This window comes from Brachybacterium sp. SW0106-09, from assembly GCF_001293905.1.
Lineage (GTDB): Bacteria > Actinomycetota > Actinomycetes > Actinomycetales > Dermabacteraceae > Brachybacterium > Brachybacterium conglomeratum.
Genome location: NZ_BCAK01000002.1, coordinates 114,254 through 170,001, shown reverse-complemented (window position 1 = coordinate 170,001; position 55,748 = coordinate 114,254). Strand labels below are relative to the sequence as shown.

Annotated in this window: 52 protein-coding genes (1 of these 52 cut by a window edge); 32 read left to right on the top strand and 20 right to left on the bottom strand. The window is 72.8% G+C overall.

Annotated features, from left to right (window positions below):
• The 6 genes from Y09_RS02170 to Y09_RS02145 form a co-directional block, all read right to left on the bottom strand.
• On the bottom strand, positions 1-252 hold the 5' portion of the coding sequence (locus Y09_RS02170) for an alkaline phosphatase (RefSeq protein WP_200716745.1). The gene continues 1,398 nt to the left of window position 1, outside the view; the window shows 252 of its 1,650 coding nt (coding positions 1-252); the start codon lies at positions 250-252; its stop codon lies beyond the left edge, outside the window.
• 253 nt (positions 253-505) lie between these two features.
• Positions 506-1,423, bottom strand: a complete 918-nt coding sequence (locus Y09_RS02165; RefSeq protein WP_053916017.1) for an exodeoxyribonuclease III — start codon at positions 1,421-1,423, stop codon at positions 506-508.
• A 206-nt stretch (positions 1,424-1,629) separates the two neighbouring features.
• Positions 1,630-2,700, bottom strand: coding sequence for an LLM class flavin-dependent oxidoreductase (locus Y09_RS02160; protein WP_053916016.1), 1,071 nt, complete (start codon positions 2,698-2,700; stop codon positions 1,630-1,632).
• 349 nt (positions 2,701-3,049) lie between these two features.
• Positions 3,050-3,496, bottom strand: a complete 447-nt coding sequence (locus Y09_RS02155) for a VOC family protein (protein ID WP_053916015.1) — start codon at positions 3,494-3,496, stop codon at positions 3,050-3,052.
• A gap of 82 nt (positions 3,497-3,578) precedes the next feature.
• Complete coding sequence (locus Y09_RS02150; RefSeq protein ID WP_053916014.1) at positions 3,579-4,100, bottom strand: ferritin; 522 nt, start codon at positions 4,098-4,100, stop codon at positions 3,579-3,581.
• A gap of 111 nt (positions 4,101-4,211) precedes the next feature.
• Entirely contained in the window at positions 4,212-5,261 is a 1,050-nt protein-coding gene (locus tag Y09_RS02145; RefSeq protein WP_053916013.1) for a LacI family DNA-binding transcriptional regulator, read from the bottom strand.
• A 569-nt stretch (positions 5,262-5,830) separates the two neighbouring features.
• On the opposite strand from Y09_RS02145, the gene Y09_RS02140 reads away from it, so the two are divergent.
• From Y09_RS02140 to Y09_RS02100, 9 genes are all read left to right on the top strand, one after another.
• The gene (locus Y09_RS02140; RefSeq protein ID WP_010552131.1) at positions 5,831-6,859 is read left to right on the top strand and encodes a carbohydrate ABC transporter permease; all 1,029 of its coding nucleotides are present in this window, start codon (positions 5,831-5,833) and stop codon (positions 6,857-6,859) included.
• Positions 6,856-7,779, top strand: coding sequence for a carbohydrate ABC transporter permease (locus Y09_RS02135; protein ID WP_053916012.1), 924 nt, complete (start codon positions 6,856-6,858; stop codon positions 7,777-7,779). Before Y09_RS02140 ends, Y09_RS02135 begins: the two co-directional genes overlap by 4 nt.
• A gap of 171 nt (positions 7,780-7,950) precedes the next feature.
• A complete protein-coding gene (locus Y09_RS02130; protein WP_053916011.1) occupies positions 7,951-9,351 on the top strand; it encodes an ABC transporter substrate-binding protein in 1,401 nt (466 codons plus the stop codon).
• A gap of 126 nt (positions 9,352-9,477) precedes the next feature.
• Entirely contained in the window at positions 9,478-10,245 is a 768-nt protein-coding gene (locus Y09_RS02125; protein ID WP_053916010.1) for a glycerophosphodiester phosphodiesterase family protein, read from the top strand.
• A gap of 222 nt (positions 10,246-10,467) precedes the next feature.
• Positions 10,468-11,196, top strand: a complete 729-nt coding sequence (locus Y09_RS02120; protein WP_053916009.1) for a glycerophosphodiester phosphodiesterase family protein — start codon at positions 10,468-10,470, stop codon at positions 11,194-11,196.
• A gap of 178 nt (positions 11,197-11,374) precedes the next feature.
• Positions 11,375-12,298, top strand: a complete 924-nt coding sequence (locus tag Y09_RS02115; RefSeq protein ID WP_053916036.1) for an NADP-dependent oxidoreductase — start codon at positions 11,375-11,377, stop codon at positions 12,296-12,298.
• A gap of 97 nt (positions 12,299-12,395) precedes the next feature.
• Positions 12,396-12,959, top strand: coding sequence for an O-acetyl-ADP-ribose deacetylase (locus Y09_RS02110; RefSeq protein WP_053916008.1), 564 nt, complete (start codon positions 12,396-12,398; stop codon positions 12,957-12,959).
• 159 nt (positions 12,960-13,118) lie between these two features.
• A complete protein-coding gene (gene gdhA, locus Y09_RS02105) occupies positions 13,119-14,462 on the top strand; it encodes an NADP-specific glutamate dehydrogenase (RefSeq protein ID WP_053916007.1) in 1,344 nt (447 codons plus the stop codon).
• Positions 14,463-14,637: 175 nt separating this feature from the next.
• On the top strand, positions 14,638-16,077 hold the full coding sequence (locus Y09_RS02100) for a hypothetical protein (protein WP_234695598.1): 1,440 nt from the start codon (positions 14,638-14,640) through the stop codon (positions 16,075-16,077).
• A 264-nt stretch (positions 16,078-16,341) separates the two neighbouring features.
• Here the strand turns inward: Y09_RS02100 and Y09_RS02095 are convergent, their stop codons facing one another.
• Entirely contained in the window at positions 16,342-16,956 is a 615-nt protein-coding gene (locus Y09_RS02095; RefSeq protein WP_053916005.1) for a TIGR03086 family metal-binding protein, read from the bottom strand.
• Positions 16,957-17,159: 203 nt separating this feature from the next.
• On the opposite strand from Y09_RS02095, the gene Y09_RS02090 reads away from it, so the two are divergent.
• Complete coding sequence (locus Y09_RS02090; protein ID WP_053916004.1) at positions 17,160-17,978, top strand: helix-turn-helix domain-containing protein; 819 nt, start codon at positions 17,160-17,162, stop codon at positions 17,976-17,978.
• 3 nt (positions 17,979-17,981) lie between these two features.
• Here the strand turns inward: Y09_RS02090 and Y09_RS02085 are convergent, their stop codons facing one another.
• Both Y09_RS02085 and Y09_RS02080 read right to left on the bottom strand, forming a co-directional pair.
• The gene (locus Y09_RS02085; protein ID WP_159419629.1) at positions 17,982-18,815 is read right to left on the bottom strand and encodes a fructosamine kinase family protein; all 834 of its coding nucleotides are present in this window, start codon (positions 18,813-18,815) and stop codon (positions 17,982-17,984) included.
• 25 nt (positions 18,816-18,840) lie between these two features.
• A complete protein-coding gene (locus Y09_RS02080; RefSeq protein WP_053916002.1) occupies positions 18,841-19,992 on the bottom strand; it encodes a phosphotransferase family protein in 1,152 nt (383 codons plus the stop codon).
• 103 nt (positions 19,993-20,095) lie between these two features.
• Between Y09_RS02080 and Y09_RS02075 the strand changes: the two genes are divergently transcribed.
• Complete coding sequence (locus Y09_RS02075; RefSeq protein ID WP_053916001.1) at positions 20,096-21,019, top strand: sulfite exporter TauE/SafE family protein; 924 nt, start codon at positions 20,096-20,098, stop codon at positions 21,017-21,019.
• A 304-nt stretch (positions 21,020-21,323) separates the two neighbouring features.
• Here the strand turns inward: Y09_RS02075 and hutG are convergent, their stop codons facing one another.
• Positions 21,324-22,367, bottom strand: a complete 1,044-nt coding sequence (gene hutG, locus Y09_RS02070; protein ID WP_053916000.1) for a formimidoylglutamase — start codon at positions 22,365-22,367, stop codon at positions 21,324-21,326.
• A gap of 220 nt (positions 22,368-22,587) precedes the next feature.
• Here hutG and Y09_RS02065 point away from each other — a divergent pair, with 220 nt between their 5' ends.
• From Y09_RS02065 to Y09_RS02020, 10 genes are all read left to right on the top strand, one after another.
• Positions 22,588-23,466 carry a formate/nitrite transporter family protein gene (locus Y09_RS02065; protein ID WP_053915999.1) on the top strand — a complete coding sequence of 293 codons (879 nt, stop codon included), beginning with the start codon at positions 22,588-22,590 and terminating at the stop codon, positions 23,464-23,466.
• A 51-nt stretch (positions 23,467-23,517) separates the two neighbouring features.
• Positions 23,518-24,318 carry an IclR family transcriptional regulator gene (locus Y09_RS02060; protein WP_053915998.1) on the top strand — a complete coding sequence of 267 codons (801 nt, stop codon included), beginning with the start codon at positions 23,518-23,520 and terminating at the stop codon, positions 24,316-24,318.
• 31 nt (positions 24,319-24,349) lie between these two features.
• The gene (locus Y09_RS02055) at positions 24,350-25,228 is read left to right on the top strand and encodes an alpha/beta fold hydrolase (protein ID WP_053915997.1); all 879 of its coding nucleotides are present in this window, start codon (positions 24,350-24,352) and stop codon (positions 25,226-25,228) included.
• Positions 25,229-25,347: 119 nt separating this feature from the next.
• Positions 25,348-27,030 (top strand): urocanate hydratase, encoded by a 1,683-nt coding sequence (gene hutU, locus Y09_RS02050; protein ID WP_053915996.1) that lies wholly within the window; start codon positions 25,348-25,350, stop codon positions 27,028-27,030.
• A gap of 11 nt (positions 27,031-27,041) precedes the next feature.
• Entirely contained in the window at positions 27,042-28,319 is a 1,278-nt protein-coding gene (locus tag Y09_RS02045; RefSeq protein WP_082358584.1) for an amidohydrolase family protein, read from the top strand.
• 188 nt (positions 28,320-28,507) lie between these two features.
• Positions 28,508-29,917 (top strand): YjiH family protein, encoded by a 1,410-nt coding sequence (locus Y09_RS02040; protein WP_082358583.1) that lies wholly within the window; start codon positions 28,508-28,510, stop codon positions 29,915-29,917.
• Positions 29,918-29,988: 71 nt separating this feature from the next.
• Positions 29,989-31,545, top strand: coding sequence for a histidine ammonia-lyase (hutH, locus tag Y09_RS02035; RefSeq protein ID WP_053915995.1), 1,557 nt, complete (start codon positions 29,989-29,991; stop codon positions 31,543-31,545).
• A 152-nt stretch (positions 31,546-31,697) separates the two neighbouring features.
• Complete coding sequence (locus Y09_RS02030) at positions 31,698-32,684, top strand: TerC family protein (protein WP_053915994.1); 987 nt, start codon at positions 31,698-31,700, stop codon at positions 32,682-32,684.
• A gap of 245 nt (positions 32,685-32,929) precedes the next feature.
• Positions 32,930-33,814, top strand: a complete 885-nt coding sequence (locus tag Y09_RS02025) for a M4 family metallopeptidase (protein ID WP_053915993.1) — start codon at positions 32,930-32,932, stop codon at positions 33,812-33,814.
• Complete coding sequence (locus Y09_RS02020) at positions 33,811-34,020, top strand: hypothetical protein (RefSeq protein WP_010552154.1); 210 nt, start codon at positions 33,811-33,813, stop codon at positions 34,018-34,020. Before Y09_RS02025 ends, Y09_RS02020 begins: the two co-directional genes overlap by 4 nt.
• A 97-nt stretch (positions 34,021-34,117) precedes the next feature.
• Here Y09_RS02020 and Y09_RS02015 read toward each other — a convergent pair whose 3' ends face one another.
• The 3 genes from Y09_RS02015 to Y09_RS02005 form a co-directional block, all read right to left on the bottom strand.
• Positions 34,118-34,900, bottom strand: a complete 783-nt coding sequence (locus Y09_RS02015; RefSeq protein WP_053915992.1) for an SDR family oxidoreductase — start codon at positions 34,898-34,900, stop codon at positions 34,118-34,120.
• Positions 34,901-35,048: 148 nt separating this feature from the next.
• Positions 35,049-35,621 (bottom strand): cysteine hydrolase family protein, encoded by a 573-nt coding sequence (locus Y09_RS02010; RefSeq protein WP_053915991.1) that lies wholly within the window; start codon positions 35,619-35,621, stop codon positions 35,049-35,051.
• The gene (locus Y09_RS02005) at positions 35,618-37,117 is read right to left on the bottom strand and encodes a cytosine permease (RefSeq protein WP_053915990.1); all 1,500 of its coding nucleotides are present in this window, start codon (positions 37,115-37,117) and stop codon (positions 35,618-35,620) included. Before Y09_RS02005 ends, Y09_RS02010 begins: the two co-directional genes overlap by 4 nt.
• Before the next feature lie 244 nt (positions 37,118-37,361).
• On the opposite strand from Y09_RS02005, the gene Y09_RS02000 reads away from it, so the two are divergent.
• The gene (locus Y09_RS02000) at positions 37,362-38,387 is read left to right on the top strand and encodes an FUSC family protein (RefSeq protein ID WP_234695597.1); all 1,026 of its coding nucleotides are present in this window, start codon (positions 37,362-37,364) and stop codon (positions 38,385-38,387) included.
• 31 nt (positions 38,388-38,418) lie between these two features.
• On the opposite strand, the gene Y09_RS01995 is transcribed toward Y09_RS02000, so the two are convergent.
• Entirely contained in the window at positions 38,419-39,309 is an 891-nt protein-coding gene (locus tag Y09_RS01995; RefSeq protein WP_010552159.1) for a hypothetical protein, read from the bottom strand.
• 103 nt (positions 39,310-39,412) lie between these two features.
• On the bottom strand, positions 39,413-40,513 hold the full coding sequence (locus Y09_RS01990; protein ID WP_053915988.1) for a hypothetical protein: 1,101 nt from the start codon (positions 40,511-40,513) through the stop codon (positions 39,413-39,415).
• Positions 40,514-40,730: 217 nt separating this feature from the next.
• On the opposite strand from Y09_RS01990, the gene Y09_RS01985 reads away from it, so the two are divergent.
• The 3 genes from Y09_RS01985 (at position 40,731) to Y09_RS01975 (ending at position 42,850) form a co-directional block, all read left to right on the top strand.
• Complete coding sequence (locus Y09_RS01985) at positions 40,731-41,252, top strand: PH domain-containing protein (protein WP_053915987.1); 522 nt, start codon at positions 40,731-40,733, stop codon at positions 41,250-41,252.
• Positions 41,253-41,420: 168 nt separating this feature from the next.
• Positions 41,421-42,227: a methyltransferase domain-containing protein gene (locus tag Y09_RS01980; protein ID WP_053915986.1), complete on the top strand. Its 807-nt coding sequence runs from the start codon at positions 41,421-41,423 to the stop codon at positions 42,225-42,227.
• A 182-nt stretch (positions 42,228-42,409) separates the two neighbouring features.
• Positions 42,410-42,850 carry a hypothetical protein gene (locus Y09_RS01975; RefSeq protein WP_053915985.1) on the top strand — a complete coding sequence of 147 codons (441 nt, stop codon included), beginning with the start codon at positions 42,410-42,412 and terminating at the stop codon, positions 42,848-42,850.
• 29 nt (positions 42,851-42,879) lie between these two features.
• Here Y09_RS01975 and Y09_RS01970 read toward each other — a convergent pair whose 3' ends face one another.
• The 3 genes from Y09_RS01970 to Y09_RS01960 form a co-directional block, all read right to left on the bottom strand.
• A complete protein-coding gene (locus Y09_RS01970) occupies positions 42,880-44,169 on the bottom strand; it encodes an RNA polymerase sigma factor (RefSeq protein ID WP_053915984.1) in 1,290 nt (429 codons plus the stop codon).
• A gap of 146 nt (positions 44,170-44,315) precedes the next feature.
• A complete protein-coding gene (locus Y09_RS01965; RefSeq protein WP_053915983.1) occupies positions 44,316-44,666 on the bottom strand; it encodes a YciI family protein in 351 nt (116 codons plus the stop codon).
• Positions 44,667-44,933: 267 nt separating this feature from the next.
• Entirely contained in the window at positions 44,934-45,929 is a 996-nt protein-coding gene (locus Y09_RS01960; RefSeq protein WP_053915982.1) for a hypothetical protein, read from the bottom strand.
• 465 nt (positions 45,930-46,394) lie between these two features.
• On the opposite strand from Y09_RS01960, the gene Y09_RS01955 reads away from it, so the two are divergent.
• The 6 genes from Y09_RS01955 (at position 46,395) to Y09_RS01930 (ending at position 51,402) form a co-directional block, all read left to right on the top strand.
• Positions 46,395-47,408: a siderophore ABC transporter substrate-binding protein gene (locus tag Y09_RS01955; protein WP_053915981.1), complete on the top strand. Its 1,014-nt coding sequence runs from the start codon at positions 46,395-46,397 to the stop codon at positions 47,406-47,408.
• Positions 47,409-47,564: 156 nt separating this feature from the next.
• Positions 47,565-48,566, top strand: a complete 1,002-nt coding sequence (locus Y09_RS01950; protein WP_053915980.1) for an ABC transporter permease — start codon at positions 47,565-47,567, stop codon at positions 48,564-48,566.
• Positions 48,559-49,695, top strand: a complete 1,137-nt coding sequence (locus Y09_RS01945; RefSeq protein WP_082358582.1) for an iron chelate uptake ABC transporter family permease subunit — start codon at positions 48,559-48,561, stop codon at positions 49,693-49,695. Before Y09_RS01950 ends, Y09_RS01945 begins: the two co-directional genes overlap by 8 nt.
• Positions 49,692-50,456, top strand: a complete 765-nt coding sequence (locus tag Y09_RS01940; RefSeq protein WP_053915979.1) for an ABC transporter ATP-binding protein — start codon at positions 49,692-49,694, stop codon at positions 50,454-50,456. Before Y09_RS01945 ends, Y09_RS01940 begins: the two co-directional genes overlap by 4 nt.
• A gap of 149 nt (positions 50,457-50,605) precedes the next feature.
• Complete coding sequence (locus tag Y09_RS01935; protein WP_053915978.1) at positions 50,606-50,893, top strand: DUF1778 domain-containing protein; 288 nt, start codon at positions 50,606-50,608, stop codon at positions 50,891-50,893.
• Positions 50,894-50,895: 2 nt separating this feature from the next.
• A complete protein-coding gene (locus tag Y09_RS01930; protein WP_053915977.1) occupies positions 50,896-51,402 on the top strand; it encodes a GNAT family N-acetyltransferase in 507 nt (168 codons plus the stop codon).
• Positions 51,403-51,546: 144 nt separating this feature from the next.
• Here Y09_RS01930 and Y09_RS01925 read toward each other — a convergent pair whose 3' ends face one another.
• Positions 51,547-52,581: an IS30 family transposase gene (locus Y09_RS01925; RefSeq protein ID WP_053915976.1), complete on the bottom strand. Its 1,035-nt coding sequence runs from the start codon at positions 52,579-52,581 to the stop codon at positions 51,547-51,549.
• Between the two features lie 343 nt (positions 52,582-52,924).
• Here Y09_RS01925 and Y09_RS16725 point away from each other — a divergent pair, with 343 nt between their 5' ends.
• Positions 52,925-53,935 carry a hypothetical protein gene (locus Y09_RS16725; RefSeq protein WP_200716743.1) on the top strand — a complete coding sequence of 337 codons (1,011 nt, stop codon included), beginning with the start codon at positions 52,925-52,927 and terminating at the stop codon, positions 53,933-53,935.
• Here the strand turns inward: Y09_RS16725 and murJ are convergent.
• Entirely contained in the window at positions 53,850-55,364 is a 1,515-nt protein-coding gene (gene murJ / locus Y09_RS01915; protein WP_234695596.1) for a murein biosynthesis integral membrane protein MurJ, read from the bottom strand. The two genes, Y09_RS16725 and murJ, sit on opposite strands and share 86 nt — an antisense overlap.
• Positions 55,365-55,748 lie beyond the last annotated feature (384 nt).

The following is a 55,748-nucleotide window of genomic DNA, read 5'->3' as shown; positions in this document are numbered from 1 at the left end:
CACGGAGCTCGAAGTCGGATCGCCCGAGGCGACGCCGAGGGTGAAGGGGTCCTGCCGGCGCCAGGCCCCGTCGTCGGCGAGGGCCGGCGCCGTGCCGAGCACCCCGGCGGCGGTCAACGTGGTCAGCGAGGCGGCGGTGAAGTGGCGCCGGGTCATCCGGCGCCGACGGGCGAGGTTCGCGCCGCGGTCGGGGGCGACGAAGCGGGTGGGCGGGGCGGGCTCGGAGGGGCGCAGGTCGGAGGAGAGGTCCATGGTCGTCCTTGTCCGTGAGGGGGAGGGCGACGCCCACGCTGGCGCGGATGGAAAGGATTTGCGAGAGCGGTGGAGGCGGGGATAAGGATGTCCATCCAGTGCTCACCGGAGCGTGCGCGGGGGTTCACCGGCCCGTCATGGTCGCCCCGGCCGGGACCTCGGACGGTCCTGCGCGGCGCCCCGGTGCGGCACCTGCACCGACGCCGCGGTGCCTCGGCGCCGCACCCGGGGCCCGATCCCCTCGGGGAGGCCCTCAGGCCCAGTCGTAGTCGACGACGACGGGGGAGTGGTCCGACAGGCGCGTGCCCTCGTGCTCCCGGTCCACGGCCGCGCGCACCGCCGAACGCGCCAGGCGCGGCGTGGCCAGGTGGTAGTCGATCCGCCAGCCGGCGTCCTTGGCGAAGGACTGCCCGAGCCAGGACCACCACGAGTAGGGGCCGTCCTCGTCGGGGAGCAGGCGGCGCACCACGTCCACGAGCGTGCGCGGGGAGAGCTGCTGTCCGAGCCACTCCCGCTCCTCGGGCAGGAATCCGTCGGTCTGCTGGTTGCGGCGCCAGGCGGCGAGGTCCTGCCGGGTGTGGGCGATGTTCAGGTCGCCCATCAGCAGGAACTCTCGCCCCTCGGCCGCGGCGGCGCGGCGCGTGCGGGTCAAGTAGCGGGCGAAGCCGTCCATGAACTGCATCTTCCGCGCGTACTTCGCGCCCCCGTCGGGCGCCTCCCGCATCCGCTCCGGACGCTGCAGATGCGCCGGGAGTCCGCCCTTGGGCAGGTAGAGGCAGGCGATCGTGACCGGGGCGTCCGCGAGATCCACCTCGAGATAGCGGCCCTCGGCGACGAAGCGGGAGAGTCCGCGGGCGAGCGGCACCCGGTCCTCGGCGGGGATCGAGGTGAGCGCTTCGTCGGGCGCGCCGAGCAGCGCCGCCCCGCTCCAGGTGCGCACCGCCGCGGGAGGCCGACGGGTCAGCACCGCGACCCCGTTCCGACCCGGCAGCGTCCCGGTCTCCAGCGCCACGTGGAAGTCGCCGAAAGCCCCCTCGGGGAGCTTCGACGCCTGCGCCCGCACCTCCTGCAGCGCGATCACGTCGCATCCGCGCGTGGCGAGCCAGTCGCCGAAGCCCCGACGATGAGCGGCGCGGATCCCGTTGACGTTGGCCGAGGCGATGCGGAGCATCCCCGCAGGCTACGCGGTCCCGTCTCCGTCGGTCTCGTCGTCGCGGGTCAGGCTGCGCGGGCGCTCTACAGCACGACGTGGCGATATCGCCACGTCGTGCTGTAGAGCGCCCATCCGCGCCGGGACCGCACGCCGCGCCAGGTCACGTGCCCGCCTGTCCGTCCGCACGACTGGCCGCCGAGTCTGCTCGGGCCCGGACCGTCGCGTCAGGCGGTGACGGGGTCGCCGACGACGGGGCCCTCGGTGTTGGGCTTCCAGCCGAGTGCTGGCGCGACGTGAGTCGCGAAGTTCTCGAGGATCTCGAGGTTCAGGTCGACGCCGGCCTGGCTCGGGATCGTCAGCAGCAGGGTGTCGGCGGACATCACGGCGGCGTCGGCCCTCAGCTGCTCGATCAGCTGATCGGGCTCCCCCACGTAGGTGCGGCCGAAGGTGGAGCGGGTGCCGTCGATGATCCCGATCTGGTCGCCGCCGCCGCTGCCGCCCGCGCCGAACAGCACCCGGTCGCGGTCGCTGAGGATCGGGAAGACGCTGCGGGAGACCGAGACGCGCGGGACGTGCCTGTGCCCGGCCTCGCGGAACGCCTCGCGGAAGACGTCGATCTGCTCGGCCTGGAGGTCGCCGAAGGAGGAGCCGTTCGCCTCGGTGAGCAGGGTCGAGCTCATCATGTTCAGGCCCTGCTGCCCGGTGCGCTCGGCGGTCGCGCGGGAGCCCGAGCCCCACCAGATGTGCCGGATGAGCTCCTCGGACTGCGGCTCGATCGCGAGCGGGGCGTGCGGGGCGGCGTCGGACATGTAGGGCTGCGCCGCCGCGCGGGTCATCGGATGGCCCTGGATGGCCTGCAGGAAGGTGTCGAACTTCGCCGCGGCGATGTCCGCGCCGCGCGGGTCGGTCGAGCCGGTGTAGCCGAAGGACTCCCAGCCGCGGTCCGCCGCCTCGGGCGCGCCGCGGGAGATGCCCAGCGCCACGCGGCCGTCGGCGATGTGGTCGAGGGCCGCGGCCTCCTCGGCGAGGTAGAGCGGGTTCTCGTAGCGCATGTCGATCACGCCCGTGCCCACCTCGACCCGCTGCGTGCGCGCGGCGACCGCGGACAGCAGCGGCATCGGTGCGGCGGACTGGCGGGCGTAGTGGTGGACGCGGAAGTAGGCGCCGTTCACGCCCAGCTCGTCGGCGCCGACGGAGATGTCGATCGCGTCGTGGAGCATCTGGCGGGCGGTGATCCCGCCCTGGGCGGGATTGCCGCCGTAATGGCCGAAGCTGAGGAATCCGAAGGCACGCATGACCGCACCCTATCAAGTAGTTGAAAACGGAACCAGTGGTGAGGGAAGGATGCCGCCATGACCGCGAGCACCCCCGAGCAGCCGCTCGTCCTGGCCGACGCGCCCGCCTGGCGGCGCTGGCTGCTCGCGCACGAGGCGCACAGCGACGGCGAATGGCTCGTGCTCGCGAAGAAGGGGACCCTCGACCCCACGTCCCTGTCCTATCAGGAGGCCCTCGACGAGGCGCTGTGCGGCGGCTGGATCGACGGTCAGCGGCGCAGCCGGGACGCGGGGACCTTCCTCCAGGGCTTCACGCCGCGCCGGCGACGCGCGCTCGGCTCCGCATCGAGCGCCCGACGACGCCCTGCGATCAGCTCTGCGTCGAGCTGCCGCCCACGACCAGTGCGAACATCACGCCGAAGCGGTCGACGACCTGGCCGTAGTGGTCGCCCCAGGGTGCGAGCTCGAAGGGCATCGCGACCTTCCCGCCGCCCTCGGCGATCCGTGCGAAGAGGGACTTCGCCGACTCCACGTCCTCGAGCCCGATGAGGAAGGAGTAGACGTCCGAGCCCAGCGGCGGCAGCTCGTCGCCCGGCCCGCCGATCGCGTCGCCGCCCGAGACGGTGAACAGGCCGCCGGTGAGCGTGCCGTGGGCGACCGCGCCGCGGGGCGGAGTGAAGGGGAAGCCCGAGAGATCCGGGATCTCGTCGTAGGTCATCATCTCCAGCTCGCCGCCGAACAGCTCCTGCCAGTGGGTGAGGACCTCCTGGCCGTTGCCGGGGAAGGCGACGTAGGGCGAGTTCTGCGGCTGCGGCATGCTGACCTCCGGGTTCGTCGGCGGGCGGCGACGTCGCGGCCCGGGGCGTCAGTCTTCCACGCTCCGGGCCGCGAGGGGAGGCTCAGTCCTCGTCGGCCTCGGTGGACTCGGTGGGACGGGAGCCCAGCTCGGCGTCCAGGCGCAGCAGGCCGGAGCCGTCCTCGCCGATCAGCTTCACGCGGCCGATGATCTCCGAGACCGTGGCCTCCTCCTCGAGCTGCTCGTCGACGAACCAGTTCAGCAGCGGGCGGGCATCGTAGTCGCCCTCCTTGTCGGCGCTGCGGTAGAGCTCGCGGATCGCCTCGGAGACCTTCTCCTCGTGGGCGAGGGCGGCCTCGAAGATCTCCAGCACCGAGAGGCCGGGCTTGACTCCGGGCTCGACGATCGTGCCGATCGCGGCGTGGTTCCCGCGGTCCGAGACGTGCTGGATGAACTTGTTGGCGTGGACGATCTCCTCGTCGGCCTGGTGGCGCAGCCACGCGGCGATGCCGGGGAGGTCCTGCTCATCGGCCTCGATGGCGAGCTGGCGGTAGGTGATCGAAGCGGCGAACTCCAGGGTGATCTGGTCCTGGAACTTCTTCTCGAGATCGTTGCTCATCTTCATGGGCACGACGGTAGTCCTCCGACCCGTCGTTGTCACCCCTGGTGAGCCTTCCCTGACCTGCAATGATGTGCTCCGGGCAGGCTTGCCTGACCCCGCGCGGCCGAGCGCGGCTCAGCTCCGCAGACGAGCGGGCACGGGCCCGAGGGTGCGTCCGGGCACGAGCTCCCCCTCGACGAGCGTGTGCTGCGCCGGCGGTGGGGCGACGGCGAGCGGGCCCTCGGGGTCCTCCTGCGCGTCGACGAGCAGCTCCTCCATCCGCTCGACCGCCCGGGCGGCCACCTCCTCAACGGGCAGGCGCACCGTCGCGAGCCCCACCAGGTCCAGGCCGTCGCCGAGTCCGTCGAAGCCGAGCGTGCTGACGTCCTCGGGGATGCGCACGCCGCGTGCGGCGGCGGCCCGCAGCAGATCGAGCGCGACGTAGTCCACGGGGCAGACGATGCAGCTCGCGCCCTCCTCCTTCGTGGTGTCCAGGGCGCGCACCACGCCCTGCTCCACCGGCAGCAGGTCCACGGGGAGGATGGAGATGCCGAGCTCCGCGCACCGCTCCACCAGGCTGCGGATCCGCAGGTCGAACACGCGCGAGTAGAGCAGCGGCGCGGTGAGCACGACGACGCGTCGGTGCCCGTGCGCGGCGATCTCGTCGGCGACCGCGCGGCCGTGGGCGCGCTCGTCGTAGCTGATGGACTCGATGCGGGGGTGCTCGTTGGGGCGGCCGACGATCATCAGCGGCACCGAGGTCACGGTCTCCACGAGGTCCTCGGCGGCGGTCACCCCGGTGCCGACGAACACCCCGGCGACACGCTGGCCGAGCAGGCGCCGCAGCCCGGCCACCTCGGCGGTGCCGTAGTCGTGGCGGGAGGCGGTCACGGAGATGAGGGTGCGCCCCGCCCGCTCGACCGCCCGGTTCGTCTCGGACAGCAGGTGCCCGTAGGCGGGGTTCGTGCCGTCGCGGATCAGCAGGCCGAGCTGGCGGCCGTGGCGCATGGCGAGTCCGCTGGCGACGAGGTTGTGCACGTAGCCCAGGCGTGTGGCGGCCTCGTGCACGGCGATGAGGGTGTCGGGGGAGACCCGCTCCCCGTCGTTCTGGAAGACCCGCGAGACCGTGGAGCGGGAGACCCCGGCCGCACGGGCGACGTCCTCCATGGTGGGCTGGTGCGGCATGGCGGCTCCTCCCGGTCCCGGATGCCTCGGGGTGCTGCACGAGCGCTCCGGTGCGCGTCGCGTCGGCGGCTGGTCCGGGGCAGGATAGCCCGGCCGGAAAGGCGCCGCGGACCGCCCAGGTGACCTGCAGGTGAAGACCGGGGGAGGGGGGCCGGAGCGCGACCGGGCCGACGACGAACAATCGGCACCGGAACGATGAACTTCCGGTGGACGCGCGGCGGACCGACGGTGCCCAGGGGTGCTCGGAGACCGGCCCGGAAGGTCATGGGAGCGCTCCCACCTGCGAGGTCAGGCGCTGTTCACGGTCGGTTCACCGAGCTCGACGGCTCCTTGGCGGATCGTCCCGCACCTTCCTACGGTGGCCTCGTCGAGAACGCCGGCGCCCGCCCCGCGGCCGCCCGGGTCCTCGATGTGCCCGCTCCCGGATCCCGATCCTGCGCAGCGGGCGAGGCGGACCCTCCGGTCCGCCGACGGCCGCCCGCCCCCGGGCAGGGCGCGTCCGTCGCGCAGCCCGTCGTCCCCCGACAGCCCCTCGGAGCTGTCCCGACCAGGAAGCTGGGAGCGCTCCCATGACTACCCCCGTCCGCACCCACGGCCCGGACCGCACGGCCCCCGCCGCTGCCGGTGCGCCGCCGAGCGAGGCGACCGTCGAGTCCGCGCCGGCCGGCGCAACCCCCGCCGCGCAGCGGCCCGCGCGTCGGCGCTCTCCCCAGCGTCGCCGCCGCGCCCGTCGCGACGCGCTGCTCTTCCTCGCGCTGATCGCCCCGAACTTCCTCGCGATCATCGTCTTCTCGTACTACCCGGCGCTGTACAACATCGGGCTGAGCTTCTTCGAGTGGGACTTCGTCGAGCCGGTCCCCGAGTGGGTGGGCGCGGCGAACTACGTCGATCTGTTCACCTCGGCGAGCTTCGGCCAGGTCCTGATGAACACGCTGATCTTCACCGGGGTCAGCGTGGTCGGCTCCCTCGTGCTCGGCCTGCTGCTGGGCAGCCTGCTGGCCACGAAGGTCCCGTTCACGGGCTTCGCGCAGACCATGGCGTTCGCGCCGCACATGCTGCCCGGCGCCGCCGTCGGCATCCTGTGGCTGTTCATGTTCGACCCGAACTACGGCCTCTCCCGCTGGGCGTTCTCGCTGTTCGGTGCGGACTCCCCGGCCTGGACCACGACCTCGGACTGGTCGCTGTGGTCCATCACCATCGCCTACACCTGGCAGCGCCTCGGCTTCGTCACGGTCATCTGCTACACGGCGATCCTCGACCTGCCGAAGGACCTCTACGAGGCCGCGGCCCTCGACGGCGCGCACGGCTGGAAGCTCTTCCGCCACCTGACCCTGCCGCTGCTGAGCCCGATCACGTTCTTCCTCTCGATCACGGGCATCATCTCCGCCGCGCAGGCCTTCGACATCATCTCGATCATGACGGGCGGCGGCCCCGGGACCTCCTCCAGCACGCTGAGCTGGATGGTCTACGAGCAGGCCTTCCAGAAGTTCGACATCGGCAGCGCCTCGGCCGCCGCGACCGTGCTGCTCGCGATCCTCCTGGTCATCACCTACGTGCAGGTCCGCTACGGCGAGAAGAAGGTGAACTACGACTCATGAGCACCCTGAGCTCCGCCCCCTCCGCCCAGCTCCCCGACGGGACGGCCGCCCCCGAGGGCACCTCCGTGCCCCGCAACACCGGGCGCCGCCGCGGCCCCCGCCGCCCGGCCTGGGCGACCGCGCTGCTGGTCCTCGGCGTCCTCGCCACGATCGCGGTGTTCCTGGTGCCGCTGTACTGGCTGTTCTCCTCGGCCCTGAAGCCGCACCAGGACATCTACACCTGGCCCCTGCAGTGGATCCCCACCGAGCTGACGTTCTCGAACTTCGTCGGTGCCTGGGAGGCCGCCGCGTTCGATCGTTTCTTCCTGAACTCGATCATCACCACCGGCGTCGGCACCGTGCTCGAGATCGTGCTCGCGATCCTGTCCGCCTACGCCTTCGTGTTCGTCGAGTTCCGGTTCAAGAAGGTCGTGTTCGGCCTGATCGTCGCCTCGCTGATGCTGCCGGGCCACGTGACGCTGATCGTCAACTACATCACCGTGGCGAACCTCGGCTGGCTGAACACCTACGCCGGGATCATCCTGCCCGGCATCGCCAGCGCCTTCGCGATGTTCCTGATCTACCAGTACATGCGCACGATCGACAAGGACATCCTGCAGGCCGCGGAGATCGACGGCGCCGGCCACATCCGCCGCATGCTCACCATCGTGGTGCCGCTGTCGAGCCCCATGATCCTCACCACCAGCCTGATCGTCATGGTCGGGAAGTGGAACGAGTACGTGTGGCCGCTGATCGTCACCTCGACCGAGGACATGCGCACCCTCCCCATCGGGCTGCTGTTCCTGCGCAGCCAGGAGGGCTACAGCAACTGGGGCGTGATCATGGCCGGCGCCGTGTTCGTCTCCCTGCCGATGCTGATCCTCTTCTTCCTCGCCCAGAAGCGCATCATCGGCGGCCTCGCCGCCGGCGCCATGAAGTGAGGCCGACGGGACGGCCCCGCGCCGTCCCGACCGTCCCGGGCCCGAGCGGCCCGCCCCCGAACCCGCCGGACCGGGCGCACGAGCGCTCGGCCCCGGTCCCGCACGACCCGACGACCCCGCCCGACCGCACCGGAGCCCTCCGGTCCGGCCCGTCTCCAAGGAGCGATGCACATGTCCCGCAGCCCCCTGAACCTCTCCCGCCGCACCATGATGGCGGCTCTCGGCCTGGGTGCCGGCGCCGCCGGCCTCGCCGCCTGCGGCGCCCCGAACGGCGGGGGCGGCGGCAGCGCCGACGGCTCCGTCCGTGACGGCTTCTCGCAGGCCGACCTCACCGTCCCCTCCGAGTACGAGGGCCGCACCCCGGTCCTGTTCTGGGCGCCCTTCACCGGGGTGAACTACGAGGTCCTCGCCAAGCAGTTCGCGGCCTTCAACGAGTCCCAGGACGAGATCGTCGCGATCGCCGAGTCCGTCGGCGGCTACGCCGACCTCAACCAGAAGTTCACCGCAGCCCTTCAGGCCCGCACGGTCCCGGACATCGTCTGCTTCCCCGAGATGCAGTGGCTCCAGTTCTACAACTCCGACGCGCTCGCACCGCTGGACAGCTACTTCGACGACGAGTGGAGCCTCGACGTCTACATCGACAACTACGTCGCCGAGGGCAAGGCCGCCGGCGAGACCTTCGTGGTGCCCTTCGCCCGCTCCACCCCGCTCTTCTACTACAACAAGACCCGCTACATCGAGGCGGGCCTGCCCGAGGAGGGCCCCGAGACCTGGGAGGACCTCGCCGAGTTCGCGCCCGAGCTGGCGAAGATCGAGGTCGAGGGCCGTCCGCTGGCGGCGCTCGCGGTCGGGGCCGACGATGCCTGGTACGCGCAGGCCGACATCTGGGGCTTCGGCGGCGCGAACGCGAACGAGGACTTCGCGGTCACGATCAACGAGGACGCGGGCGTGGAGTGGCTGGAGTGGCAGCGCAAGTTCATCCACGAGGACAAGTTCGGCTACATGGCGCAGGCCGCGGGCACCGACTTCGCCTCCGGCATCACCGCCGGGATGCGCGGCTCGACCGCCGGGCTGACCGGCACCACCGCCGCCACCGAGGGCGTCTTCGAGGTGGGCACCGCGTTCATGCTCTCCAAGGAGGGCCAGGAGAAGCAGGTCCCGACCGGCGGCTCCGGCCTCTCGATCGTGCGCAGCGACTCCCAGGACCGCCAGGACGCCTGCGCGGAGCTGTTCCGCTTCCTCGCCCAGCCGGAGAAGTCCGCCGAGTGGCACGCGGGCACCGGCTACGTCCCGATCGTGAAGGCCGCGGCCGACACCCAGACCGTCAAGGACCTCGTCGCGGAGAACCCGAACTACGGCGTCGCGCTCGCCCAGCTCGAGAACGCCCGCACCGCGGACTACACCAACTGGGATCAGGGCTCCGTCACCGAGATCGGCGCCGCGCAGGCGCAGGTCTACGGCGACGGCGCCGATCCGAAGAAGGTGCTCGACGCGCTCGCGGCGACTCTCCAGGAGACCCTCGACGACAACCGCGAGGACTACGAGGCCGTGGAGTTCGAGGGCTGGAACTGAGCGTGCTGCCCTGAGCGGGTCCCGGTCGCCGCGGCGACCGGGACCCGCCGTCCCCGGGGGCGAGCCGTGGCGGCCCGCCCCGGCCGCTCGCCCTGCCGACCATCCCACCCAGGAGAACCACCCCTCATGACCCCCACGCAGCCCGCCCTCGTCGGACACCGGGGCGCCGCAGCCCTCGACCCCGAGAACACCGTGCGCTCCTTCCGGCGCGGCGTCGCCGAGGGCTCGACGCTGCTCGAGTGCGACGTCCATCTCAGCGCCGACGGCCAGGACGTGATCCTCCACGACGCGACCCTGGACCGCACCGTGCAGGCCGACTCCCCGCTGCGCACCGGCGCGGTCGCCGACCTGACCCGCGCCCAGCTGGACCGGGTGCTGGTGGGGGAGGGCGAGCACATCCCGACCCTCGCCCAGGTGCTCGAGGCGGCCGTGCGCGAGGACGGCACCCGGGTGCCGCTGCTGGTGGAGATCAAGGCGCCGGGCGCCGTGGAGCGGGTGCTCGAGATCCTCGCCGAGGAGTTCGGCGACGGCGGCGCGGAGGCCTGGACGGATCCGTCGGCCGCCCCGGCCGTGCTGCTCTCCTTCCACCAGGAGCCGCTGCAGCACGCGCAGCAGGTCGCGCCGTGGATCCCGCGGATGCTGACCACCACCGCGACGAGCCCCGAGTGGTGGCTGGCGTGCCGAGACCTCGGCGTCGTCCACGCCGGCGTGCGGATCGCCGACGCCCGTCAGGCCGACGTCGAGCGCGCTGCCGAGCTCGGCGTGGCCCTGAACCTGTGGACCGCACGCACCGAGGAGGAGCTCGAGCGGGCCCTCGAGCTCGGCTGCGACACCCTCACCGTCGACGACCCGGTCTGGGCGGCGGCGCTGATGGAGCGCCACGCCCTGGTCTGAGCGTGTGAGGGACGGGGCGATGGACGGGGGAGCCCCTGGCCGCCGCTCGGCCGGTCCCGCACCTGTGTCGAGCACGGGGCGAAGGCGTGACCCGCGGCATGCTGGGGGTCGGGACGGGAGGGCCTCGTCCCGAGCGCCTCGCCGCGCCGGGCGACCGGACCGCCCCCGACCCGCACGAGCTCGCCCCCCGATCACTGCACGCCCGACCGCTCAAGGAGCACCATGACCCCGAAGCGCCCCGCCCGCCCCGCGATCGTCGGCCACCGCGGCGCCAGCGCGCACGCCCCCGAGAACACGCTCGCCGCGTTCCGCCGCGCGATCGAGGACGGCGCCCAGCTGCTCGAGTGCGACGTCCATCTCAGCGCAGACGACGAGGTGGTCGTGATGCACGACGAGACCATCGACCGCACTGCCGCGGCGGACTCGCCCCGGCGCAGCGGCGCCATCGGCGAGCTGACCCGTGCCGAGCTCGACACGGTGCTGCTCGAGGACGGTGAGAAGGTCCCCTCGCTCGCCGAGCTGCTGGAGACGACCACCGTGCCCCTGTTCATCGAGGTCAAGGTCGCCGGTGCCGGCGAGGCCGTCGCCGGGCAGCTCGCCGCGCTCCCGGAGGACTCCCCGGCGAAGGTCTCCACCGTCATCTCCTTCCACGCCGAGGCGCTCGAGGCGATCCGTCGCGGCAGCCCTGGCACGCCGGTCTCGTATCTCGTCGAGCAGATCACCGAGCAGACGATCCGGACAGCGAAGGACCTCGGCGCCGCGGGGATCGGCCCGGCGATCGACGGGCTCGCCCTCCGCGCCGCCCGCGCCGTGCACGAGGCCGGTCTGCGCCTGAACCCGTGGACCGTGAACACCGCGGTCCAGCTCGAGGTGGCCCTCGCCTGCGGCGTCGACACGATCACCACCGACGACCCGGCCTGGGTGCAGCGCGAGCTCGACGTGCGGAGCTGACGTCCGGGGCGCCTCCTGTGCCGCCCCGGCCTCGCCGCCCGAGACATCGCCCTGCCCGGCTCCGCCAGCCTGGTGGAGATCCTGCGGCCGGCGGAGGTCGTGATCGCGCGCGCGAGGAGCCCGCAGCCGCGCGCGTCCCACGGGAATGCGGGGAGAGCGCCGCGCGTTGCACACCCTCATGAAGGCCATCACCTACAGCAGCTACGGGGGCCCCGAGGTCCTCACCCTCTCCGAGCTCGAGGACCCGAAGGTCGGCCCTGGCGAGATCCTCGTCGACGTGCGCGCCGCGGGAGTGAACCCCGTGGACTGGAAGGTCCTCTCCGGCGGCCTCGACCCGCTGATGACCACCATCTTCCCTGTGATCCCCGGCTGGGACGTCGCGGGCGTCGTCACGGCGGTGGGCCTGGACGTCCCGGAGTTCTCCGTCGGCGACGCGGTCATGGCGTACGCCCGCAAGGACTGGGTCCAGGCCGGCTCCTTCGCCGAGAAGATGACGGTCCCGGTGCGCGCCGCCGCTCGCAAGCCCGACTCCCTCTCCTTCGCCCAGGCCGCCGCGCTGCCTCTCGCCGGCCTCACCGCCTACCAGTCCCTGCACCGTCTCGGCCTCACCGCCGGGCAGACGGTGCTGGTCCACGGCGCGAACGGCGGCGTCGGCTCCTTCGCCGTGCAGATCGCCGCCGGGGCCGGCGCCCGCGTGATCGGCACCGCCTCCGAGCGCAGTCACGAGCGGATCCGCGGCCTCGGCGCCGAGCCCGTGACCTACGGTGACGGGCTCGAGGAGCGGGTCCGCGCACTGGCCCCCGGGGGCGCCGACCTCGTCGTGGACTACGTGGGCGGCGTGCTCGAGCAGACCCTCGCCGTGCTCGCCCCCGGCGGTCGCCACGCCTCGGTCGCCGACGGCTCCGTCGGCGAGGCGGGCGGTGCCTACCTGTGGGTGCGGCCCGACGCCGGGGACCTCGCCGCGCTCGCCGAGCTGGTCGAGGCCGGCTCGCTGCGCGTCGACGTCGAGCGCACCTTCGACCTCGCTGACGCCGCCGACGCGTTCCGCGCGAGCATGGAGGGGCACACGAGCGGGAAGATCGTGGTGACCGTCGGGGAGTGAGGTCTCCGCGCCGGGCCGTCGCAGTCGCGGACGGATCGCGGGAACCGATGGCTCCCTCGCCGGCACCGCCGAGCCCGACACGCTGAGGAGGAACGCCATGACGACCGTCGACGGATCCCCGCTGATCACCCTGCGCCGCGGCGACATCACCCGGGTGGACGACGTCGACGCGATCGTCAACGCCGCGAACTCCACCCTGCTCGGCGGCGGCGGGGTCGACGGCGCGATCCATCGCGCCGCCGGCCCCGGCCTGCTCGCCGAGTGCCGCACCCTGGGCGGCTGCGCGACCGGGGACGCGAAGCTCACCGGCGGGCACGACCTGCCCGTCCCGCACGTCCTGCACACCGTCGGCCCCGTCTGGTCCGTCCACGCCGACGAGGCCGGACGGGCCCGCCGCGACGCCGATCTGGCCTCCTGCTACCGGCGCTGCCTCGAGGTCGCCGACGAGCACGATCTGCGCCGCCTCGCCTTCCCCTCGATCTCCACCGGCGCCTACCGCTTCCCCCTCGAGCGCGCCGCCCGGATCGCGATCGCGAGCCTGCGCGAGACCGCGGCGCGGCTCGGCGGGCGCTGGGAGCTGCGCCTGGCGCTCTTCGACGACGAGACCCTCGCCGCCTACGAGAAGGCGCTCGACGGCCGTCGCGTCGACGCTCGGCTGTGATCCCCGTCTCGCCGGTGCATGGCGAGACAGGCACGTGCATGTTCACTCACCGAACGTCCCGTGACCGCCCGGCTCCGTACGCGTAGTCTGGCCCCGCTCCGCCCTCCCGACCCCGAGGGCCCCGCGATATCGGGCCCCCGGGCCCCTGAAAGGACCGCGATGCTCGACTCGACGCTCCAGGACACCTTCGACCGCGTGCTCCGCCGCAACCCCGGCGAGCCCGAGTTCCACCAGGCCGTCCGGGAGGTGTTCGAGTCTCTCGAGGTCGTCCAGTCCCGGCACCCGGAGTACCAGGACCACGGGATCCTCATGCGCCTGTGCGAGCCCGAGCGCCAGATCATCTTCCGCGTCCCGTGGGTGGACGACGAGGGGACCGTGCAGGTCAACCGCGGCTTCCGCGTCGAGTACAACTCCGCGCTCGGCCCGTACAAGGGCGGTCTGCGCTTCCATCCGAGCGTCAACCTCGGCATCGTGAAGTTCCTCGGCTTCGAGCAGATCTTCAAGAACTCCCTGACCGGCCTGCCCATCGGCGGCGGCAAGGGCGGCTCCGACTTCGACCCGCACGGCCGCAGCGACGGCGAGGTCATGCGCTTCTGCCAGTCCTTCATGACCGAGCTGCACCGCCACATGGGCGAGTACACCGACGTCCCCGCCGGCGACATCGGCGTGGGCGCCCGCGAGATCGGCTACCTCTTCGGCCAGTACAAGCGCCTGACCAACCGGTACGAGGCCGGCGTGCTCACCGGCAAGGGTCTGGACTGGGGCGGCTCGCTCGTGCGCAAGGAGGCCACCGGCTACGGCGCGGCCATCTTCGCCGACGAGATGCTCAAGGCCCGCGGCAAGTCCTTCGAGGGCCGCCGCGTCGCCGTCTCCGGCTCCGGCAACGTCGCGCTCTACGCGATCGAGAAGTCCCGCCAGCTCGGCGGCACCCCGATCACCGCCTCGGACTCCTCCGGCTACGTCGTCGACGAGAACGGCATCGACCTCGACCTGCTCCAGCAGATCAAGGAGGTCGAGCGCGGCCGCATCCACGAGTACGCCGAGCGCCGCGGCGAGGGCGCCCGCTTCGTCAAGGGCGGCAGCGTCTGGGACGTCCCGGCCGACATCGCGATCCCGTCCGCGACGCAGAACGAGCTCGGCGCCGGCGACGCCCGCACCCTGGTCAAGAACGGCGTGCTCGCCGTGTCCGAGGGCGCGAACATGCCCTGCACCCCCGAGGCCGTGGCCGTGTTCCGCGAGGCCGAGGTCGCCTACGGGCCCGGCAAGGCCGCGAACGCCGGCGGCGTCGCGACCAGCGCGCTCGAGATGCAGCAGAACGCGAGCCGCGATGCGTGGAGCTTCGAGCACACCGAGGAGCGCCTCACGCAGATCATGAGGAACATCCACACCACCTGCCTCGAGACCGCCGAGGACATGGGCCGCCCCGGCGACTACGTCGTCGGTGCGAACGTCGCCGGCTTCCGCAAGGTGGCCGACGCGATGATCGCCTTCGGCGTCATCTGAGCCGAGCCCGCTCCGGCCACGACGCCCGTCCCGCATCCCGCGGGGCGGGCGTCGTCGTGCGGGGGGCCTCCCGGCTCCATGCAGCACTCGATACTGTCGGCCCCTCACGACTGTCGTGATTCAGGTCGCCGCTCTCCAATTGCGAAAGATTCTCATTCGCTGGTAGCTTCCTGGCATGCACCTGATGAGAAACATTGTCATGAAGCGGCGTGCCGTCGCGCTCCTCGGCGCGGGCGTGCTCGCGCTCTCCGCCCGCGGCTCCGGCGCCGACGGCGGAGCCTCCGACGGCGGGGGGGAGGAGGCCGGGGCCGCCGAGTCCCCGTCCTCGGTCCGCACCGAGGTCGGCGCGCTCAGCCCCCGTATCGTCCTCGCCCACGAGGGCGGTGTCGTCACCCTCGACTCGGCCGACGGCTCCGTGCTGAACGAGACCCCCGTCGAGGGGTACGTGCGGCTGAACCCGGCCGGCGACGGCCGCCACGTCGCGGTCAGCGCCTCCGACGCCGTGACCATGTACGACACCGGCCTGCTCGCCCAGGGCCACGGCGACCACTTCGACTACTACGTCCAGGACCCGGCGCTCACCGACCTCTCCCTCGAGGCCCCGATGCCCGGCCACGTCATCCCCCACGGCGACCGCACCGCGATCTTCGCCGACGGCACCGGCGACATCACCCTGATCGACCCCACCGCCCTCGGCGAGGGCCAGCTCGACGTGCTCGAGGAGACCGCGACCGAGGACCCGCACCACGGCGTCGCCGTGCCGCTGTCCGACGGCGGGCTGCTCACCACCCAGGGCACCGAGGACGCGCGCAGCACCGTCCAGGTCCTCGACGCCGACGGCAAGGTCGTCGCCGAGACCGACGACTGCCCCGGCGTGCACGGCGAGGCCGCCGCGCAGCCCACCGAGTCCGGCGACGTCATCTCGCTGGGCTGCGAGAACGGCTCGGTGATCTACCGCGACGGCGAGTTCCACAAGGTCGCGATCGACGGCGACTACCAGCGCTCCGGCAACCAGAAGGGCCACGAGGAATCCCCGATCGTGCTCGCGGACCACAAGGTCGAGGCCGAGCCCGCCGGCGGCATCGAGCGCCCCACCGAGATCGCGCTGATCGACACGCGCGACGCGACCCAGCAGCTCGTCGACCTCGGCTCCCCGTACTGGTTCCGCAGCCTCGACCGCGGCCCCGACGGAGAGGCGCTCGTGCTCACCTACGACGGGGAGCTGAACATCCTGGACCCCGAGAGCGGCGAGATCCTCCACGAGGTCCCCGTGACCGGTGAGTGGGAGGAGGGCGAGAACTGGCAGGAGGCCGGCCCGATGCTCTCGGTCGCCGACGGCACCGCCTTCGTCGTCGACCCCGAGGCGAAGAAGCTCAGCATGGTCGATGTCGCCAGCGGCGAGGTCTACCGCGAGCTCGACCTGCCCGTCGTCCCGCACGAGATCCAGGTGACCACCGGCACCGCCTCCGGCGAGTACGAGGTCTCCCCGGGCGCGAGCGAGTCGGAGGGCGAGGAGGGCCACGAGGGCCGCGACCACGCCGACGAGGACGGCCACGACCACGGCGCCAGCGATGCCGGCGGCGCCGAGGACGACCACGAGGGCCACGACCACTGAGTCCCCGCCGCTGAGCATCGGCCACCGGACCGGGGGCAGACCCCCAGGACCTCCATCGAGACGTGGCCTTGTGCCGGAATGGCCACTCATTCCGACACAAGGCCACGTCTCGATCGCGTCGGTGCACGCCTCCCGAATGCGTCGGCGCCCTTCTCCGACGCCGAGTGGTGCATGTGGACCGCTATGTGCAGGTCATGGCAGTCCACATGCACCACTCGGCGTGAGGGCAGGCGTGGTGGCCGGGGCCGGCGGAGGGGGTGTGTCTCAGCCGCGGCGGCCGGTCCTCGCGAGCACCCGGGTCTGGGCATCGGCCCCGCCGGGCACGTCCACGGGCGCGCCGAAGATGCCGGGGGCGTAGGCATGCTCGCCCCAGCCGTCCACCGCGGCGTCGACCAGCGCGAGCTCGGCCTCGGTGAGGCGGGCGTCGCGGCCCTGTGACCTGGCCAGGTCCCAGCGATGGACGATCAGGTCGAAGCCGTAGAAGTCCAGCAGCACGTCACCGACGGTCGTCGGACCGAAGGCCCCGTCGTGGGGGCGGGAGGCCGCGGCGGGGTCGGCCAGGAGCGCCTCGACCACGTCGAGGTGCGCGGCCCAGCGCGCGGCCGGGTCCGCAACCGCCTCGCCGGTCTCCCCTGCAGGGTTCTCGTCCGCAGGGCTCTCTTCGGCGGGGCGCTCGTCGGCGATGAGGCCGACGCCCACCAGGAACTCCCGCTCGGTGTCGATGACGTGGATGAGCACGTCACGAGCGGTCCAGCCCTCGCAGGGGCTCGGCGCGTCCCAGTCGGCGACCGCCTCCACCTCCGCGGTGAACGGCGCGGACCGCTCGCGCCAGCGGGTCGCGGCGTCGGGGCCGGCGGCGGGTCGTGCAGTGGTGCTCATGTCTCCTCCTTCGTCGCCGTCCCGGACGTCCCGGGCGGGCGAGGTCGACGCTACGGAGCACCCGTCGGGCGGTCTTGTGGATTCCCGACACCGCCGCCGACGGGCCGGATCCGAGGCGAAGGGTCGGCGGTCCCGGCGCCGGTGACTCGTGTCCGCGGGGTCGTCACCGGGGCGGCACCGCCGGACACGGCTACTGTGCGGCCATGGCCTCACGCGCGTCGGACGACATCGAGCGGGCGCATCTGCGCGACCCGGCCGACCGCAGCTTCACCATCCACCGCCGGCTCCCGCCCGCCTCGCTGCGCCCCTGGCTGCGCCGCTACTGGATCCCGGTCTGGGACGTGCCGGAGGGGGAGCGGGCCGAGCAGCGGGTGCTGCAGTTCCCCGTCTGCCTCATGATCACGACCCCCGCCTACTCGCGATTCGTCGGCCCGAATCCCGGGCTCTCCACCACGGTGCTCGAGGGCTGCTCCTGGGGCTTCGGCGTCATGTTCGCCCCGGCCGCGGGCGCCGTGCTGCACGGGGGAGGGCTCCGCGAGCTCGCCGGCGGCCATCGGGAGCTCGAAGGGGTCGCGGCGCTCGCCGGCCTCACGGCGCCGCTGCGGGAGCTGATGGCGCAGGGGCCCGACGAGGACGAGGTCCATGCGGCGTGCTGCGCGCTCGTGGAGGAGCGCATCGCCGGGCTCGGTCCACCCCGGGAGGAGGACCTCCTGATCGACGCGATCGTCGAGGAGGTCGAGAACGACCCGGCGCTGTGCGAGGTCGGGCAGCTGTGCAGCCGCTTCGGGCTCGGGGAGCGTGCGCTGCAGCGGCTCACCGGCAGGCGGCTCGGCCTCACGCCCGCGTGGCTGATCCGGCGGCGGCGGCTGCACGAGGCGGCCGACGGGCTGCGCGGCGACGAGGACCTCGCCGCGCTCGCGGCACGGCTCGGCTATGCCGACCAGTCCCACTTCACCCACGACGTCCACACCGCGACGGGGTCGACGCCCGGAGAGCTCGCCCGGCGGTGGCGCGAGGGGTGAGGCTCAGAAGCCCAGCTCGTCCGCCCGCGCGATGATCGCCTCGGCGGTGGAGATCGTCTGGTCCACGTACGCCTCGCCGAAGAGGTGCACATGGGCGAGCAGCCCGAAGAAGAGGTGCGCGGGCAGGTCCTGCTCCCAGTCGCCGGGCAGCGGGTGCTCCTCGGTGTAGCCCTCGAAGATCTCCTCGAGGTGCGGGGCGTCGAAGAGGGAGAGCATCGCGAGGTCCTCGAGGCGGTGGCCGCCGTGCGCGGAGGGGTCGATGAGGGTCACCCCGTCGGCCGTCCACATCAGGTTCCCGGACCACAGGTCGCCGTGCACGCGGCTCGGCTTCTCCCTTCCCTGGCCGCTGATGCCGTCGTAGGCGCCGTCGGCGATCACGTCGATCGCCTCGTCGACGGTGTCGTGCCCGTCGGCGCCGAGGGTGCGGGTGACCTTGTCGGCCAGGGGGCGCAGCCGCTCCTCGGCCCAGTACACCGCGAACTCCTCCTCGACGCGGGTCGAGACGGGGAAGGGGTTCTCGAGCGGGCCGAAGAAAGCCGGGTCGGCGGGGGACCAGCCGAAGCCGGGCGCGCCGGCGTCGTGCAGGCGGGCGAGGCGTCGGCCGAACTCGCGGGCCGCCTCGGGGGTCGGGCCGACGGGCTCCAGGCGCACCAGACGCAGGGAGTCCTTCTTCTCCTCGAGCACCTCGACCACGGGGACGGCACCGGGCTCGGCGAGCCAGCGCAAGCCTGCGGCCTCGGCCGCGATGTGCCCCCTGGGGGCGTTCGATGCGTTCTTCACGAAGTCGCTCATGGGCCCACCGTAAGCAGAGGGTGACGTGATCGCGCCACTGTGCAGGTGGGCGATGTGGTGGGGAGGACAGTCAGCCGTCCAGGCCGAGCTCCGCGGCGAGGGTGCCCCGCAGCACCGGCAGCACCTGACGATGGGAGGCGCGGGTCGCGGCGCGCGAGGCGACGTGCACGAGCATCGCGGTGCGCTCGTAGGCGGTCCACGCCCGCATCCGCTCGCGCAGCGCACCGACGTCGGCGATCCCCGCGGGCACCTCGCCGAGCTCGCCGCGCGCCCGCACGTACTCGTCGACGAAGGCCATGACCTGCTCCTCCGCGAGCGGCACGTACCAGGGCCCGCCGTGCACGGGACCGCCGATGATCGCGAGATCCCGGGCGGGGTCGTCGCCCTGCGCCCACTCGTAGTCGATGTACTGCACGCGCGGCAGGCCGGTCGACGGGTCGATGCCGTCCCACAGGATGTTCGTCGAGCACAGGTCGCCGTGGCAGAGCGCGAAGCCGTCCAGCTGCGCGATCTGGTCCTCGATGCCGGCGATGCGGGCGAGCGCCGCCTCGAGGAAGGGCTCGAGCCCGTGCTCGGCGAGCAGCGTGCCGTGCCGGGCGCGCCAGGACTCGACCTCGGCCTCCACCTCGGGCAGCAGCGCCTGGGGGCCGACGGGGACCGCCGCCCACGGGTCCTCCCCGAAGCTCACCGGTCCGCGGCCCGGGGCGGGCACGGCGTGGAGGCGGGCGAGGAGCCGGGCATGGGAGCGCAGGTGCGCGCCCGTCCAGGCCTCGGGCGCTGCGGCCACGCCCGGGATCTCGGTGGTGACGACGCAGGGGTGGCCGAGCGGGCTGGTCGCGGCGTCGTCGTGCACGGCGATCGGATCGGGGCCGGCCTCCGGCGGGATCAGGGTCAGCGCCGCGATCTCGTGGCCCAGGTCCTGGTGCAGCTCCTCGGGGGCGACATGCGCGATCCGCACGATGACCGGCGCGTTCTCCTGCGGGGTCACGCGCCAGGCGGCGAAGCGCTCGCCCACCCCGGCCAGCGACACCCGCGCCTGGCCCGAGAGGGAGGGCGGCAGGGCGGACTTGTGCAGGCCGGGCAGGCGCAGGGGAGTGGCGTCGTCCTCGCCGAGCGGGAGCACGAGCGCGCCGCGCCGCCACGCCTCCACGATCCGTTCGCCCATCGCGGGCGAGGCAGGGTCCAGCGGCGCCGGGGTGCCGGTGCGCGGATCCGGGATCATGTCCGCTCCTCTCCGAGGGGTGGTGCGAGTCTATCGCCGCAGGCCCGCGCTCTGCCCCTGATACGATGAGCCGGCCCGCGCCCCCGCCCGAAGGAGACCCCCGATGGAGCTCGTCCTGCTCGCGATCGGCGTCGGCCTCGGGGTCGGGATCGTGGTCGGGGCGCTCGGCGCGGGCGGGGGGATCCTGGCGGTGCCGGTGCTGGTGTTCCTGCTGGGCATGCCGCCGCATGCCGCGACCGCCTCGAGCCTCGTGATCGTGCTGATCACGGCGTTGGCGAGCCTGCCCCATCATGCACGGCAGCGGAACGTGGAGTGGCGGGCGGGGCTCGTGTTCGCGGCGGTGTCGGTGGTCGGCGCCGTCCTCGGCTCGCGGCTGTCGGCCCTGGTCCCGCCCGATGTGCTGCTGACCCTGTTCGGGGTCATGCTCGCGGTCGTCGCCGCGGCGATGCTGCGCCGCGGTCTGCGCACCCGTCGGACGGAGGACGCGGAGGCCGCCGCCCTCGGCACCACCCCGCTCGCCGACGGGGACGCCCCCATCGCCTCCCACGACGACCCGGTCCTGGATCAGCCCGGCCCCGACACGGTCGCGACGGCCGACGGGCTGCAGCACCATCACGGCGAGCCCGACCCGCCGTTCGCGCCGGCCGCGCCGCCCTCCCCGCGGCTGGGATCCGTGATCGCCGCCGCCTCGCTCACCGGCTGCCTCACCGGCTTCTTCGGCGTGGGTGGCGGGTTCATCGTCGTGCCCATGCTGGTGATCGCGCTGGGGCTCGCGATGCGTCGCGCCTCCGGCACGAGCCTGCTGGTCATGATCATCGCGACCGCCACCAGCCTGCTCGCCCGCCTCGGCACCGACGTGCAGGTCGACTGGGCGACCACCCTGGTCTTCGCGGCCGGCTCCGCCGTCGGCGGCGTGCTCGGCGGGCCGCTGTCGGCGAAGGCGCGCCCCTCGACGCTGACCCTGCTGTTCGCGGCGCTGCTCGCGGGCGTCGCCGCAGTGACGCTCGTCCAGACGCTGCTGCTCTGAGGCCGCGCCGGCGGTGCCGCTGCACCGCCGAGACCTCCCCGCACCGCCGGCCCTCGCGCCCTTTCCCGCCGCCTGCCACGAGAGGACCCTGCACGACGAGCCCCGCGCGCCGTGCTCCGCACCGGCACGAGGGCGGAGTCCGGTGGTCGACTGATGGCGTGTGGCGTACCGCTACGCCTATATAGGCGTACTGGTACGCCCTGCGCCAGCGGGCGACCATGAGCTGGGGTGCTGGGGTGCTGGGGTGCTGGGGTGCTGGGGTGCTGGGGTGCTGGGGAGCTTGCGGGGGCGAGGGACAGGGAGGTCAGGCTTTCGCGCCGGTCACCGTGCGCACCGCGTCGTCGATGAGCCGCGCGGCGGCACGGGCGGTGCGGGAGTCGATGTCGAGGGACGGGTTCAGCTCCACCACGTCCAGCAGCGCCAGCTTCCCGGAGCCCGCCGCGGTGCGGACGGCCGCGGCGATCAGCGGCAGCGGCACCCCGTGCGCGGCCGGCGCCGAGACGCCCGGCGCGACCGCGGCCGGGAGCACGTCCAGGTCGATCGTCAGGTAGAGGACGTCGAGCTCCGCGGCGAACTGCTCCACGAAGCGGGTGATCCCCTCGGCGCCGGCGGCGAGGCACTGCTCGTCGGTCCACCAGGTGACGCCCAGCCCTCGCGCCTTCTCGAACAGCGCGCCGGTGTTCGAGGGTTCCGCGATCCCGAGCACCGCATAGCGCAGCTCGCGGCCCGCGGCGTGCTCCGCCTCGGCCATCTGCGCGAAGGGCGTGCCGGAGGTGGGGCGCGGCTCGCTGCGCAGATCGAAGTGCGTATCGAGGTTCAGCACGCCCCAGCGCTGACCGGCCCGCGGGCCGAAGCCGGAGCCGATCAGCCCCAGGTACGAGGACCAGGCGGTCTCGTGCCCGCCGCCGAGCACCACGGTCAGGCGTGATCCGGCCCGGTCCAGGCCGTGCGCGGTCAGCGCCGCGGCCGCGGCCTGCCCCGCCTCGAGGTCCTCGCCGACGGTCTCCGCATCGCCCAGGTCGTGCAGCTGGACCTCGCCGTGCGCGAGCGGCCCGTGCAGGGCGAGCGGGGCGAGCGCGCGGCGCAGGGCCGCGGGACCGTCGGCCGCGCCGACGCGACCGCGGTTGCGCCGCACCCCCTCGTCGGAGCGGAATCCGAGCAGCGCGACGTGGTCCGCGGCCGGGTCCGGGACGGCGGCACCTGCCTCCGCGACCTCTCCCGACGGGCCGTCGCCGTCGGCCTCTCCGCGGCGCACGACCTGCACCGCCTGGTGCCAGCGGGCGTGCTCAGGGCCGTCGCCGTCGTGCCGTCCGGTCCACGCGGAGGCAGGGGTGGAAGAGGTCGTCATCGAAGGCTCCTCGTCGGCTCTCCAAGGGGGTAGGTTCCTCCCATCATGGCACCGTGGACCCGCCGCCGATCCGGCGCGGGAACCACGGGCGTCCGGCGCACCGGACGCTGCGGCCCTGACGGCGAGAGGCGGTGTCCGGGCAGGTCGAAGCCGGATCCGCGCACGTGGGACGATCGAGAACCGCACGACGAGACCGGCACCCGCACGACGAGGAGTCACGATGGCACGCAGCGACCGTCCGGGCCAGACCGAGGAGCGCCGACGTCTCGGCGCGAGCGACCACGCGGTCGAGGACGCCCTGGTCCAGGAGTTCGAGAACACCGTCTCCGAGGGCGCGAACCGGCTCAACCGCACCTGGCGAGCGCTGGTGGTCACGGGGCTCTTCGGCGGGATCGACGTGGGGCTCGGTCTGCTGGCGATGCTCGCGGTGATGGACGCGACCGGCTCGAAGCTGCTGGGCGGGCTCGCCTTCGGCGTCGGCCTGTACGCGCTGCGGCTGGCGCACTCGGAGCTGTTCACCGAGGAGTTCCTGGTCCCGATCAACGCCATCGTGGCCGGACACGGCACCTGGTGGCAGCTGCTGCGGCTGTGGAGCGTGACGCTGGTGACCAACCTCGCCGGCGGCTGGGCGCTGACCTGGCTGGTCGTCGCGGCGTTCCCGCACTTCGAGGACGTGCTGCTGGAGTCGACCGCGCAGTACATGGAACCCGGCCTCACACTCGAGACGGCCTCCCTCGCGATCCTGGCCGGCTTCACGATCACGCTGGTGACGAGGATGAGCCAGGGCTCCAGCGAGGGCATCGCGACCCTCGCGAACTCTCTCATCTCCGGGCTGCTGGTGGTGGGGCTGAACATGTTCCACGGCGCGCTGAGCTCCGCGGTGATCTTCGCGGCCATGCACGCCGGCGCCGAGACCACCTACCTCCAGTGGCTGGTCTGGTGCGCGTGGGTGATCCCGTTGAACATGGTCGGCGGCCTGGTGATCCTCACCCTGCCCCGGCTCGTGCGCACCTGGGAGCTGGTGCGGGCGGAGCGGGAGGCGCAGAGCCTGCGGTCCGCCGGCGGGGAGGACGGGGCAGAGCCGGCGTCGACGCGCTGAGGGCCGGCCCGTCCCGCTGCGCCTCGGGGGCGTCGGTGGCATGCTTCGGCCATGGCCACCCCGAAAGTCCCGGCGGCCGACGCGACGCTGCGTCTGCTGACCTTCCTCGCCTCGTGCCGCGCCCCCGTCGCCGCCGCGCGCATCGCCGAGGAGCTGGACCTGCCGCGCTCCCGCACCTACGACCTGCTGGCGACCCTCGTCGAGCACGGCTACGTCCTGCACCTTGACCAGGAGCGGCTGTACGGGCTGGGGCCGGCCGCGCACGAGCTCTCCGGGGCCTATCTGCGTCAGGAGCCGCTGGCTCGGATCGGTCGCCGCGTGGTCGAGGCGATGGTCGACGAGGTGGGGGAGAGCGGGCATCTCGCAGTGCTGCATGGGCGTGACGTGCTCTACGTGGTCGAGGAGCGCGCCCGGAACCGGCCGAGCCTCGTCACCGACGTCGGCGTGCGGATCCCCGCCCATCTCACGGCGAGCGGCCGCGCGATCCTCGCTCACCTGCCCGCCCCCCAGCTCCGTGCCCTCTACGGCACCGCCGCCGACTTCGCCGCCCGCACCGACGCACCCGGCCCCGCCACTCCGAAGGAGCTGAGGGAGCTGCTGACGGCCGTGCGCGCAGAGGGGATCGCGAGCGAGTCCGGCGAGGTCAGCGACGAGATGGGCTCGGTCGCCGCCGTGGTGCGCGATCACGCCGGCTGGCCCGCCGCCGCCGTGGCGCTGACCTTCGTCGAGGCTCGCGTCGGCCCCGCCGAGCGCAAGCGCCTCGCCACCTCCGTGCGCCGCGGCGCGGAGGAGATCACACGGCGACTCGGCGGGCGGGCGGAGACGGCGGGGACGTCCCCGACCGGAAGGTGACCGGGCGCCCGCCGGGCCGTAGCGTGCGGGCATGGACTTCGTGACGATGAGCGACGGCGCCCGCCTGGCGACCTGGACCGACCCAGGGCCTGCCGACGCCCCTGCGGTGATCCTGGTCCACGGCGGCCCGGGGCTCTGGGACTACCTCGCCCCGCTCGCCGGACTGCTGGCGGGCCGCGCGACCGTGCACCGCTACGACCAGCGGCGCTGCGGGCACTCGACGGGTCCCGACGGGAGCGGCGGGGCACCAGGAGCCCCCGTCGACCCGCCCGCCGACCTCACCATCGCGCGCTTCGTCGAGGACATCGAGGAGCTGCGCCGGGCCTTCGGGCACGAGCGGGTCGCCCTCGTCGGCCACTCCTTCGGGGCGATCCTCGCCCTCGCGCACGCCGGTACCCATCCCGACCGGGTCTCCGCCCTCGGGTACGTGGACGGGGTGGGAGTGGGCGACTGGCGCACCCCGTACCGGGCCGAGCGGGCGCGCCGCCTCGCGCCCTGGGCGGAGCGCTTCGCCGCGCTGGACGGACGGCAGCGCACCGCCGACGAGGAGGTGGAGTGGCGACGTCTCAGCTGGGCGACGGACTACGCCGATCCCCGGTCCGGCTACGACCTCGCCGAACCGATGGCGACCTCTCCGCACGCGATCGCCCACCAGGTCAATCGTGCGCTGATGCGCTTCGACGACATGGACCAGATCACCTGGGCGACCGCGGTCCGCTGCCCGATCACGTTCCTCCACGGCATGCAGGACCCCCGCCCCGTCGGTCCCGTGGTCTCGCTGGCCGCCCATGCCCGAGCTCCCCGCAAGAGGGTCGTCCCCGAGGCAGGGCACCTGCCGTGGGTCGAGCAGCCCGAGCGGGTCCGGGAGATCCTCGCGGAGATCGTGGCCACCGCGAGCGCGCGGAGCTGACGAGCGGCTCTGGGCGTCCGGTATTCCGGACATCACTCCGGTCCCGCCTCTCGACCCGACCCTGTGGCGGTGGTGTCCTGTGGGGAACCCCGAGACACCACTCGACGAAGGAGCCGACGATGTCCCTCCCCGGAGCCCGTCCCGTCCGCGCCGACCGCGGCACCGACCTCACCGCCAGGTCCTGGCAGACCGAGGCGCCGCTGCGCATGCTCATGAACAACCTCGACCCGGAGGTCGCCGAGCGGCCCGACGATCTCGTCGTCTACGGCGGCACCGGCCGCGCCGCCCGCTCCTGGGAGGCCTTCGACGCGATCGTCGACACCCTCAAGGACCTCGAGGACGACGAGACCCTGCTGGTCCAGTCCGGCAAGCCCGTCGGCGTGCTGCGCACGAACGAGTGGGCGCCGCGCGTGCTGCTGGCGAACTCCAACCTCGTCGGCGACTGGGCGACCTGGCCCGAGTTCCGCCGGCTCGAGGCCGAGGGCCTGATGATGTACGGCCAGATGACCGCCGGGTCCTGGATCTACATCGCCACCCAGGGCATCCTCCAGGGCACCTTCGAGACCTTCGCGGCCGTCGCACAGAAGCGCTTCGGCGGCACCCTGGCCGGCACCATCACCCTCACCGGCGGCTGCGGCGGCATGGGCGGCGCGCAGCCGCTGGCCGTCACCCTCAACGACGGCGTCTGCCTGATCGTGGACGTGGACCGCACCCGCCTCGAGCGCCGCGTCGCCAAGCGCTACTGCCACGAGATCGCCGACGACCTCGACGACGCGATCGCCCGCGCGAACGCGGCCAAGGCCGAGAAGCGGGGCCTGTCCATCGGCATCGTCGGCAACGCGGCCGAGGTCTTCCCCGCCCTGCTCGAGCGCCACCGGGCCGGTGACCTGCAGATCGACGTGGTCACCGACCAGACCTCCGCCCACGACCCGCTGAGCTACCTGCCCACCGAGGTCGCCGTCGAGGACTGGCAGCGCGAGGCCGCGGCCGACGAGGAGGGCTTCACCAAGAAGGCCCGCGAGGCGATGGCGCGCCAGGTCCAGGCCATGGTCGAGTTCCAGGACGAGGGCGCCGAGGTGTTCGACTACGGCAACTCGATCCGCGACGAGGCCCGCCACGCCGGCTACGACCGCGCCTTCGAGTTCCCCGGCTTCGTCCCCGCCTACATCCGGCCGCTGTTCTGCGAGGGCCTCGGCCCGTTCCGCTGGGTGGCGCTGTCCGGCGACCCCGAGGACATCGAGGTCACCGACGCGGCGCTGAAGGAGCTGTTCCCCGAGAACGAGCACCTGCACCGCTGGCTCGACGCCGCCGACGAGTTCGTCGAGTTCGAGGGCCTGCCCGCCCGCATCTGCTGGCTCGGCTACGGCGAGCGGCACAAGGCCGGGATGCTCTTCAACGACCTCGTGCGCGACGGGAAGGTCAAGGCCCCGATCGTCATCGGCCGCGACCACCTCGACTCCGGCTCCGTCGCCTCCCCCTACCGGGAGACCGAGTCGATGCTCGACGGCTCCGACGCGATCGCCGACTGGCCGCTGCTGAACGCCCTGACCGCCACCAGCTCCGGCGCGACCTGGGTCTCGATCCACCACGGCGGCGGCGTCGGCATCGGCCGCTCGATCCACGCCGGCCAGGTCGGCGTCGCCGACGGCACCGAGCTCGCCCGCCGCAAGCTCGAGCGCCTGCTCACCAACGACCCCGCCATGGGCGTGATCCGCCACGTCGACGCCGGCTACTCCCGCGCCGATCAGGTCGCCCACGAGCGCGGGGTCCGCATCCCGATGACCCCGGTGCGCCGGGACTGAGGAGGCACGCCATGACCTCGACCCTGCTCACCGGCATCTCCGAGCTCTGGACCCTCGACCCCGCCCTCGACGACCCCGCCCGCCCCGGGCAGGTCACCGAGGAGCAGGTGCTGCGCGAGGCCGCCCTCGTGATCGAGGACGGCCGCGTGGCCTGGACCGGCCCCGCCCCGCAGGCCCCGTCGGCCGACGAGCGCGAGGACCTCGGCGGTCGGGCCGTGCTGCCCGGCTGGGTCGACTCCCACTCCCACCTCGTCTTCGACGGCGACCGCGCCGCCGAGTTCGAGGCCCGGATGGCGGGGCAGGCCTACGCCGCAGGCGGCATCGGCGTGACCACCTCGGCGACCCGGGAGGCGTCCGACGAGCGCCTGCGCGACCTCGTCCGGGCCCGGCTCGCGGAGGCCGCCGCCGGCGGCACCACCACGATGGAGACCAAGACCGGCTACGGCCTCACCGTCGCCGACGAGGCCCGGGCCGCGCGCCTCCTCGCCGCCCTCGCGGCCGACGGGGAGCTCGACGAGGTCACCTTCCTCGGCGCGCACCTCGTCCCCTCCGAGTACGACGGCCAGGACGGCCGACCCGGGGCGGAGGAGTACGTCGATCTCGTCGCGGGGGAGATGCTCGAGGCGGTCGCGGAGCACGTGCGCTGGATCGACGTGTTCTGCGAGGAGGGCGCCTTCGACCCCGCCCGGTCCGAGCGGGTGCTGCGCGCCGGCGCCGCGGCGGGCCTGGGCCTCCGCGTCCACGGCAATCAGCTGGGCCGCAGCGGCGGCGTCGCGCTCGCCGCCGCGCTCGGCGCCGCGAGCGTCGACCATCTCAACCACCTCGCGCCGGAGGACGTCGAGGCGCTCGCCGCGACCGCCTCCCGGCCCACGGCCGACGGGGACGCCCCCGGCCTCCTCGCCGTGGACGCCGGGCCGACGGTCGCGACCGTGCTGCCCGCCTGCGACCTCTCCACCCGCGCCCCGCTCGCCCCCGCCCGGGAGCTGCTCGATGCCGGCGCCGCCCTCGCGATCGCCTCGAACTGCAACCCCGGCACCAGCTACACGAGCGCGATGAGCTTCTGCGTCGCGACCGCCGTGCTGCAGATGCACCTCTCCCTCGCCGAGGCCGTGGGCGCCGCGACCCGCGGCGGGGCCCTCGCCCTGCGCCGCAGCGACGTCGGCCATCTCGGGACCGGCGCCCGCGCCGACCTGCACGTGCTCGACGCCCCTGCCGCGATCCACCTCGCTTACCGCCCCGGCATGCCGCTGACCCATCAGGTGCGTCGACGCGGCGAACGGATCGCCTGACCCCGTCCCCGTCCCACCGCCCCGATGCTCCGTCACCCCGTCTTCCTGCCTCGCCGGACGCGTTCACCGGCGGAATGTGGGGACGGTTCCGCCATAGGACCGAGGATCCGCCCATACCGCCAGTGAACGCATGGCCCGCCCTCCCACAGCCCGCCCGCCCCTCCTCACCCCACGAAAGGACGACTTCGATGATGACCTCGTCCGACGCCGTTCCCGGTCCGCGCCGCGGCCCTGCCCATGAGCCCTTCGACCGCTCCGCCGCCGCCATCGCCCGGTCCGTGACCTGCGCCGACGGCACTGAGCGGCCCGTCCCGCACCGGCGCTGGCGCTTCTTCGTGTACAGCGCGCTCGGCCTGGTGATGTTCTTCGTGTCGGTCGAGATCGGCGGGAAGTCCACGATCCTCGTCGACCACGCCCTCACCTTCGTGCGCTGGGTGCTGGGCCCGGCCGTGCCGTGGGTGGTGGTGGCGCTGGTGCTGCTGGGCACCGTGCGCCCCTTCGTCACCGGCTCCTGGCGCCGCGGTGCGCTGCGCACCGTCTTCGCGGTCGCGAACGTGGTGGGGCTCGTCGTCGCGGTCTGCGCGGCGCTCGGCTACTACCCGGGACCGCTCGGCAACCCCGACATCGGCCCCTTCCTGTGGGAGAAGCTCGGCATCCCCGTCGGCCTCATCGTGCCCGTCGGCGCCGTGTTCCTCGCCCTGCTGATCAACTACGGGCTGATGGAGTTCATCGGCGTGCTGGTCCAGCCGATCATGCGCCCGCTGTGGAAGGTGCCCGGCCGCGCCGCGGTCGACGCCGTCGCCTCCTTCGTCGGCTCCTATTCCCTCGCCCTGCTGATCACCGACCGGGTCTACCGCGAGGGCCGCTACACCGGCCGCGAGGCCGCGATCATCGCCACCGGCTTCTCGACCGTCTCGGCGACCTTCATGGTCATCGTCGCGAGCACGCTCGAGATCATGCACCACTGGACCCTGTACTTCTTCCTCACCCTGGTGGTCACCTTCGCGGTCACCGCGATCACGGTGCGGATCCCGCCGCTGAGCCGCGTGCCCGACGTCCCCTTCGAGGGCGTGGAGCACCAGGCCGAGCCGGTCTCGACCGGGAGCCGGCTGCGTCAGGCCTGGGACGAGGCGATGCGCGCCCTCCACGGCGCGCCGGGCGTGGTGCGCGGCACCTGGGACACCGTCAAGGACGGCGTGCTGATGGCCGCCGCGATCGTCCCCTCGATCCTCTCCGTCGGGCTCGCCGGGCTGCTGCTGGCCACCTACACCCCGGTCTTCGACCTGTTGGGATGGCTGTTCGTGCCCTTCGCCTGGCTCGTGCAGCTGCCGGACCCGGCGCTCGCCGGCAAGGCCGTCTCCGTCGGCATCGCCGAGATGTTCCTGCCCGCCACCGTTGTCGCCGGGCACGAGTCCGAGGTGCTGCGCTTCACCGTCGGGGTCACCGCCGTCTCCCAGATCGTGTTCTTCTCGGCGCTGGTCCCCTCGGTCCTGGCCACCCGCATCCCCGTGGACGTGGGCCGGCTGGTGGTGCTGTGGTTCGTGCGGGTGGTGCTGACGATCCTGATCACCGGCCCGCTCGCGCACCTGCTGCTGTAGCCCGCGCCCGCCCTCGCCCCCGCACTCGCGCGGCCCCGCCGCCGCGCGCCCCGCCCCTGAAAGGACTCGTCATGACCAGCACCAGCATCGGCCCCGTCGTCACCCTCTCCGCCGCCGGCCTCACCGCCGCCGACGTGCTCGCCGTCGCCCGCCGAGGGGCCCGCGTCCAGCTCGACCCCGCCGCCCGCGAGCAGGTCGCCTCCGTCCGCGCCCACATCGACGCGCTCGCCGCGGGCGAGACCCCCGTCTACGGCGTCTCCACCGGCTTCGGGGCGCTGGCCGACACGTCCATCCCACCCTCGATGCGCCACGCCCTGCAGCGCTCCCTGATCCGCTCCCACGCCGCCGGCGCCGGCCCCGAGGTCGAGACCGAGGTGGTGCGCGCCCTGATGCTGCTGCGCGCCCGCACCCTCGCCTCCGGCCGCACCGGCGTGCGCCCCGTCGTCGTCGAGACGATGCTCGCGCTGCTGAACGCCCGCATCACCCCGATCGTCCACGAGTACGGCTCCCTCGGCTGCTCCGGCGACCTCGCCCCGCTCTCCCACTGCGCGATCGTGCTGATGGGGGAGGGGCGCGCCCGCGACCGCGACGGCGTGGAGCGGCCCGTGCCGGAGCTGCTCGCCGAGGCGGGGATCGAGCCGGTGCTGCTCGAGGAGAAGGAGGGCCTGGCCCTCATCAACGGCACGGACGGCATGCTCGGCATGCTCCTGATGGCCCTGGCCGACCTCGACGAGCTGGTGCGCACCGCCGACGTCACCACGGCGCTGTCCGTGCAGGCCCTGCGCGGCCGCGACACGGTCTTCCGCCCCGAGCTGCACGCCCCGCTGCGCCCCCATCCCGGCCAGGAGGCGTCGGCCGCGAACATCCTCGCCCTGCTCGAGGGCTCCGGGATCATCGCCGACGTCGCCGCCGAGGGATCCCGTGTCCAGGACGCCTACTCGCTGCGCTGCGCCCCGCAGGTCGCCGGCGGCGTGCGGGACACGATCGAGCACGCCCGCACCGTCGCCGAGCGCGAGCTCGCCTCCGCGATCGACAACCCCGTCGTGCTCGAGGACGGCACCGTCACCTCCAACGGGAACTTCCACGGCGCCCCCGTCGCCTACGTGCTCGACTTCCTCGCCGTCGTCTCCGCGGACCTCGCCTCGATCGCGGAGCGCCGCACCGACCGGATGCTCGACAAGTCCCGCTCCCACGGCCTGCCGCCCTTCCTCGCCGACGACCCCGGCGTGGACTCCGGCTTCATGATCGCCCAGTACACCCAGGCCGGCCTCGTCTCCGAGATGAAGCGTCTCGCGGTGCCGGCGAGCGTGGACTCGATCCCCTCCTCCGCCATGCAGGAGGACCACGTCTCGATGGGCTGGCACGCCGCCCGCAAGCTCCGCACCAGTGTCGAGAACCTCCGCCGGGTCCTCGCGATCGAGCTGCTCACCGCCGCCCGCGCGATCGACCTGCGGGCGCCGCTGAGCCCGTCGGCCGGCAGCGCCGCCGCGATCGCGGTGCTGCGGGAGAGCGTCGAGGGGCCCGGCCCGGACCGCTTCCTCGCCCCCGACATCGCCGAGGCGGAGGCGCGTCTGGCCGACGGGACGCTGCTCGCCGCGGTGGAGGGCGTCGTCGGCGACCTGCGATGACGATCTTCACCCCGGCCGGAGCGGTCGCGATCGGCGGGGGAGCGGTAGCCTGAGGCACGCCGTCCGGCCCCCATGGGAGCCGGGAGCGGCCGCCCTGACCCCGTCCGCCGTCCGGAGCCTCCTCGACTCGGGCGCCCCCTGAAAGAAGTCCCATGGGAGAACTGCACCTCGGCTTCGAGATCGTCGCCCTGGTCGTGCTCTGCGTGATCCTGCTCGCCGACCTCCTGCTCGTGATCAAGCGCCCCCACCTGCCCTCGATGAAGGAGTGCGCAGGCTGGATCGGCTTCTACGTCGGCCTCGCGCTCGTCTTCGCGGTGGTGCTCTTCTTCGTGGGCGGCGCCAAGCCGTCCTCGGAGTTCCTCACCGGCTGGCTGCTCGAGTACTCGCTGAGCATCGACAACCTCTTCGTCTTCATCCTGATCATGGCGAAGTTCGGGGTGCCGCGGAAGTACCAGCAGGAAGCGCTGATGGTGGGCATCATCATCGCGCTCATCGCGCGCGGCCTGTTCATCCTCGCGGGCTCCGTGATCATCGAGCACTTCGTCGGCGTCTTCTACATCTTCGGCCTGTTCCTGCTGTACACGGCCTGGAAGCAGGCCTTCGGCGACGAGGACGACGACGCGGAGTCGCCGATCATGCGCCGGGTGCGCCGGGTCATCCCGGTCTCCGAGGAGTACGACAGCAACAAGATCCGCACCGTCGTGGACGGCAAGAAGATGTTCACCCCGATGCTGCTGGTGTTCATCACCCTCGGCATCACCGACGTCATGTTCGCGCTGGACTCGATCCCCGCGATCTTCGGCGTGACCCGCAACCCGTTCCTGGTGTTCACCGCGAACATCTTCGCGCTGATGGGCCTGCGCCAGCTGTACTTCCTGCTCGGCGGCATGCTGGACCGCCTGGCCTACCTGCACTACGGCATCGCCGCGATCCTCGGCTTCATCGGCGTGAAGCTGCTGATCCACGCGATCCACGAGGCGCCGCTGGGCTTCATCCCCGGCTTCGACACCCTCGCGAAGATCCCCGAGGTGCCGATCTGGCTCTCGCTGAGCTTCATCGCGGTCGCGATGGGCGTGGCGATCATCGCCTCGCTCGTGGCCGCCCGGAAGAAGGAGGGCGAGGAGCTCACCTCGAAGTGATCCCGCCGGGGCGGCTCGCGCCCCGTGCCGCCGTCCGGCGGGCACTGCTCAGGCACCGTCCGAGCACCGCTCCGGCACTGCGCCCCCGAGGTCCCGCACCTCGGGGGCGCTTCCCTTCGTCGGGGGAGCGGGGCGAGGATGGGGGCATGAGCCCGGCCCCGCAGGATCCTCTCCCGCCCCCGCCTCGGCAGGGGGCGGGGCACCTCCTGCCGCAGCCTGCGGAACGCGCCCCGGACCCGGGGCCCGTGCACGGGATCGTCCCCCCGCACCTGCTGCGCAGGATCGCCGACGGGCCGACGGGGCAGAGCGCGGACGCGGCGCGACGGACCCTCGCCCTCGGCGCCCGCACGACCGCGACCAGGGAGGTGCGAGCCGCGCGGACCGGACGGACGGACGCCCCGACAGGCACCCGGCCGCAGTCCTCGCCGGATGCTCCGAGCGCCTCGGCGGGCCTGCTGCCGCCGCACATCGCGCAGCGGCTCCCTCGCCCGGACCCCGCCGCCCGCCCGGCGGTGCCGGACGGACGCGCGGCCGCGGCGGGGACGACGCCGGCGACCGCTCCCGGAGCGGCGACGTCGGCCGTGCCGGAGGCGGGCCTGATCTACCTCGCCCAGCCCGGGGCGCTGCACGAGTCGATCGCGGACTGCTTCGGCGCGATGACCGCACAGCACCAGCGGGGCCAGAGAGCCGAGGAGGCGGACTGGCTGATCGGCGCGGGCCTGTTCACCGACGCCGTGCAGGGGGTGGCGCTGCGTTCGATGAAGGCGCCCGGCACCGCCTACGACGACCCGGTGCTCGGGAAGGACCCGCAGCCGGACTCGATGGCGCACTACGCCGACCTCCCGCACGACGCCGAGAACGACAACGGCGGGGTGCACATCAACTCCGGCATCCCCAACCGGGCGTTCTACCTGGCCGCGACCGGGATCGGCGGGCGCACCGAGGAAGGGGCGGGTCTGCTCTGGTACGACGCACTCACCCGCGGCGGCCTGCCCCGGGACGCGGACTTCGCGACCTTCGCCGCCGCGACGCTCGCCGCCGCCGAGGCCCGCCACGGCGCGGACTCGGCCGAGCGCGCGGCCGTCGCGGAGGCGTGGCGCACGGTCGGCGTGCTCGAGGGGGAGGCATGAGGGACGAGGGACGCGCCGCGGGCCGGATCGTGCCGGTGACCGAGGTGCCGGCGGGGGACGACGCCTGCTGGCTCGGGCAGCTGTGCCCGGAGTGCGGGGCCGTGCCGGAGGGGGCGGGGGCCCAGGACGCGACGGTGCCCTGCTGGCGCTGCGGGGCGGTGCGGGGGCGGAGCGAGCAGGGCGGGGGCGGCGCCGCGGCTCGATGAGCGCAGCGCCCCTCGAGTGCTGCGACCCTCGAGCGCTGCGACGCCGCGGCCGCACCCTTCTGCTGTCGGCGCCCGCCGATCCCCTCGCCGGCGGCGGTCAGACCGCGGGCGTCGCGAAGCCCCCGTTGGACAGCAGCAGCTGACCGCGGATCCACCCGCCCTGCGGGGACAGCAGGAAGCGCACCAGGTCCGCAACGGTGCCCGGCGCGCCGAGCTCCCCGCCGGGCGTCTGCGCCGCGCCGGCGGCGCGGATCTCGTCGTCCATCCAGCCGGTGTCGATCGGGCCGGGATTGATCACGTTGGTGCGGATCCCGCGGTCGGCGAGCTCGTGGGTGCCGGCCAGCACCAGGCGGTCCAGCGCCCCCTTCGTCGCACCGTAGGGCAGGTTGTGGACGGTGTGGTCGCTGGTCAGGGCGATCACCGCGCCACCAGGGGAGTCGGGGCCGACTGGGACCTGCTCGGCGAAGGCGCGGAGCAGCAGCCAGCTCGCCCGCACGTTGACCGCGTAGTGCCGGTCGAAGTTCTCCACCGTCGTGTCCAGGATCGAGGAGTCCACCGACTCGCAGTGGCTCATCACCAGCGCGCCGAGCGGTCCGAGGGCCTCGCGGGCCTCGTGGACGAGTCGCTCCGGGACGGCGGGATCGGCGAGGTCGCCGGGCAGCAGCACGACCCGCCGGCCCAGGCCGCGCAGCTCCTCGGCCAGCAGCTCGACGTCGGCGTCCTCGCCGAGCACGCGCCGGTCGTACTCGCCGTGGAAGGAGAGCGCGAGGTCGCAGCCGTCCTCGGCGAGGCCGCGCGCGATCGCGGCGCCGATCCCGCGACGTCGGCCGACGCCGGTGAGCAGTGCGGTGCGGGGAAGGGCGGGGGCGCGGCGGTGCATGAGCGCAGACTACGGAGGCGGGCCTCGCCATGGCCAGCGGTTTCCCCGGCCCGGTCTCGGCGCGTGCGCCTCGGGGTGCCACGCCGCCGGGCGGGTCACGGCGTGAGGGCGGTGCCGCTGCGTGGCGAGTCGGTCGCGGGGCCGGCGATCAGCCCGGCTCCCCGGCGACCGCGAGGACCTCGGCGGTGCCGGCGACCGTGACCTGCGGTCCGAACAGGCTCATCGTGTGCAGGGCCGCCGCCCCGTTCGCCTCGTCCGAGGCGGCGCAGGCATCGGTCACCACCGTCAGGTGCGCGCCCGCGTCCGCGGCGGCGAGCACGGTCGCGATCACGCAGCAGTCCGTGGAGACCCCGGCGATCAGCAGCGGCGCCGCCGTCGCGGCCTCGCCGAGGCTCGCGCGCAGCTGCGGCCCCCACTTGCCGAAGGTCGGCTCGTCGATCGTGGGATGGGCGGTGAGCTCCGCCGCGCCGTCGACCAGGTCGTAGAGCGGATCGGTCGCGGGGACGTCCGCGAAGGGCCAGGTGCGGAAGTACTCGCCCCAGGAGGTGGTGCGGTCCGCCGTCGGCAGCCAGCGGCTGACCAGCGTGCGCTCGGGACCGACGTGCGCGGCGAGCTCGCGGATCCGCTCCCAGGCCTCGCCCCAGAACGGGGAGGCCCAGCCCGAGCCGGGATCGGCGAAGATCCGCTGCGGGTCGACGATCAGCAGGTGGGGTGCGCTCATGCCGTCCGCTCCTGCGCGCGGATCCGGCCGCGGCGCGCGAACCAGGTGACGGCGAAGCCGAACACCAGGGCGAACAGCACGCCGACGTTCGCGTAGGCCCAGTTCCCGTCCCAGTAGGCGCCGGCCGGATCCTCCACGAAGGTGCCCAGGCCCAGCGGCTCGAGCAGGTAGCCCTGCCAGTTGTTCCACGCGGCGTCCTCCGCGAAGGAGTTCACCACCAGGCCCCAGCCGATCACGGAGGCGACGACCATGGTGCCCACGGAGATCCAGTCGATCGAGCCGTAGCGGCCCTTCGGATCGAACAGCGCCTGCTCGTCGTAGTCGGCGCGGCGGGAGAGCACGTCGGCGATGAGGATCCCGGCCCAGGCCGCGATCGGGACGCCGAGGGTGATCAGGAAGCTCTGGAAGGGGCCGATGAAGCTCTGCGCGAAGAACGCCACCCAGATCGTGCCGGCCGTGAGGATCACGCCGTCCACGGCGGCGGCGGCCGGGCGGGGGATCTTGATCCCGAGGCTGATCAGGGTCAGGCCCGAGGAGTAGATGCCGAGCACCGCGCCGGAGACCAGGGTCAGCACCGCGACGATCCAGAAGGGCACCAGCGCCCACAGCGGCAGGATCGTGATCAGCGCGCCGATCGGGTCGGACTCGATCGCCGTGTTCAGCGCGGGGTCGGAGCCGGCCAGCAGCAGCCCGAAGATCACCAACACCACCGGGGCGGCCGCGCCGCCGATCGTGTTCCACAGGATGATGGACCCGTCGGACGCCGAGCGCTTCTGGTAGCGGGACCAGTCCGCGGAGATGTTGATCCAGCCCAGGCCGAAGCCGGTCATCACCATCACCAGCGCCCCGATCATCGCCTGCGGCGGGCCCGACGGGGCCGACATCACCGCGGCGAGGTCGATGTGCGGGATCGTGAGGACCATGAAGACGATCGTCATCGCGCCGGTCGCCCAGGTCAGGATCGACTGCAGCTTCATGATCGTGTGATAGCCGAGCACGGAGGCGCCGACGATCAGGGCCGCGATCGCGAGCGCCGCGATGACGGTGACGGCGCTGCCCGCCCCGATCCCGAGGATCTCGAAGACCGTGGCCGTGGCGAGCACCGCGGAGATCGCCAGCGAGGTCTCCCAGCCGATCGAGGTCAGCCACGAGATGATGCCCGGCACCTTCTGGCCGTGCACGCCGAAGGCGGCGCGCGAGAGCACCATCGTCGGCGCGGAGCCGCGCTTGCCCGCGATCGCGACCAGCCCGCACAGTGCGAAGCTGAGGACGATGCCGATGACCGCGACGATCGTCGCCTGCCAGAAGCTGATCCCGAAGCCGAGCAGGTAGGAGCCGTAGCTCATCCCGAACACGGACACGTTCGCGGCGAACCAGGGCCAGAACAGGTCTCGCGGCCGGGCGGTGCGCTCCGACTCGGCGATGATCTCGATGCCCGTGGTCTCGACGAGCGGCGCGGTGCGGGCGCCCTCGGGCGCGGCGGGGGAGATGGACATGGGCAGAGTCTCCCACGTCACAGCTCCGCGGGATGTTCCCGACCTCATGGCGGCCGACGCCGGGCGGCGCTAGCCTGACCGCGACCTCCCCTGCCCCGGCCCGCGCGCTCCGTCGCCGCCCGCCCCGGCGGGCCCCTGTTCGACGACGACCCCGGTCGTGCCTCCTCCCCGTGCGTCCCGACCGCGGTCGCGCCCCTCTCCTGGAAGGAGTCGCGTGCCCCGGACCGCGTCCCCCCTCGCGCGAGTGAGCGGACTGCTCACGATCGCCCCGGCCCGCGTCGACCACATCCCCGCCTTCCGCATCGCGGTGGGCCTCGCGATCCCGATGGCGGTGCTGCTGCTCACCGACCGCATCGAGTTCGCGATGTACGTCGGCTTCGGGGCGTTCACCGGCATCTACTCCCGCTACGAGCCGACCCGAGCGCGCTTCCGCCGCCAGCTGCTGGCCGGCGCCATGCTCACCGTCTGCGTGACGATCGGCGCGGCCGTCGCGCAGCTCGCGCCGAGGATGCCCGAGACGCTCTCCTCCTGGATCGTGATCCTCGTCGGCGCGCTGGTCGCCGGGGGCTCGGCGATCCTCGTGACCTCGCGCGGGCTGAAGCCGGGCGGGGCGATCTTCCCCGTCTTCGCGACCGCGGCGGTCGCCTCCGCGCCGTCGGTCGCCCCGTTCTGGCTCGCGGGGCTGATCGCGGCCTCCGTCGTCGCCCTGTGCGTGCTGCTGGGACTGCTGGGGCACTGGGCGGGGGAGCGCCATCCGGACGTGGTGCTCGGCCGCGACCACGAGGACGTCACCCGCGCCGAGCTCGGCGCCGAGTTCACCCGCTACGTCGTCGCCGCGCTGGTCGCGGGCGCGATCGGCCTCGCCTCCGGACTGCCCTTCCCGTACTGGGCCCAGGTGGCGGCCGTCGCGCCGTTGGCCTCGCCCGGCCACGGAGCACGGATCGAGAAGGGCGTCCACCGCCTCGTCGGCACGATCCTCGGCGTAGGAGTGACCGCGTTCCTGCTGTCCTTCCCGGCCGAGCCCTGGCAGCTGGTGGTGTGGGTGGTGCTGCTGCGGTTCCTCGCCGAGATGTTCATCCTGCGCAACTACTCGATCGCGCTGCTGTTCATCACGCCGCTCGCGCTGCTGATGGTCCAGCTGGGCCATCCCCAGCCCGCCGGCCCGATGCTCGAGGCACGCGTGCTGGAGACGGCGATCGGCGTCGTCGTCGGCCTCGCGCTGGTGCTCGGCCGCTACGCGCGGGAGCGGCGCCGCACGCTCGTCGCCTGAGTCGGCCGACGGCCCGCGCGCCGTCCGGACCTCAGGCGCCGGGGCCGCCCGTCCCCTCGTCGCCCGACGGCTCCTCCTCCGGCGACCGCGGCACGAGCAGGTCGATCGCGGAGCGCAGGCTCTCGGGGGAGACGTCGGAGACCTGCACCTGGTCCTGCGGGGACCGCTGCGGCCCCACCGCGCCGTCGTCGATCACCCGCACCCGGTCGGAGGTCGCGACGACGGTGGCCTGCCGCCCCTCGCCCTCGGCGACGGAGGTGATGACCGACAGCGCACGGGCGTCCGCCGCCTCCGGGCCGGTGACGGCCTCGGCGCGGGTGGTGGTCGTCGGCTCGCCGTCCTCGCCGGCGACGCCGAACGGGTCGGTGAACTTCCGGATCCGCTCGGCGACCTCGTCGACCTCCGGGACGCTGAAGTGGTGGAACCCGTCGACGGTGACGTACTCCTCGAGCACCCCGCGGCGGGGGAACAGGTAGTGCGCGAGCGTTGTCGAGCCGCCGTTCAGCGCCCGTGTCGTGGTGATCATCCCCTCCGGGATGCGGCGCAGGGTCACGACCCCGGCGAGCCGACGATCGAGCTGGACGGGGCGGGCGGAGGGGTCCCCGGAGCCGGAGACGAGCTCCCCCTCCTCCTCGACGCTCTCGCCGCCGGGCCGCACCAGGCCCCGCGCGGTGAGCGAGCGGAGGGCCGAGGCGGAGGCGGAGTCGGCGTCCACCTGGTCCTGGTCGAGATACGGGCTGCCCAGCAGCGCGAGCGCCGAGGCGCCGTCCAGGCCCCTCAGCTCCTCGTCGGTGAGGGTGATCAGCACCTCCGGCTCCGTCCCGGCACCGGCGAGCACCTCCATCGCCCCGAGCATGTCGCGCTGGGTGATCATGGGCTCGGTCGAGGAGGACTGCTGCGAGGCCTGCGGGGTGTCGCTCATGCGGGGTCGGCTCCCTGGGAGGCGAGGGCCCGCCGTCGCGGCGGGGCCCGGATCGGTCACGGGTCGGGGTCAGCGTCTCATGGGCGCGGCGGGCGCGGCGGCGTCACCAGGGCAGGGCGTCCGCGAGGCCGTCGACCGCACCGGAGATGCCGTCGCCGACGGAGTCCACGACGTTCCCGACGCCCTCCGAGACCGCCCCGGCGGTGTCGCCGACGAAGTCCGTGGTGGCGTTCCAGGCGTCGGAGGCGGTCGAGGAGATCGCGGGCCAGTTGTCGTAGACCATCTTGCCCACGTCCGCGAGCGCCGCCCCGCCGGAGATGACCGCCCCGGCGGCCACGAGGGGTCCTCCGACGATCGCCCCGACGCCCGTCGCGGACATCGCGCCGCCGGCGAGCATCAGCCCGCCGCCGAGCGCGCTCGCCCCGCCCGTGACCGCGCTGAAGGTGTCCCCGTTCTTGATGCCGTCGATCATCTGCCAGCCGCCGGTGACCACGTCGATGCCCGGCAGCGCCTTGCCCACGAAGGGGGCGACGTCGTCGAGGAAGGGGGCGACCTTCGAGAGCTTCCCGGCGGCGTCGTCCACCCAGCCGAAGAAGTTCTTGTTCCCCAGCCCTGTCGGGACGTTGAACGGCAGCTCGCCGATCATCTTCTTGACCAGGCCGCTGTACTCGGTGCCCGCGCTGAACGCCGACTCGGTGATGTCCTTGCCGTACTTCCAGGTCCCGGCGGCGAGCTGGAAGATGTCCTCGGCCCCGCCGATGAAGTCCGTCGAGCGGTCGATGATCCGGGCGAGGTCCCAGACCTTCTTGGCCCGGGTGAACGCGGTCTGGAGCGTGTTGAAGACGCCGAGGCCGTCGTTGAGCCCGCCCAGCAGCGAGTCCCACCAGGAGCCGCCGTCCTTCCCGCCGCCGGAGCCGCCGCCCTCGTCGGACCCCGCGCCGGAGGCCTCGTCCTGCTCCTCGGCATGCTGCTCGAGGTCCGTGCCGCGGCGGGAGATCAGCTCCCCGACCTGGTCGAACAGCGGGGACGTGCTCGAGGACCAGCGCTCGCGGAAGGCGTCGGCGTCCGGGCCGCGCCATGCGCTCTCGTCCATGACGACCGGCTGCAGCAGGTCGCGCAGCTCACCGATCGCCGTCGCCCGCTGGACGAGCAGCGCGGAGTGGTCGCGCAGCTGATCGGTGTCGGCGCCGTAGAAGCCGCTCATGCTGTTCCCCCGGAGAATGATCGGTCCCTCTGGATCCGGTGCCGCCGGCACGACGAGCGGGCCGGGCACCGACGTCAGGGTAGGGGCGATCCAGGACGGCGGCCATGGGGAGTACTCCCCATCGAGCGCAGCCGGTCACGGCGTCGGCACCGCCGACGGCCCGGCACGAGGCCCGGGCCGCAGCGCGGACCCGGCGGCTGACCGTAGGCTCGTGGGCATGGGGACGAGACGAGACAGGCTGCGCGAGGCGGCCGCCCTCCAGGAGCAGATCCGTGAGCAGCACGGCGAGGACGCCGATGCGGTGATGGCGCAGTCGCTCGCCGAGCGGACAGGAGCCAGCCGTGCGGAGTCCACGTACCGCCGGGCCATGGCCCGGAACCAGGGGCTGCGCTTCCGCGCGTCGGACATGAACCTGCCCCAGCAGGTGCTGCACCCGGAGGAGACCGTCCACGAGGTCGCCGTCGGCGCCCAGCGCTCGGACACCTTCCCGCTGCTGATCGTCACCGACAGGCGGGTCCTGCACGTCATGGACCGTCTGCGCGGCTGGACCGTGCTCGAGGAGGCACCGGCCGCGGCGGTCACGGGGGCCGAGCTCGAGGAGCGGTTGCTCTCCGGCCGGCTCCGCGTCCATGTGCGCGAGGGCCGGGACCTGACGATGAAGGTGGCCGAGCGGGCCCGCAGCCAGGAGGTCGTCGACCTCCTGCAGCACCTGGCCGCCGGCGGTGCGCCGCCGCGCTGACCTCCGCCGGGCGGCACGGACGGGCCGAGCGAGGTCGAGTCCACGGCCCGCCTCCTGCATGCCCCGACCTGCACGCGGCACCGGATTCCCGCACCGCCCTCCGTGGTGCCCCGTCCTGCACCGTGACCCCGCAGGACCTCTCCGAGCGGGCCGACGTACCGTCGGCCCATGAGCGATCGGAACCCGTACACCCATGGCTACGGCGCCCCGGTGCTGACCAGCCACCGCGCCAGGACCGCCGCGAACTCCGCTGCGCATCTCCTGCCGCACCTTCGCCCCGGGCAGCGCCTGCTGGACGTGGGCAGCGGCGCGGGCACGATCACCGCGGACCTCGCCCGGATCGTCGGCCCCGAGAACGTCACGGCGCTCGAGGTGGCGGAGGAGTCCGCGGCGCTCACCCGCGCCGAGCTCGCCCGCCAGGGGCTCGAGCAGGTCCGGGTGCTGGTCGGCGATGCGCATGCGATGCCGCTCGAGGACGGCAGCGTGGACGTGGTCCACGCCCATCAGGTGCTCCAGCACGTCCACGCTCCGGTGCAGGTCCTCGCCGAGATGCGGCGCGTCGCGCGCCCCGGCGGGCTGATCGCGGTGCGGGACAGCGACTACGCGGGCTTCCGCTGGTGGCCGGAGACCCCCGCCTTCGACCGCTGGCTCGCGCTCTACCTCCGCGCCGCCCGCGCCAACGGCGGCACCCCCGACGCCGGCCGACGCCTGCTCGCCTGGGCGCACGAGGCGGGGCTGGAGGACGTCGTCCCCGGCAGCTCCACCTGGCTGCACGCCACGCCCGAGAGCCGTGCGGCCTGGGCGGACACCTGGTCGGGCCGGATCACCTCCGCGCCCTTCGCCGACCAGCTCGAGCGTGGGGGCTGGGCCGACGCCGCCGAGCGGGAGGAGATCGCCGCGGCCTTCCGCACCTGGTCGGAGGATCCCGACAGCTGGTTCAGCCTGCTGCACGGCGAGATCCTCGCCCGGGTCTGAGAACGGACTGCCGGTCGGTCGGCCGAGGCACGCCGAGCGGTGGACGCATCTCGGCTGTCCGAGTCCGCGCGGGCCCCGTCGACCCTCGCGTGGGACGGGTCCTCGCCGCACCCTCTCGACAGGCACCCTTCCGGGCGCGTAGTGTGTGGTTGAAAGCGCAACGATCTGAACCGGGAGTCCCCATGAGCCTCAGCACCGCCATCCTCCGCGCCGTCCCCGGCGCGTTCATCCTCAACTCCGGCATCGGCAAGCTCGGCATGGACGCCGGCACCGCGGAGCACCTGCGCGGCATGGCCGCCCAGGGCGTGCCGGCGCTCGGCAAGCTCAGCCCCGAGCAGTTCGCGAAGTTCCTCAGCTACGGCGAGATCGCGGTGGGCACCTCGCTGCTGCTGCCCTTCGTCCCCTCGAAGGCCGCGGGCCTCGCGCTCGCCGGCTTCTCCGGCTCGCTGGTCTCGATGTACCTGCGCACCCCCGGCATGACCGAGGAGGACGGCGTGCGCCCCACCCAGGAGGGCACCGCCGTCGCGAAGGACACCTGGCTGCTCGCGATCGCCGCGGCGCTGATCGTCTCCGGCGGCAGCGCCGCCACGAAGGCGAAGAAGGCCAAGGCCGACCAGGCCTGAGCCCCGCACCTGCTCGCGCCCGCGCCTGATCAGGCGCGGGCGCGAGCACTCTCCAGCCGCTGCTCGAGGAAGCGACGCTCGCCCTCGCTGCCGCCGAGCTCGAGCGCCCGCGCCCAGTGCTCCACGGCCCGGCCGTGCTGCCCGGTCTCCTCGTGGAACAGGGCCAGCGCCGCGTGGAAGGGGGAGTGGGAGCGCAGCTCGGGCTCCTCGGCGAGCTGTTCGAGAAGCGCCAGTCCCTCCTCGGGACGGTGCTCCCGCCCCACCGCGATCGCCCTGTTCATGCGCACCACCGGGTCCTCGCCGCGGGCCAGCAGCAGGTCGTAGAGCACCACGATCTGGGCCCAGTCCGTCTCCTCGAAGCGAGGGGCCTCGGCGTGGAGCGCCGCGATCGCGGCCTGGACCGCGTACCGGCCGGCGTCGGGCGCTGCCGCAGCGCGCTCGACGAGCGCGAGGCCCTCGGCGATCAGGTCCCGGTCCCAGAGCGAGCGGTCCTGGTCCTCGAGCGGGATCGGCACGTCGGCCGGGCCGGTGCGGGCGGGGGAGCGGGCGTCGGTCAGCAGCAGCAGCGCGAGCAGCCCGGCGGGTTCGGCGGCCCCGTCGGAGAGGCGCTCCACGATCCGCGCCAGGCGGATCGCCTCCGCCGTCAGCTCCCGCCGGATCGGCGTATCGCCGCTGGTGGCGGCATACCCCTCGGTGAACACGAGGGAGATCGCCCGCAGCACCAGCGGCATCCTCCGCGCCCGCTCCTCAGGATCGGCCGGAACGGTGAGCGGGATGCCCGCCCCGGCGATCCGCTTCTTCGCCCGGGTGATCCGCGCCTGCAGCGTCGGCACCGGCAGCAGCAGCGCCTGCGCCGCCTCGGCCGTGGTCAGCGAGCCGACGAAGCGGAGCATCAGCGCGATCCGGTCCGCGGGCGCGATCGCCGGATGGCAGCAGCCCATCAGCATCGCGAGCCGCTCGTCGGGCAGGTCCTCGCCGTCGCCGAGGCCCTGCCCCGCGAGGGCTCCGGACTCCGCGCTCGGCGCGACCGGCGAGCCCTCCTGCACGTGCAGCACGGCCAGGCGCCGCGCCGCGGTGGCGTCCCGCCGCACCCGGTCCAGGGCGGTGCGGGTCGCGGCCGTGGTCAGCCAGGCCAGCGGGCGGTCGGGCACGCCCCGCTCGGGCCAGGTGCGCAGCGCCGCCTCCATCGCCTCGGACGCCGCGTCCTCGGCGAGGTCGAGGTCCCCGAAGCGGCGCACGAGGGTGGCGAGCAGGCGGCTGTGCTCCTCCCGGTGCACCCGGGCCAGCACGTCGTCCGGTCCTGTCCCGCCGGGTCCCATCCCGTCGAGCTCATACCCGACGGGACCGGGCCCGTCGGGCCCCGTCCCGTCGGGTCCATGCCCGTCGGGACCTGCTCCGCCCGGTCCTCCCTCGTGCGCCGCCTCGAGGTCCATCTCCGCTCCCGGATCCGTCGTCCCCGGCGCGGTCAGAGCTCGAGCATCGGCCGCACCTCGACGCGGCCCCCGATCGCGCCCGGGCACTTCGCGGCCCAGGCCAGGGCCTCGTCGAGGCTCGGCACGTCCAGCACGATCGTCCCGCCCACGAACTCTCGGCTCTCGGCGTAGGGGCCCGCGGTGATCACGGCCTCCGCCTCGGCGTCGGCGCGGGTCACGCTGGTGCCCTCCTCCGGATCGGTCAGTGCGAAGCCGCCGGCGAGCACGCCGGCCTTCTCCAGCTCGGCGTCGAAGGCGATGAAATCCTCCACGCCCGGGCCCTCCTCGGTCTCGCCGCAGCGCTCGTCGGCCAGGTTCCCCATCAGCAGCAGCACGTACTTCATGGTCACTCCTCCATCGGTGCGATGACCGGACCGTGCGGCCCGGACACCACTATGACGAACGAGCGCTGCCCGGATCGACAGAGTCGGCGAAAGAAATCTCGGGAAGGGCTCGCGTGCGCGGCCGAGGCTCCGCGGGGCGGCACGGCCCACGAGGGGCCGGGGATGCGCGGCGAAGGCATCGCGGGGCGGCACGGCGGGCGAGGGGGCGGGGACGCGAGGATGCCGACGCGGCCGTCGCTCGGGGGCGTCCCCGTGCAGGCCCGGCCCTCAGAGGACCGTGAGCCCCTCGATCATCGCCTCGAGGTCCGTGACCTGCTGGTCGTGCCCGAGCGCCGCCCCGCCGTCGAAGGCCGCGGGGCCGTCCGGGGTGTCCACCACGATCACGACGCGGCGCCAGGCGTCGGTCGAGTGGAGCAGGGCCAGATCGGAGATCACCACGTCGGCGGAGACGATCCAGGCGTCGTGCCCGTCGACCGTGGTGGCCTCTTCGTGGTAGTTCCGCAGCATGGCCGGATCGCCGTAGAGCTCCTCGCCCTGCTCGGGCTCGAGCGCGCACAGGAAGATCGCGCGCGCGGCCTCCTCGGCGCCGGGATAGCCGCCCTCCTCCTCGGGGAACTCGACCTTCCCGACGCCCGCGAGCGTGTACCAGCCCGCCTCCACGGGCTGGTCGGCGTGGTGCTGGTCGGTGACGTAGGCGCTCTGCGAGCCCCAGCCGGTGCCGACCTCCCAGCCCTCCTGCTGCGGGAACGCGAGACCGCCGCCGCGCACCTCGCCCTCGACCTGCTCGGTCACGGCCCCGTCCCCCTGCATGGTGCAGGCGGTGCCCGAGGCCTCGGCCTCGGTCGTTGGCTCCTGGTCCGTCGGCGTCGGCGCGCCGCCCGAGCCGCCGTCGGACGGGCCCCCGCCGTCCGATGCGCCCCCGTCGTCGGACGGGCCCGTCCCGTCCGTGGGGCCCGACGCGCTGGGGGTCGGATCGTCGGCGGGCTCCTCCCCGCCGCCGCTCAGCACGGTCTGCGAGAGCACCAGCGCGATCACGGCGAGGATCACGACCAGGCACCCGCCCCCGCCCAGCAGCGCGAGCAGCGGGCCGCGGCCGCCGCCCGACCCGCCGGGAGAGTCGGGGCCGGCAGGGCTTCCGGGATCCTCTCCGCCGAGCCCGCCCGTCCTGCCGGAGCCTCCCGAGGGGCTGCCGGAGAAGTCCGGGAGGGAGGCGCCCCCGACGCCGCCGGTCGCGCCGTACCCGCCGGGGCTGTGGTCGTTCATCGCTCGTCCCCTCGTCCCCGGCCGCCGTCCCCCGGCGACCGGGGCCACCCTAGCGGGCCGGCCGCTCCGGCCCCGCGCCCCTGACGGCTCCTGTTTCCTGCCGGGCGTTGCATCCACCGGCGCTCAGCCCGCAGCCGACCCCGCGTACTGCCCCCGACGCACGCGCAGCGCCAGTGGATGCAACGAGGCCGCGATCTCCGCGGCCCGCCGCCCGACGACGCCCGTCCCTCGCGTCCACACGCCTGCAGGCGACGACGGCACGGACCTGTCGTCCGCCCGCCCGTCGTCGTTCGGCCGACGGACGAAAGTCCCCGCAGGTCAGCGCCTGTGATGTCGATCACAGGTCCGCCAGGTGAATAAAGCAAGCAAGGAGTGGCATAAACCGCGCAGGTGAGGCTAGCCTCAGTCACGGTGCGGCTCGGTTTCCCGCCGCGCCTCCGGACCCCGTCGAGAGAAAGACTTCCCATGACCTCCTTCACCCGCCGCAGCCTCGGCGCCCTCTCCGCCGCCGGCGTCCTCGGCCTGGCCCTCACCGCCTGCGGCGGTTCCGGGGAGGATGACGCGACGGGCGCCGGCGCCTCCGACGCGGGCGGCGCCGAGGCCGGCACCGTCGAGGTCGAGGACAACAACGGCCCGCAGACCGTGCAGACCCCGCCGTCCTCCGTGGTCGCGACCGACAACCGCACCTTCGAGACCCTCGCCGACTGGGGCGTCACCCTCACCGCCGCGGCGCGCACCCTGATGCCCTCGACGAACCCGCTCAAGGAGGACGAGTCGATCATCGATCTCGGCAGCCACCGCGAGCCCGACCTCGAGGCCGTCGTCGCCGCCGAGCCGACCCTGATCATCAACGGCCAGCGCTTCGCCCAGTACCACGACGACTTCGTGAAGTACGCGCCCGAGGCCACCATCCTCGAGCTCGACCCGCGCGAGGACCAGCCCTTCGCCGACGAGCTCAAGCGCCAGGTCTCCGTGCTCGGCGAGATCTTCGGCAAGCAGACCGAGGCCGAGGCCCTCGGCACCGACCTCGACGCCGCGATGGAGCGCGTCAAGGCCGCCTACGACGGCTCCTCCACCGTCATGGCCGTGAACACTTCCGGCGGCGAGATCGGCTACATCGCTCCCGGTCAGGGGCGAACGCTGGGCTGGACCTTCGAGGCGCTCGGCCTGGTGCCCGCGCTCGAGGTCGAGGGTGCCAGCGACGACCACGAGGGCGACGACATCTCCGTCGAGGCGATCGCCGACTCGAACCCCGCCTGGATCCTCGTGATGGACCGCGACGCGGCCGTCTCCGCCGATGACCCCGAGTACACGCCCGCCAACGAGCTGCTGGACTCCTCCGAGGCGCTCGCCGGTGTGACCGCCGTGGCCGAGGGAAATATCGTCTACATGCCCGCGGACACCTACACCAACGAGGGCATCCAGACCTACACGGAGTTCTTCAACACCTTCGCCGATGCGCTCGAGGGCGAGGCCTGAGCCACGTCCGTCATCGCTGACCGCCGCACGGCGGGCAGGGCCTGCGCGCCCCGCCCGCCGTGCGTCGCGTCGTCGCAGCACCCGTCGGCCCCGTGCGGCGCGTCGGTTCCGACGACCGTGCGCCGACGCGACCACCGCCCCTTCCAGGAGTCCTGAATGACCGCCCCCCAGCTCACCTCCGAGGCGCCCCCGTCCCGCACCCGCGGGCGCGAGCGCCTCGTCGACGGCAAGCTCCTGATCGGCATCGGCGCGGTCGCGCTGCTGCTGGTCGTCTCCCTGTTCACCGGCGTCTACGACGTGCTCGGCGCCGAGGGCGGCGGCGAGATGTTCGCCATCACCCGCATCCCCCGCACCATCGCGCTGGTCCTCGCCGGTGCCGCGATGTCGATGTCGGGCCTGATCATGCAGCTGATGACGCAGAACCGCTTCGTCGAGCCGTCCACCACCGGCACCACCGAGTGGGCGGGGCTCGGCCTGATCCTGGTGATGGTGCTGGTCCCGTCGGCGGGGCTGCTGACGAAGATGGGCGTGGCGATCGTCTTCTCCTTCGTCGGCACGATGGTGTTCTTCCTGTTCCTGCGCCGGGTCACGCTGCGCAGCTCCCTGATCGTGCCGATCATCGGGATCATGCTCGGGGCCGTCGTCGGCTCCGTCTCCACCTTCGTCGCCCTCCAGTTCGACGCGCTGCAGAACCTCGGGGTCTGGTTCGCCGGCTCCTTCACCTCCGTGCTGCGCGGAAGCTACGAGGTGCTGTGGATCGTGCTCGCCGTGGGCGTGGCCGTGTTCGTCGTCGCCGACCGCCTGACCGTCGCGGGCCTCGGCGAGGACATCGCCACCAACGTCGGCGTGAACTACCGCCGCGTGGTGCTGATGGGGACGGGCCTGGTCGCGATCGCGACCGGCGTGGTCACCGTCGTGGTCGGGAACCTGCCCTTCCTGGGCCTGATCGTCCCGAACGTGGTCTCGATGATCCGCGGCGACGACCTGCGCTCGAACCTGCCCTGGGTGTGCCTGCTCGGCATCGCGATCGTCACGGTCTGCGACCTGATCGGCCGCACCATCATCATGCCCTTCGAGGTGCCGGTCTCCCTGATCCTCGGGATCGTGGGAGCCGCCGTGTTCATCGCCCTCCTGCTGAGGCAGCGCCGACATGGCTGAGCGCACGACGACCCACGACGGGCGCCGGCTCGAGGCGGTCGCCGACGAGGCCGCCCCGGTCGAGCTCTCCACCGCCCCGGCCGACGCCGCAGGCGAGCTCGGCGTGCTCTCGGCCCCGCGGCGCGTGCGCGCCCGCTCCGGCGCCTTCCCCGACGCCGCCTCCCAGCGCCGCTACTGGATCGTGCTGGCCGTCCTCGTGGTCCTGGCCGCGGGTGCCGCCCTCGGGCTGCTCGCGATCGGGAACCCCATGCCGGTGGGCTCGCGCGGCTTCTGGCTGATCGCCGAGATGCGCGTGACCTCCCTGGTGGTGATGGCCGTGGTCGCGATCTGCCAGGCGGTCGCCACGATCACCTTCCAGACCGTCACCAACAACCGCATCATCACCCCCTCGATCATGGGCTTCGAGTCGCTGTACACCGTCATCCAGACGGCCGCGGTGTACACGCTCGGCGTGGCCGGCGTCGTCGCCCTGCAGGGGCCGGGCCAGTTCCTCGCGCAGGTCGCGGCGATGGTGGGGCTCTCGGTGCTGCTGTACGGTTGGCTGCTGCGCGGCCGCTACGCGAACATCCAGGTCATGCTCCTGGTGGGCATCATCATGGGCGGCGGGCTCGGCGCGGTCTCGACCTTCATGCAGCGCCTCCTCTCGCCCAGCGAGTTCGACGTGCTCAGCGCCCGGCTGTTCGGCTCGGTGACCAATGCGAGCGCCGAGTACCTGCCCTTCGCGATCCCGCTGGTGATCGTGGCGACGACGCTGATCTGGCTCAACGCCCGCACGCTGAACGTCATCGCGATGGGCCGGGACGTGTGCATCAACGTGGGCGTGGACCACGGCCGCCAGACCATCTACTCCCTCGTCCTGGTCTCGGTGCTGATGGCGGTCTCGACCGCGCTCGTCGGCCCCATGACCTTCTTCGGCTTCCTCGTCGCGACGCTGACCTACCAGCTCGCCGGGACCCACGACCACCGCCGCCTGCTGCCCCTCGGGGCGCTCACCGGCTTCGTGGTCCTCGCCGGCGCCTACTTCGTGATGAACCACGTGTTCTACGCGCAGGGCGTCGTCTCCATCATCATCGAGCTCGTCGGCGGGACCGTGTTCCTCGTCGTCATCATGCGGAAGGGGCGCCTGTGATCACCATCGACGCGGTGCGGAAGGAGTACCGGTCCCAGACCGGGACGGTGCAGATCGGGCCGGTCACCACCGACATCCCCTCGGGCGGGGTGACCGCGCTGGTCGGACCCAACGGCGCCGGCAAGTCGACGCTGCTGACCATGGTGGGGCGACTGCTGGGCATCGACGAGGGCCAGATCGAGGTGGCGGGCTACGACATCGCCTCCACCGCCTCGAAGGACCTCGCCAAGATCCTCTCGGTGCTGCGCCAGGAGAACCACTTCATCACCCGGCTCACGGTGCGCCAGCTGGTCGGATTCGGCCGGTTCCCGTACTCCAAGGGGCGCCTGACCCGGCTCGACGAGCAGAAGATCTCCGAGGCGATCGACTTCCTGAACCTCGACGACCTCGAGGACCGCTATCTCGACCAGCTCTCCGGCGGGCAGCGCCAGCGCGCGTACGTGGCGATGGTCCTGGCCCAGGACACCGAGTACGTGCTGCTGGACGAGCCGCTGAACAACCTCGACATGCGCCACAGCGTCCAGATGATGGGGCGCCTGCGCGATGCCGCCCGCGAGCTGGGCCGCACGGTCGTGGTGGTGCTGCACGACATCAACTTCGCCGCCCACTACGCGGACCACATCATCGCGATGAAGGAGGGCGAGGTCGTCGAGGCCGGGCCCGTCGCGCGGATCATGGACGGCGAGGTGCTCTCGCGCGTGTTCGACACCCCTGTGCAGGTCATCGACGGGCCGACGGGCCCGCTCGCGGTCTACTACTGAGCCCGGGCGGGCCGGGCCGGGATGTGGCGCGCCTTGCGTCCAGCGGAAGAAGTGCTGTCGTGACCCCTTGATGTGTGTACATTGTCTGTACGTCCTGCTGGAGCGGGGCGCATGACCCGTTGCGACGTGCAACGAAAAGGAGTATCGCGATGAGCGCGACCAAGAGCGAGCGCATTAATCTGCGTGCCTCGACTCGTGAGGAATCCCTGCTGCGCAGGGCAGCCGAAGCGGAGGACGTCCCCGTGTCCGCCTTCATCCTGGGCAGTGCCGTCGAGCAGGCGGAAAGGGTTCTTGCGGATCGTCGCTGGTTTACTGCCGCGCCCGAGCAGTTCGAGGAGTTCATGCGTCTGCTGGACGAGCCGGTGCAGACCGAGCGCCTTGCGGAGCTGTTCTCGCGTCCGTCGCCGTTCGGACGCCCGTTCTCGCTCGAGGACTGAGCATGGCCGAGATGCTCGAAGCGCCACGCCGTCTCGAGAAGCAGGACGACCGGGCGCGCTTCGAGAGCGGTGCCGGGGAACTGGACGACTGGTTCGCGAGATTCGCGTGGCAGAACCAGCGGGCGAACAACGCGGTCACCTACGTGAGCAAGTTGGGGGAGCGCGTTGTCGGCTACTACGCCATCGCGGCAGCTGGAGTGAGCCACGCAGACGCTGGCGACGAGTTCTCGAGACGGCGGCCGGACCCGATTCCGTGTGTTTTGCTCGCCCGTCTTGCTGTCGACCGCCGTGCCCAGGGCAGGGGTGTCGGGGCCGCCCTCTTCAGGGACGCTTTGGAGCGCGCGCTGTCCGTCAGCCAGGGGATGGGCGCGGCGTGTCTGCTCATCCACTGCCGGGATGAGGCCGCGCGCGCCTTCTACCTCCACCACGTGGATGCGATCCAGTCACCGATCGACGACCTCCAGCTGGTCGTCCCGATGAAAGCCATCGCGGATCAGCTGCTGAAGTGACTCTCCACAAGATCCGCCCACTGGGCTGGAGCGAGATAGGTGACGTGGGGGCGCGAGCGTAGAGTCAAGGGATCCCAGAGCCAAGCGGAGCGGCCGGCTACATCTGAGAGTTCCTTCAGCGGTTGAAGAGCATCCAGGGCGATGTCAAGTCGTCGAAGCAACATGGGGCTCGCCGGCCAGTAGCCGAGCGAATGCCTCGGTGGGCGTGAGATAGCCCTGTCGGCGGCGGGGCCGGTTGTTGATCTCCTCGGCGATGGTGGTGAGGTAGGGCTGGTGGTCCGGGACCACCGTGCCCTTGGGCAGATACTCCCGGTAGAGCCGGTTCGTGTTCTCGTTGCTGGGCCGCTGCCAGGGCGAGTGGGGATCGGCGAAGTAGACCGGCATGCTCGTGGCCAGGGAGACCTTCGCGTGCTGGGCCATCTCGCTGCCCTGGTCCCACGCCAGTGACGCCTTCATCATCTCGGGCAGCGCGTTGAAGTACTCGATGACCGCGTCCGCGGTGGCCTCGGCCTGCTTGGAGGGCAGGGCCAGCAGCCCGGTGAACCCGCTCATCCGCTCCACCAGCGTCGTCGCGCACGAGGCACCATTCTTCCCGATGATCAAGTCGCCCTCCCAGTGCCCCGGCACCCGACGCTCGGCGGCGTCCTCACCCCGCTCGCTCAGGGGCACCATCCCCACGATCACACCGCCCCGAGACCGACCGGTGGTGCGGGGCCTGCGCTTGGTCCGCTTGGACTGCAGGAAGATGCCCTTGCGGGCGAGCTCACCCTTCGGGATTGCGTAGATGTACTGGTAGATAGCCTCACCGGAGACGGTGCGGCCCTGCGCATCAGGAGAGTTCGCCATGCGTTCAACGGTCGGGGCTGTCGCCTCCAGGCGCAAGCGGCCCGCGATCTCGTTCGGCGTCCACGACGCGGCCAGATCCGCCTCCACCCTCGCCTGCAGCACCGGATCCCTAGCGACCTTCCGCTGCTGCGGGCGAGCCCCCCGTCGCTGCGCGGCCACGTCCGCCCTCACGGCCTGGTAGCCGCGGGTCTTCGTGGTGGTCCGTCGTATCTCCCGCGAGATCACCGACGGGCAACGCCCCAGGTGACGAGCGATCCTCCGCACCGACCAGCCCGCCTTCGACGCCGTCGAGATCTCCGACCTGTCACTGAACGACAACCCCACCCGCGCCATCCGCACACTCCACCGATCAGACCCCCGCCGACCGGGAGTGTTGCTACGACGCTATGACACCACCGAGTCACGGAAAGAAAATTCCCATACGGATCGTGGCGCGCCGAACCCGCCGAGAGGTCCACGCGCCCCTACTCTGAAACGTATGGATCATTCACGACGGGCACTGCTGCTCAGCACGGAGCGCAGCCGTGGAACGTTGGCGGCGGCGAGGTCGTTGCAGCAGTCAGGGTGGCACGTGGCAGTGGGCACCCCGAGCGCCTCGGGAATGCTCTCGTCATCGCGGGCCTGTTCAGCGACGCACGTCGTTCCCAAGCCCCGCGGGCAGGGAAATGATTTCGTGGTGGCGGTGAACCGCGCAATTGCGGACGGGGATTACGACGTCGTGTTCGGCGGTGGGGACGATTGGATGGCCGCCTTATCGGCCCACCGCTTCGAGATCGATGCCCGTGTCGCCCATCCGGAGTTCTCGGTGGTGGAAGCGGCCCTGGACAAGCTCCGACTGACCGAGCTGGCTCATGAGGTCGGCCTTGCCGCACCGCACACGGAACTGGCCACCCCCGAGGCACTTGCTTCCTGGCGTGGGCCGGTGGTCGTCAAATGCCGCACCCATTGGTCGCCGGGCCGGACCGAAGCGCTCCGCATCGAGGCGAAACTCTTCGAGCACGCCGCTGATGCCCGCCAGCGTCTCGACTTCATCCAGGCGGCGGGTGAGCAGGCCGTGCTGCAGCAGCCGGTCAGCGGGCAGCTGGGCGCGGTGATCGGCGTGTACCACGGCGGGCGGCTCGATGCTCGTGTTCAGCAGGTGACGTCCCGGTTATGGCCGACCCCGAACGGCGTCTCGACCCGGGCCCGCACCGTGCCGGTCGATGACCTCCTCGTGGCCACGTGCGAACGGCTGCTGGAGACGCTGAACTGGCGCGGCCTGGTGGAACTGCAGTTCCTCACCGGGCCTGACGGGGTCCCTCACCTGATCGACCTGAACGGGCGGTTCTTCGGATCGATGGCATTGACCAATGCTGCTCGGCCCGGGGTCGCCGACCTGTGGGGTCAGCTCGTGCTCGGCGACGCCGTCATGAGCCTGCCCGATGCCCCGGCAGGTGTCCGTTTCAGCTGGACCGCAGGAGACCTGCGCCGGGCGACGGTCGAGCGGCGTCGCACTCTGGCCCGGGACGTGCTCGACACTCTGAGATGGTCCGCCCAGGCCACTCAGAGCGTATGGGATCCGCGTGACCCCGCCCCCACCATGCGTGTGATGACAGAACGGTTCATCCCTCGCTCCGACGTCGCCGGCGACGCACCCCTCGAGCGAGAGCGTCGAGAGCCACAGACAGCTCCGGGGCGCGCAGCATGACCAGACCCAGCGTGTAGACGCCGCCTGCTGCCGCGGCCGCACCCACGCCCTCCACCAGAGCCGGCGACCCGGCCAGGAGCGACCGGACCGTCAGGGCGGCCACCAGGGCCACGATCGCGAGCACCAGCGCTCGCGACCCCAGTCCGACCATCGAACGCAGCGCCACTGCCTGGTGCTTGCGATGGAGGAGCCAGGCGTTGAGCACGGCTGCGACCCCGATCGACACGGAGGTCGCCAGCGCGATCCCCGCCACGCCCAGCGCCGGAGCCAGGACGACGTTGCCGACGGCGTTGAGCCCCATGGCGAGCAGCGCGATGGTCACCGGAGTGCGGGAGTCCCCCACGGCATACGACGCGCGCACGATGAGCTGACGACAGCCCAGAGCCAGCAGTGCCGGGACGTACCAGACCACCGCCCGCGAGGTCAGCTCGACCGCCTCGGCATCGAAGGCGCCGTGGCCGAAGATCACGTCGACGATCGGTCCGGCCGCCACGGCCAGAGCGAGACACAGGGGCACCAGCAGGGTGACGATGATCGACAGGCCGCGGCCCACCAGCCGGCGGATCTCGGCACGGTCGGACGCCGCCGCGCTCAGGGCTGGATACAGCGGCACCAGCAGTGACGCGACCACCAGCGTCTCGGGCAGGTTGACCAGCCGCCACGCATAGGAGAGGGCGGTGATCGCGCCGGGTTCCAGGGTCGAGCCGACCGCCCGATCGACCATGGTGTTCACGCTGCCGATACCGCTGCCGATGAGCATCGGAGGCATGAGGCGTGCGATCTCGCGGAACCCGGGATCGGACAGTGACACCCGGGGCCGGATGCGGACCCGCGCCGCCCGCAGCGGGGGCAGCTGGATGAGCAGTCTGCCGGCCGATCCGATCACGAAGCCGATCGCCACCGCGGAGATCCCGTAGTGGGGGCCGAACAACCCGGCGGCGGCGATCATCACGATGTTGAAGGGCACGCCCTCCAGAGCCGACCAGCCGAACCGGCCATGGGACTGGGCGAGGGCCGCGAGCAGGTTCGTGCCGGCGATGAGCACCGTGGCCACCAGCAGGATGCGGGCCAGATCCGCCGTCAGCTCCGCCTGCGGGCCATCGAAACCGGGAGCGATGACCGTGGTGACCGGACCGGCGAAGATCGCCATGAGCACCCCGCCGATGCCCAGCACCAGCAGAGTCACGCTGAAGGCCGTATCGAAACCCCGGTGGCCTCGGCATTCTGACTCCTCGGCGGATTCCCGCGACGTGACCGGCAGAACTGCTCGGGCCATCGCGCCGGCGACGAAGGCCACGACGATGTTCATCAACCCCTGGGCGGCGAAGTACGCGTCCAGCCCGGCTCCGGCACCGAAGACGGCACCGATCACCACGTCGCGCACGAAGCCCAGCACGAGGGATACGAACGTCAGCCCCGTGACCAGCACCGCAGCACTGGAAACACTCCATCTTCGGGCTGGTGGGGACATTTCGCCTTCAACTGTTCGGCGGGCCGACGTGACCGTCCGACCTTACCGGAGATAAAAGAGAGACCAGCTCTCTGAGAGTCAGGGACGAGAGGCCTCCGGCTGTGGCCCGGCCCCGTCACGGTCAGCCGGTCCGCGAGACAGGTGCCGGACGATCACCGCAGCCGGAAACAGCGCCATCGCCGCCGCACCGAGCAGCTTGGCCGTCTCCTCCGCCATGCGTCGCACCGTCGAATCCCAACCGAGAGTGTCGAGGGCCAGCGACACACCCAGGCTGAGAATGGCGGGCGGCGCCGCGGATCTCGAGCGTCGGGACGGCGGGGTGGGACGCAGTCATGGAGGGTC

Coding starts and splice junctions, on each gene's coding strand:
- Y09_RS01960 (WP_053915982.1), bottom strand. CDS start 45,929: ATGAACGACCACAGCCCCGGCGGGTACGGCGCGACCGGCGGCGTCGGG.
- Y09_RS02120 (WP_053916009.1), top strand. CDS start 10,468: ATGACCCCGAAGCGCCCCGCCCGCCCCGCGATCGTCGGCCACCGCGGC.
- Y09_RS01925 (WP_053915976.1), bottom strand. CDS start 52,581: ATGGCGCGGGTGGGGTTGTCGTTCAGTGACAGGTCGGAGATCTCGACG.
- Y09_RS02075 (WP_053916001.1), top strand. CDS start 20,096: ATGGAGCTCGTCCTGCTCGCGATCGGCGTCGGCCTCGGGGTCGGGATC.
- Y09_RS02130 (WP_053916011.1), top strand. CDS start 7,951: ATGTCCCGCAGCCCCCTGAACCTCTCCCGCCGCACCATGATGGCGGCT.
- gdhA (WP_053916007.1), top strand. CDS start 13,119: ATGCTCGACTCGACGCTCCAGGACACCTTCGACCGCGTGCTCCGCCGC.
- Y09_RS02015 (WP_053915992.1), bottom strand. CDS start 34,900: ATGCACCGCCGCGCCCCCGCCCTTCCCCGCACCGCACTGCTCACCGGC.
- Y09_RS02155 (WP_053916015.1), bottom strand. CDS start 3,496: ATGCCGCAGCCGCAGAACTCGCCCTACGTCGCCTTCCCCGGCAACGGC.
- Y09_RS02165 (WP_053916017.1), bottom strand. CDS start 1,423: ATGCTCCGCATCGCCTCGGCCAACGTCAACGGGATCCGCGCCGCTCAT.
- Y09_RS02090 (WP_053916004.1), top strand. CDS start 17,160: ATGGCCTCACGCGCGTCGGACGACATCGAGCGGGCGCATCTGCGCGAC.
- Y09_RS01975 (WP_053915985.1), top strand. CDS start 42,410: ATGAGCCTCAGCACCGCCATCCTCCGCGCCGTCCCCGGCGCGTTCATC.
- Y09_RS02145 (WP_053916013.1), bottom strand. CDS start 5,261: ATGCCGCACCAGCCCACCATGGAGGACGTCGCCCGTGCGGCCGGGGTC.
- Y09_RS01990 (WP_053915988.1), bottom strand. CDS start 40,513: ATGAGCGGCTTCTACGGCGCCGACACCGATCAGCTGCGCGACCACTCC.
- Y09_RS02140 (WP_010552131.1), top strand. CDS start 5,831: ATGACTACCCCCGTCCGCACCCACGGCCCGGACCGCACGGCCCCCGCC.
- Y09_RS02110 (WP_053916008.1), top strand. CDS start 12,396: ATGACGACCGTCGACGGATCCCCGCTGATCACCCTGCGCCGCGGCGAC.
- Y09_RS02125 (WP_053916010.1), top strand. CDS start 9,478: ATGACCCCCACGCAGCCCGCCCTCGTCGGACACCGGGGCGCCGCAGCC.
- Y09_RS01980 (WP_053915986.1), top strand. CDS start 41,421: ATGAGCGATCGGAACCCGTACACCCATGGCTACGGCGCCCCGGTGCTG.
- Y09_RS02055 (WP_053915997.1), top strand. CDS start 24,350: ATGGACTTCGTGACGATGAGCGACGGCGCCCGCCTGGCGACCTGGACC.
- Y09_RS01945 (WP_082358582.1), top strand. CDS start 48,559: ATGGCTGAGCGCACGACGACCCACGACGGGCGCCGGCTCGAGGCGGTC.
- Y09_RS01930 (WP_053915977.1), top strand. CDS start 50,896: ATGGCCGAGATGCTCGAAGCGCCACGCCGTCTCGAGAAGCAGGACGAC.
- Y09_RS01965 (WP_053915983.1), bottom strand. CDS start 44,666: ATGAAGTACGTGCTGCTGCTGATGGGGAACCTGGCCGACGAGCGCTGC.
- Y09_RS02060 (WP_053915998.1), top strand. CDS start 23,518: ATGGCCACCCCGAAAGTCCCGGCGGCCGACGCGACGCTGCGTCTGCTG.
- Y09_RS02150 (WP_053916014.1), bottom strand. CDS start 4,100: ATGAAGATGAGCAACGATCTCGAGAAGAAGTTCCAGGACCAGATCACC.
- Y09_RS01955 (WP_053915981.1), top strand. CDS start 46,395: ATGACCTCCTTCACCCGCCGCAGCCTCGGCGCCCTCTCCGCCGCCGGC.
- Y09_RS02065 (WP_053915999.1), top strand. CDS start 22,588: ATGGCACGCAGCGACCGTCCGGGCCAGACCGAGGAGCGCCGACGTCTC.
- Y09_RS02160 (WP_053916016.1), bottom strand. CDS start 2,700: ATGCGTGCCTTCGGATTCCTCAGCTTCGGCCATTACGGCGGCAATCCC.
- Y09_RS02080 (WP_053916002.1), bottom strand. CDS start 19,992: ATGATCCCGGATCCGCGCACCGGCACCCCGGCGCCGCTGGACCCTGCC.
- Y09_RS02095 (WP_053916005.1), bottom strand. CDS start 16,956: ATGAGCACCACTGCACGACCCGCCGCCGGCCCCGACGCCGCGACCCGC.
- Y09_RS02020 (WP_010552154.1), top strand. CDS start 33,811: ATGAGGGACGAGGGACGCGCCGCGGGCCGGATCGTGCCGGTGACCGAG.
- Y09_RS01995 (WP_010552159.1), bottom strand. CDS start 39,309: ATGAGCGACACCCCGCAGGCCTCGCAGCAGTCCTCCTCGACCGAGCCC.
- Y09_RS02005 (WP_053915990.1), bottom strand. CDS start 37,117: ATGTCCATCTCCCCCGCCGCGCCCGAGGGCGCCCGCACCGCGCCGCTC.
- Y09_RS02115 (WP_053916036.1), top strand. CDS start 11,375: ATGAAGGCCATCACCTACAGCAGCTACGGGGGCCCCGAGGTCCTCACC.
- Y09_RS02045 (WP_082358584.1), top strand. CDS start 27,042: ATGACCTCGACCCTGCTCACCGGCATCTCCGAGCTCTGGACCCTCGAC.
- Y09_RS02040 (WP_082358583.1), top strand. CDS start 28,508: ATGATGACCTCGTCCGACGCCGTTCCCGGTCCGCGCCGCGGCCCTGCC.
- Y09_RS01935 (WP_053915978.1), top strand. CDS start 50,606: ATGAGCGCGACCAAGAGCGAGCGCATTAATCTGCGTGCCTCGACTCGT.
- Y09_RS01985 (WP_053915987.1), top strand. CDS start 40,731: ATGGGGACGAGACGAGACAGGCTGCGCGAGGCGGCCGCCCTCCAGGAG.
- Y09_RS02135 (WP_053916012.1), top strand. CDS start 6,856: ATGAGCACCCTGAGCTCCGCCCCCTCCGCCCAGCTCCCCGACGGGACG.
- Y09_RS02100 (WP_234695598.1), top strand. CDS start 14,638: ATGCACCTGATGAGAAACATTGTCATGAAGCGGCGTGCCGTCGCGCTC.
- Y09_RS01950 (WP_053915980.1), top strand. CDS start 47,565: ATGACCGCCCCCCAGCTCACCTCCGAGGCGCCCCCGTCCCGCACCCGC.
- hutU (WP_053915996.1), top strand. CDS start 25,348: ATGTCCCTCCCCGGAGCCCGTCCCGTCCGCGCCGACCGCGGCACCGAC.
- hutH (WP_053915995.1), top strand. CDS start 29,989: ATGACCAGCACCAGCATCGGCCCCGTCGTCACCCTCTCCGCCGCCGGC.
- Y09_RS02010 (WP_053915991.1), bottom strand. CDS start 35,621: ATGAGCGCACCCCACCTGCTGATCGTCGACCCGCAGCGGATCTTCGCC.
- Y09_RS02030 (WP_053915994.1), top strand. CDS start 31,698: ATGGGAGAACTGCACCTCGGCTTCGAGATCGTCGCCCTGGTCGTGCTC.
- Y09_RS01970 (WP_053915984.1), bottom strand. CDS start 44,169: ATGGGACCCGGCGGGACAGGACCGGACGACGTGCTGGCCCGGGTGCAC.
- hutG (WP_053916000.1), bottom strand. CDS start 22,367: ATGACGACCTCTTCCACCCCTGCCTCCGCGTGGACCGGACGGCACGAC.